Source organism: Flavobacterium sp. (assembly GCF_027533505.1).
GTDB lineage: Bacteria > Bacteroidota > Bacteroidia > Flavobacteriales > Flavobacteriaceae > Flavobacterium.
The window spans coordinates 1-50,842 of the sequence record NZ_JAPZUB010000055.1 but is presented as its reverse complement, the minus strand read 5'-3'; the positions used below and the strand labels follow the sequence as shown (position 1 = coordinate 50,842).

The 50,842-nt window shown below is 40.3% G+C and carries 41 protein-coding genes and 1 tRNA gene; 32 read left to right on the top strand and 10 right to left on the bottom strand.

Translation table 11 applies throughout. The features are described 5' to 3' along the window. Positions 1-208 precede the first annotated feature (208 nt). The 4 genes from O9316_RS11345 to O9316_RS11330 all read left to right on the top strand — a co-directional run bounded on the left by O9316_RS11345 (position 209) and on the right by O9316_RS11330 (position 2,960). Positions 209-841 carry a T9SS type A sorting domain-containing protein gene (locus tag O9316_RS11345; RefSeq protein WP_298204745.1) on the top strand — a complete coding sequence of 211 codons (633 nt, stop codon included), beginning with the start codon at positions 209-211 and terminating at the stop codon, positions 839-841. A gap of 41 nt (positions 842-882) precedes the next feature. Then, the gene (locus O9316_RS11340) at positions 883-1,209 is read left to right on the top strand and encodes a hypothetical protein (RefSeq protein WP_298204746.1); all 327 of its coding nucleotides are present in this window, start codon (positions 883-885) and stop codon (positions 1,207-1,209) included. Between the two features lie 728 nt (positions 1,210-1,937). Continuing rightward, on the top strand, positions 1,938-2,228 hold the full coding sequence (locus O9316_RS11335) for a hypothetical protein (RefSeq protein ID WP_298204747.1): 291 nt from the start codon (positions 1,938-1,940) through the stop codon (positions 2,226-2,228). Positions 2,229-2,318: 90 nt separating this feature from the next. Beyond that, the gene (locus tag O9316_RS11330; protein WP_298204748.1) at positions 2,319-2,960 is read left to right on the top strand and encodes an O-methyltransferase; all 642 of its coding nucleotides are present in this window, start codon (positions 2,319-2,321) and stop codon (positions 2,958-2,960) included. Here O9316_RS11330 and O9316_RS11325 read toward each other — a convergent pair whose 3' ends face one another. From O9316_RS11325 to O9316_RS11305, 5 genes are all read right to left on the bottom strand, one after another. Then, positions 2,961-3,515: a phosphatase PAP2 family protein gene (locus O9316_RS11325; RefSeq protein ID WP_298204749.1), complete on the bottom strand. Its 555-nt coding sequence runs from the start codon at positions 3,513-3,515 to the stop codon at positions 2,961-2,963. Continuing rightward, positions 3,515-3,877 (bottom strand): twin-arginine translocase TatA/TatE family subunit, encoded by a 363-nt coding sequence (locus tag O9316_RS11320; protein WP_298204750.1) that lies wholly within the window; start codon positions 3,875-3,877, stop codon positions 3,515-3,517. Before O9316_RS11320 ends, O9316_RS11325 begins: the two co-directional genes overlap by 1 nt. 38 nt (positions 3,878-3,915) lie before the next feature. Further along, entirely contained in the window at positions 3,916-6,162 is a 2,247-nt protein-coding gene (locus tag O9316_RS11315; RefSeq protein ID WP_298204751.1) for a M1 family metallopeptidase, read from the bottom strand. A gap of 62 nt (positions 6,163-6,224) precedes the next feature. Beyond that, entirely contained in the window at positions 6,225-6,722 is a 498-nt protein-coding gene (locus O9316_RS11310) for a DUF6702 family protein (protein ID WP_298204752.1), read from the bottom strand. Beyond that, complete coding sequence (locus tag O9316_RS11305) at positions 6,715-7,458, bottom strand: carboxypeptidase-like regulatory domain-containing protein (RefSeq protein ID WP_298204753.1); 744 nt, start codon at positions 7,456-7,458, stop codon at positions 6,715-6,717. The genes O9316_RS11310 and O9316_RS11305 overlap by 8 nt, the downstream gene beginning before the upstream one ends. Positions 7,459-7,556: 98 nt before the next feature. Between O9316_RS11305 and pepE the strand changes: the two genes are divergently transcribed. Further along, positions 7,557-8,264, top strand: a complete 708-nt coding sequence (gene pepE / locus O9316_RS11300; protein WP_298204754.1) for a dipeptidase PepE — start codon at positions 7,557-7,559, stop codon at positions 8,262-8,264. A gap of 57 nt (positions 8,265-8,321) precedes the next feature. Here pepE and O9316_RS11295 read toward each other — a convergent pair. Then, a tRNA-Gly gene (locus O9316_RS11295) sits at positions 8,322-8,397 on the bottom strand. Positions 8,398-8,506: 109 nt separating this feature from the next. On the opposite strand from O9316_RS11295, the gene O9316_RS11290 reads away from it, so the two are divergent. Together O9316_RS11290 and O9316_RS11285 are read left to right on the top strand one after the other, a co-directional pair. Further along, a complete protein-coding gene (locus O9316_RS11290; RefSeq protein ID WP_298204755.1) occupies positions 8,507-8,971 on the top strand; it encodes a GNAT family N-acetyltransferase in 465 nt (154 codons plus the stop codon). Beyond that, positions 8,968-10,656, top strand: a complete 1,689-nt coding sequence (locus tag O9316_RS11285) for a L,D-transpeptidase family protein (protein WP_298204756.1) — start codon at positions 8,968-8,970, stop codon at positions 10,654-10,656. The genes O9316_RS11290 and O9316_RS11285 overlap by 4 nt, the downstream gene beginning before the upstream one ends. Here O9316_RS11285 and O9316_RS11280 read toward each other — a convergent pair. Beyond that, positions 10,627-11,319: a murein L,D-transpeptidase catalytic domain family protein gene (locus O9316_RS11280; RefSeq protein ID WP_298204757.1), complete on the bottom strand. Its 693-nt coding sequence runs from the start codon at positions 11,317-11,319 to the stop codon at positions 10,627-10,629. The two genes, O9316_RS11285 and O9316_RS11280, sit on opposite strands and share 30 nt — an antisense overlap. A gap of 162 nt (positions 11,320-11,481) precedes the next feature. On the opposite strand from O9316_RS11280, the gene O9316_RS11275 reads away from it, so the two are divergent. The 8 genes from O9316_RS11275 to O9316_RS11240 all read left to right on the top strand — a co-directional run bounded on the left by O9316_RS11275 (position 11,482) and on the right by O9316_RS11240 (position 22,285). Continuing rightward, complete coding sequence (locus O9316_RS11275; protein ID WP_298204758.1) at positions 11,482-13,992, top strand: DUF5916 domain-containing protein; 2,511 nt, start codon at positions 11,482-11,484, stop codon at positions 13,990-13,992. An 89-nt stretch (positions 13,993-14,081) separates the two neighbouring features. Next, positions 14,082-15,599, top strand: coding sequence for a 2,3-bisphosphoglycerate-independent phosphoglycerate mutase (gene gpmI / locus O9316_RS11270; RefSeq protein WP_298204759.1), 1,518 nt, complete (start codon positions 14,082-14,084; stop codon positions 15,597-15,599). A gap of 120 nt (positions 15,600-15,719) precedes the next feature. Continuing rightward, positions 15,720-16,358 (top strand): leucine-rich repeat domain-containing protein, encoded by a 639-nt coding sequence (locus O9316_RS11265; RefSeq protein WP_298204760.1) that lies wholly within the window; start codon positions 15,720-15,722, stop codon positions 16,356-16,358. A 2-nt stretch (positions 16,359-16,360) separates the two neighbouring features. After that, complete coding sequence (locus O9316_RS11260; RefSeq protein ID WP_298204761.1) at positions 16,361-17,059, top strand: TerC family protein; 699 nt, start codon at positions 16,361-16,363, stop codon at positions 17,057-17,059. Positions 17,060-17,062: 3 nt separating this feature from the next. Then, complete coding sequence (locus O9316_RS11255; protein ID WP_298204762.1) at positions 17,063-17,728, top strand: TetR/AcrR family transcriptional regulator; 666 nt, start codon at positions 17,063-17,065, stop codon at positions 17,726-17,728. A 2-nt stretch (positions 17,729-17,730) separates the two neighbouring features. After that, positions 17,731-19,395, top strand: coding sequence for an ATP-binding cassette domain-containing protein (locus O9316_RS11250; RefSeq protein WP_298204763.1), 1,665 nt, complete (start codon positions 17,731-17,733; stop codon positions 19,393-19,395). 4 nt (positions 19,396-19,399) lie between these two features. Next, entirely contained in the window at positions 19,400-20,764 is a 1,365-nt protein-coding gene (locus O9316_RS11245) for a biotin/lipoyl-binding protein (protein ID WP_298204764.1), read from the top strand. Positions 20,765-20,902: 138 nt separating this feature from the next. Further along, a complete protein-coding gene (locus O9316_RS11240) occupies positions 20,903-22,285 on the top strand; it encodes a TolC family protein (RefSeq protein ID WP_298204765.1) in 1,383 nt (460 codons plus the stop codon). Positions 22,286-22,346: 61 nt separating this feature from the next. Here O9316_RS11240 and O9316_RS11235 read toward each other — a convergent pair whose 3' ends face one another. Next, positions 22,347-23,621, bottom strand: a complete 1,275-nt coding sequence (locus tag O9316_RS11235; RefSeq protein WP_298204766.1) for an acetyl-CoA hydrolase/transferase C-terminal domain-containing protein — start codon at positions 23,619-23,621, stop codon at positions 22,347-22,349. A 167-nt stretch (positions 23,622-23,788) separates the two neighbouring features. Between O9316_RS11235 and map the strand changes: the two genes are divergently transcribed. The 6 genes from map to O9316_RS11205 all read left to right on the top strand — a co-directional run bounded on the left by map (position 23,789) and on the right by O9316_RS11205 (position 31,265). After that, on the top strand, positions 23,789-24,607 hold the full coding sequence (gene map, locus O9316_RS11230) for a type I methionyl aminopeptidase (RefSeq protein WP_298204767.1): 819 nt from the start codon (positions 23,789-23,791) through the stop codon (positions 24,605-24,607). Next, positions 24,607-25,377, top strand: coding sequence for a class I SAM-dependent methyltransferase (locus O9316_RS11225; RefSeq protein ID WP_298204785.1), 771 nt, complete (start codon positions 24,607-24,609; stop codon positions 25,375-25,377). Before map ends, O9316_RS11225 begins: the two co-directional genes overlap by 1 nt. 52 nt (positions 25,378-25,429) lie before the next feature. Further along, positions 25,430-26,677, top strand: a complete 1,248-nt coding sequence (locus O9316_RS11220; protein WP_298204768.1) for a DUF5103 domain-containing protein — start codon at positions 25,430-25,432, stop codon at positions 26,675-26,677. Between the two features lie 69 nt (positions 26,678-26,746). Continuing rightward, positions 26,747-27,133 (top strand): Co2+/Mg2+ efflux protein ApaG, encoded by a 387-nt coding sequence (apaG, locus tag O9316_RS11215; protein ID WP_298204769.1) that lies wholly within the window; start codon positions 26,747-26,749, stop codon positions 27,131-27,133. 127 nt (positions 27,134-27,260) lie between these two features. After that, complete coding sequence (gene pruA, locus O9316_RS11210; protein WP_298204770.1) at positions 27,261-28,889, top strand: L-glutamate gamma-semialdehyde dehydrogenase; 1,629 nt, start codon at positions 27,261-27,263, stop codon at positions 28,887-28,889. Positions 28,890-28,994: 105 nt separating this feature from the next. Beyond that, positions 28,995-31,265, top strand: a complete 2,271-nt coding sequence (locus tag O9316_RS11205) for a T9SS type A sorting domain-containing protein (protein ID WP_298347212.1) — start codon at positions 28,995-28,997, stop codon at positions 31,263-31,265. A 34-nt stretch (positions 31,266-31,299) separates the two neighbouring features. Here O9316_RS11205 and rsmG read toward each other — a convergent pair whose 3' ends face one another. After that, positions 31,300-31,929 (bottom strand): 16S rRNA (guanine(527)-N(7))-methyltransferase RsmG, encoded by a 630-nt coding sequence (gene rsmG, locus O9316_RS11200; protein ID WP_298204772.1) that lies wholly within the window; start codon positions 31,927-31,929, stop codon positions 31,300-31,302. Positions 31,930-32,040: 111 nt separating this feature from the next. Between rsmG and O9316_RS11195 the strand changes: the two genes are divergently transcribed. The 4 genes from O9316_RS11195 to O9316_RS11180 all read left to right on the top strand — a co-directional run bounded on the left by O9316_RS11195 (position 32,041) and on the right by O9316_RS11180 (position 36,040). Then, positions 32,041-33,135, top strand: coding sequence for an acyl-CoA desaturase (locus O9316_RS11195; protein WP_298204773.1), 1,095 nt, complete (start codon positions 32,041-32,043; stop codon positions 33,133-33,135). A 45-nt stretch (positions 33,136-33,180) separates the two neighbouring features. Continuing rightward, positions 33,181-34,365, top strand: coding sequence for a pyridoxal phosphate-dependent aminotransferase (locus tag O9316_RS11190; protein ID WP_298204774.1), 1,185 nt, complete (start codon positions 33,181-33,183; stop codon positions 34,363-34,365). A 178-nt stretch (positions 34,366-34,543) separates the two neighbouring features. Then, on the top strand, positions 34,544-35,710 hold the full coding sequence (gene purT, locus O9316_RS11185) for a formate-dependent phosphoribosylglycinamide formyltransferase (protein ID WP_298204775.1): 1,167 nt from the start codon (positions 34,544-34,546) through the stop codon (positions 35,708-35,710). Between the two features lie 3 nt (positions 35,711-35,713). Then, positions 35,714-36,040: a DUF6370 family protein gene (locus tag O9316_RS11180; RefSeq protein ID WP_298204776.1), complete on the top strand. Its 327-nt coding sequence runs from the start codon at positions 35,714-35,716 to the stop codon at positions 36,038-36,040. A 1-nt stretch (position 36,041) separates the two neighbouring features. Here O9316_RS11180 and O9316_RS11175 read toward each other — a convergent pair whose 3' ends face one another. Further along, positions 36,042-36,392 (bottom strand): helix-turn-helix domain-containing protein, encoded by a 351-nt coding sequence (locus O9316_RS11175; protein ID WP_298204777.1) that lies wholly within the window; start codon positions 36,390-36,392, stop codon positions 36,042-36,044. 95 nt (positions 36,393-36,487) lie between these two features. Between O9316_RS11175 and O9316_RS11170 the strand changes: the two genes are divergently transcribed. The 7 genes from O9316_RS11170 to O9316_RS11140 all read left to right on the top strand — a co-directional run. Further along, positions 36,488-37,252, top strand: coding sequence for a type 1 glutamine amidotransferase domain-containing protein (locus tag O9316_RS11170; RefSeq protein ID WP_298204778.1), 765 nt, complete (start codon positions 36,488-36,490; stop codon positions 37,250-37,252). Positions 37,253-37,455: 203 nt separating this feature from the next. After that, positions 37,456-38,124, top strand: a complete 669-nt coding sequence (locus O9316_RS11165; RefSeq protein ID WP_298204779.1) for a potassium channel family protein — start codon at positions 37,456-37,458, stop codon at positions 38,122-38,124. A 3-nt stretch (positions 38,125-38,127) separates the two neighbouring features. Continuing rightward, a complete protein-coding gene (locus tag O9316_RS11160; RefSeq protein WP_298204780.1) occupies positions 38,128-38,769 on the top strand; it encodes an NADPH-dependent F420 reductase in 642 nt (213 codons plus the stop codon). Between the two features lie 37 nt (positions 38,770-38,806). Further along, complete coding sequence (locus O9316_RS11155; RefSeq protein WP_298347209.1) at positions 38,807-39,382, top strand: Crp/Fnr family transcriptional regulator; 576 nt, start codon at positions 38,807-38,809, stop codon at positions 39,380-39,382. A gap of 127 nt (positions 39,383-39,509) precedes the next feature. Continuing rightward, a complete protein-coding gene (locus O9316_RS11150) occupies positions 39,510-40,277 on the top strand; it encodes a hypothetical protein (protein ID WP_298204782.1) in 768 nt (255 codons plus the stop codon). A gap of 284 nt (positions 40,278-40,561) precedes the next feature. Beyond that, a complete protein-coding gene (locus O9316_RS11145; RefSeq protein ID WP_298204783.1) occupies positions 40,562-41,974 on the top strand; it encodes a T9SS type A sorting domain-containing protein in 1,413 nt (470 codons plus the stop codon). Positions 41,975-41,998: 24 nt separating this feature from the next. Beyond that, the coding region (locus O9316_RS11140; RefSeq protein WP_298347207.1) for a SpvB/TcaC N-terminal domain-containing protein at positions 41,999-50,842 on the top strand (8,844 nt) is incomplete at its 3' end.

Sequence of the window (50,842 nt, the reverse complement as noted above, 5' to 3'; positions counted from 1 at the left end):
AACTTCATTATCAAACAAAAAGCCTTCAATAACTTTGTATAATCGGGATTTATCTTCCTGATTTAATTCCGATATTTGGGATAAAATACTGTCTTTCATAAAGCAAATATAATAAATATATTATTTAGACTAAAGCCAATATTAATAACATAACCAAACTCTTTGTCAAAGTTGTAACTTTGACAAAGAGTTTTTAAAAATAAACATTATGAAAAAAATTATAACTTTACTTATTTTGACTACCTTTTTTAAAGGTAATTCACAATGTCCTGCTCCTTCAAATATTAATTTAATAGATAATATTAATCTTTTAAGTACAGCAGAATTGTTTTGGGTTGAAAATGGTACAGCAACTACTTGGGAAATAGCTGTAGTTCCTGATTTCATTGTTGGTTCACCATTGCCTACTAATGTATGGGCTACAGCAGCTACTAATCCATTTGTATTAACAAATATTCCGCCAATCAATGGATGTTATGCTTTTTTTGTAAGATCAGTTTGTTCAGTAACAGACGTAAGCCCATGGATTGCTGTAGGTTCAACAATTTGTACATTAAATGAGTTTAATTATCTTGTTACTTTATCTAATAATAATTTTTCTACAATTAATAGTAAAATAAAAGTTTATCCAAATCCAACAAGTGATTTTTTATTTATTGATACTATTGAAAAACAAATACAAAAAATTGAATTTTTTGATTTACAAGGAAGGTTGATAAAAACAATTAATGAAAATAAAGACAAATATGAAATTGATATTTCTAATTTACAATCAGCAACATACCTTGTTAAACTTTCAACAGAAACGAACAGTGAAACAATAAGATTTGTAAAAAATTAAACCCTGAAACCACAGAAACAGACAGTATTTCAACCTCTCAAATGATTTATGACAGCCGCATTGCTTATTTAGATACCTATACAACTCAATTAGCTTCACATCCAGAATATGCTCCAAACGAAACAGAAATACAAATTGCAAGTTTACAAACCTTACATTCTAGCTTGGTTTCTTTTAGTCAAGCAGTAAATTCAGCAGGTAATGCTTTAATTACTGCAAGAGCAAACAGAAACAATATTTTATACAACAACGAAACAAATGTAATACAACTAATTAAAGACATTAAAGCCTATTTAAAATCATTAGGCGATGCAGGAAAATCATATTACAACGCAATCGTAAAACTACAATTCAAAGAAACAAAATAAAAAAGAAATAAAACAAAAGGACTACAGCCCTTTTGTTTTATTTTTTCTAATATTAACAATAAGCTATAGTAAAATCCTAATAATTAATCTTAAATTCATAATAACGTAAGGTAAAACAATAATAACTAATAGCAAAAACTAAATAACAAACTTGCAATTCCTATTATTAAACCAGTAAATTAATAATAACAAACCTGCAATTCCTATTAACGTATCAGAAGCTCCTAATATTAAACCTGCAAAACTAAATAATGAATAGTAAAAGTTTAATACAGACTCTGAAAAATATAATAATGAAACGTAAAAAACTAAATGCAAAGGAAGTAATCATTAGAACCGACAAATAAAAGGCTTCTTGTAACAGCCGTTTTGCAAGATTGCGGTGTAAGTGATTAATTTAAAGTTTTAGCTTATCAATATAGTTCAGTAATAACCCGCTCTGCGAAGTCTTCTGACTTCGTATCCCTAATTATCCCCACTCCCTAAACTAAAAAATCCACGCTGCCGTGCTCCCGAAACTTCGGGACCTTCGCCTAGTAGCACTTAAATTTAATACAATCCGCAACCCGATAGCCCAGGTTTACAATCCGTGCAAGAAGTATTAAGTCTGATGCAATTCAAAAATAAGATAGTAAACTTTGAAGTTATATAGTTAAATGAATTGAACGTCTGCGCTTTCGGGTTGAGAAAAAAACAAATTATTAGCACACGACATAATCATGAAATTCATGAATATTATCTTCAAAAATTTAACCGTTTTCGCATCTCTTCTAATTTTGATTGGTGTTGGATTTATGATTTATAAAATTTCTGAAAGTAATAGATTGGATGAAAAATTTGAATCGACAAGACTCCATTCGAATAGATCTGAAATAAAAACAAGCTGGGGAATTCCTGATTCTGAATTTAATTATGACGGAAATCGATTGCTCAAATATTCAGATGGCTTGGGTTGGGGAAATTATATTTTTGTTTTTGATCAAAAAAATAAACTAGTTGGTAAATACTTCGATGATTAAATAAACGGCAGGTACAATCTCCCATAACGGTTACTAAAAGCCGCGTCCAATTCCACCTCAAATTCGTACTTTTGCCAAAAAAATTACCGCATGCATTTCATCTCCGAAGATCTAGAGCATTATGTTGAACAACATTCGCAAGACGAACCCGAATTGCTGGTGCGACTTTTTCGGGAAACGCACCAAAAGGTATTGCAACCGCGCATGCTCAGTGGGCATTTCCAAGGCCGGGTGTTGAGTATGCTGTCAAAAATCATTCGCCCTAAACACATTCTCGAAATTGGAACATATACTGGGTATGCCGCTTTGTGTTTGGCGGAAGGATTGGCACCTGAAGGAACTTTGGACACCATTGATATCAAAGAGGAATTGGTGGGTATTCAACAAAAATATTTCGCCCTTTCACCTTGGAAAAATCAAATCACGGCGCACTTAGGAGATGCCCTTGAAGTAATTCCGACGTTGGATAAAAAATTTGACTTGGTCTTCATCGACGCCGATAAAGAAAACTATATTGCTTATTTCCACCTTATTGTACCGATGATGAATCCGGGTGGGATTATCTTGTCGGATAATGTGTTGTGGAGCGGCAAAGTGCTAGAGGAACTGGACCCCCGCGACACGAGTACAAAGGTCCTTTTGGAATACAATGCGTTGTTGAAAAACGACCCGCGTGTGGAAACAGTCTTGCTTCCTATCCGCGATGGCTTGACGGTGAGTCGGGTGCTGTAATTAGTGTTTTAAAACGAACTTGCGATACAACCGATAGGTTCCGTAGCCATAAACTGCCCCAAAAAAGTACCCCGTCAAAATATCCCCCGGGTAATGTAAACCCAAATAAATGCGACTGTAGGCAAAAATCAAAGGAAACAAGAACAACAAGGCGGCATACTTGTAATAGGGCCGCAACAGCGCAAAAATCATTACCGTTGTGGCCATCGAATTGGTGGCATGTCCCGAGTAAAAACTGAAAGAGTGGCTGTGTTTGACCACGCGAATCAACCCTTCGAGTGCTGGCTCATTACAGGGCCGCAAACGCATAAAATAATTTTTAAAGGCATTGGCTGATTGGTCGGTCACCACCAACAACACGGCCATAAATAGGAGTAGATACAAAAAAGAAACCCGCCCCAATTTGCGGTACACTACATAAAAAACCAGGATAAAAAAGGGCGTCCAATGGAGTTGTTTGGTCAAAAACAACCAATAGGGATCAAAGGGTTTGGACCCTAAGTTGTTCAGCCAAACAAACAGCTGTTGGTCCCAAGAAATTAATCGGGCTAGCATTAGCGTTTTCTTTTTATCGGCCCCGTGAGTGATTCGATATCTTCCTCTATCGCTTTAACAGGATTAAGAGGGTCATCAAGCAACGCATTTTCATTCAAATCAATGATTCCGCCGGGAGCCACACTTTCCTTCACCTCCTCCACTTCACGGGTAAACGAGTCGGTCAAGGTGTTCATAGACTTGGTAAGGTCTTCGGTTTGCGCACTTTTTTGAATCTCGTATTTGATTTCATTGGTTGTACTCTTCAAATTGGCCATAAACTTCCCAAACGTGCGCGCAAATTCGGGAATCTTATCGGTTCCGAAGAGCATCAAGGCGATGAAAATAATAAAGAGCAATTCTCCTCCCCCAATTCCAAACATAGTCCTGTGTTTTTAACGACCCAAAGGTACGAAGTTCTTTAATCAAATTTGGATTTCTCCGCTTGTTTTGGCCACACATTGTTTTGGGTGTCGATGTCGGCCGTTTCTTCTTTAGGGTCCACCGTAATCTTCGTAATCGCTTTGGTTGTCGCAAACGTACGGCTCACCTCTTTGTCGTTCATACGCCAAATTTGTGCCGGGAAACGGTGCATTTCGGTGGTACCGTCTTCAAACGTAAGTTCGACCAACAACGGCATAACCAATCCACCGGGCTTGTCAAAAGTGACTTGGTAAAAATACTTCGGCGACTTTAAGGCTGCGCGCTCTTCGGCGGTAAAACGTTCATTGAGATAGGTATCTAACGCTTGGTAGTCTTTAATCACAAAAGGTTTATTGAGTTCGGGTTTGTAATCGGCCGAACCTTCTTCGATCATATAGACCATCGGACCCACAGGCGCATTGCGGCGACGGCGGTTTTTGAGAAACTCCTCTACTTCTTTAGAGGGTTCGTTACTCACAAAATATTTTTTCACTTCTTTGATACCGATATCATTGTAATCGGTCGTAAAGAACCAACCGCGCCAAAACCAATCCAAGTCAACCGCCGAAGCATCTTCCATCGTACGGAAAAAATCTTCTGGCGTAGGGTGTTTGAATTTCCAACGGTTGGCATACACTTTAAACGCATAATCAAACAACTCGCGTCCCATAATGGTTTCGCGTAATATATTCAATCCACAAGCGGGTTTCCCATAGGCATTGTTCCCAAATTGACGGATGCTTTCGGAGTTGGACATGATCGGCTCGAGGTTCTTTTGGTCGCCACTCATGTACGGTACAATATTTTTGGCAGGACCTCGGGTTGCAGGAAACTTCGGGTCCCATTCCATCAAGGCCATATATTCCATAAACGAGTTTAACCCTTCGTCCATCCAGGTCCATTGGCGCTCATCTGAATTCACAATCATCGGAAAATAGTTGTGCCCCACCTCATGAACGATAACCGAAATCATTCCGTTTTTCACGCGATCGGTATACTTCCCGTCGGGATCGGGTCGCCCCCAGTTCCAACAGATCATTGGATACTCCATCCCTTGGTCTTGGGCATGCACCGAAATGGCTTTGGGGTATGGGTAATCAAAGGTGTGGGCCGAATAACTTTTTAAGGTGTGGGCCACTACGCGTGTGGAATAATCCCCCCACAACGGATTTCCTTCCTTGGGATACAGGGAAATAGCCATGGCTGTTTTACCCGCCAATTGCACCGCCATTGCGTCGTAAATGAATTTCCGGGAGGTAGAAAAAGCAAAATCGCGTACGTTTAATGCTTTAAACTTCCATGTTTTCTTTGCCTCAGAAAACCCTTTCTCCGCTGCGATTGCTTCGTCTTGCGTGACGACAATTACGGGTTTATCAAATGTTTTTTCGGCCAAGGCATAACGCTCGAGTTGGGCTTTGGTAAATACCTCTTTTCGGTTGAGCAAATCACCGGTCGCTTCAAGAATATGATCGGCAGGTACGGTAATTTCTACGTCAAAATTTCCAAAAGGCAAGGTAAACTCACCCGACCCCCAGAATTGCTGGTTTTGCCACCCCTCTACATCATTGTACACTGCCATACGAGGGTAAAACTGAGCGATGATGTACACATTATTTCCATCGTCATCAAAATGCTCATAGCCTGAACGCCCGCCGTCGAGCAAATAGTTGTTTACGTTGTACCACCATTTGAGGTGAAGCTCCACTTTTTCACCCTTGGCTAAAGGTTTGGGCAATTCCACGCGCATCATTGTTTGGTTGATGGTATAGGGCATCGGATTCCCTTTGGCGTCGTTGACATATTCGATACGGAATCCCCCATCGAAACGCTCTTCCAAGTATTTACGAGAAAATTGTTTCACGCCCATAGCGGGTTCGGTTCGATCGCCATTTTGTAAGGGAGACAAGGAGGTTCGTGACTGCTGATTTTGGTCCAGTTGTAACCAAAGGTAGTCAAGAGCCTCACGCGCATTGTTGGTATAGGTGATGGTTTCCGTACCATAGACTTTTTGAGTACGGTCGTCCAATTCGACTTTAATTTTGTAATCGGCTTGCTGCTGATAATATTCTGGACCCGGTGCCCCAGAAGCCGTACGGTACATATTGGGTGTCGCCAATAAATCGTACATCTGTTTGAATTTATCAGGATTTCGGTAATTCGGATCGGGTTGGGGTTTGTCTTGGCCCCATGCCGTAAAAGTGATACAAGTGGCGAGTCCGAAAAGGGTAAGTAGTGATTTACGCATGGCCATATTTTTTAGCGCCCTAAAAATACTTTTTTTTACGAGGTTAACTGCAATAGAGCGAATTATTTTAACATTCCTTTGGTGTTTTCGGCTGTGAGGAGTAGCGTTTGCTTGGTCCCGTTGTAGTGAAAATGCATCATGTTTTGTTGGTCCTCAAAAAGCTCGGTAAATACCGTATTCTCAACTTCCAAGGGGGTGGCTTTTGGGACGTCGGGAATGGCGAAATAGCAAACGACAACATTGCCATCCAAGTCTTTACTTTTGAATTGTAAGGCCTTGGGTTGTCGACTTATGGTGAGGCGCAAATGGGCGGTAAAGTACTTTTTCAAATCGGCTACATCCGCCTCCGTTTCTTGGTCGGAGGCGAGATAATGACGCGTTTTGTACTTTTTATCCAAGGCGGAATTTAGGTCGTCGGCAAAGACGCGTGCGGTAATTTCCATGCGTTTTTTGGGGGCATTGTGATCTACTTGAAAGATGGCTACATAAAATTTGTGCTCGGAAAATCCAGAGGTCAGTATCCACAACCCTAAGCATCCGAAAAGCAAGCGTTTACTCATTTTCTTTGGTTTTTAAAAATTCGACCACCAATTGTGCTAATTTGAATTGCAAACGGGTTACATTATTTGTTTTCAACAAATCGCGTACTTCGGCATTTTCGACAGCATAGTATTGAAACGCTTTAATTCGATCGGGGGGAAGGCGAAGTTTATCCGTAAAATAAACCGAATCCAATTGGACTTCCATGGCCTCAAGGGCAAACTCCCGACGTTCAACCTCAAGTTCTTTTTCCAATCGTTTGGTTCGCCCTGTAATGGCGTTGATTAGTGGGTCAAGCGGCATTCCTCCCAGCGGAATTAATAAAAATTGCCACGGGCTAAAGCGTCCCGCGGTTTCCAATCGGCGTTCGGCGGGGGTGTACTTTTTAGGTTTGTAATCGATAATCCCCATTTTTTGCGCGTCCAGGTGAATGATGTTGACCTCATCCAATTGATAAACGGCGGTCTTTAATTTGACAATCACGCGCCCTTGTTGCTGGTGTAAGGGTTCGATACGCAGGTAAAAATCTTCGTAGCCTACCGCACTAAATTTTAAGGCCTCTTGCTGTTGTACGGGAATGCTAAATTTTCCTTGGGCATCGGTAACGACAGTTACTTGCGACACCATATTGGTCACATTGATGTTGGACAATTCATTGCGCATTTCCGAGAGCACAATACCTTCCAACCGAAAGGGCTTGGGTTGCGCTTGAAGCAAGGTTGCCGTGAAAAAAAATACAATCCAGACGTATCGCATGGGGTAAAAATACCGAAATTTCAAAGGGCATCGGTGCTCTTATGCGTCTAAATTTTTGTTAATTGTTACCTTTGCCGTTCACGAAATGCTGCTAACTCATGAAAAAAATGGTGATTGCAAGCACTTCCACGTTACATGGAGGGGCTTATTTAGACTACCTTCTCCCCCGTTTATCGACACATTTTGAAGGCGTCAAAACCCTTGTGTTCATTCCTTTTGCCCGTCCGGGTGGCCTATCGCACGACGCCTACACGGTCAAGGTGCAAGAGGCTTTTGCCAAAATTGGCATTGCCGTGGTTGGGTTACATACGTTTGCCAACCCAAAGCAAGCGGTATTGGAGGCTGAGGCCCTTTTTACCGGGGGTGGCAATACCTTTCAATTGGTTTCGCAATTGTATGCTTTGGACTTGTGGGCGAGTTTGCGCAAGGCGCTAGCACAAGGCACACCGTATTTAGGGTGTAGTGCAGGAAGCAATATTACAGGCCTATCGATGCAAACGACCAATGATATGCCGATTGTGTATCCGCCATCGTTTGAAACGTTGGGGGTGATTCCGTTTAACTTGAATCCGCATTATTTGGACCCCGATCCGAGCAGCACGCATATGGGTGAAACGCGGGAAACCCGAATACAGGAATTTCATGCATACAACAACATCCCGGTGTTAGGTTTGCGCGAAGGAAGTTGGTTGGAAGTGGAGGGCGATTGCATTCGGTTGATGGGACCCTTGACTGCCCGATGGTTTGTGGCCCAGGAACCCCCCGTAGAATTGGAATCGGGCACCGAATGGCCGGTGGAACTTTAAATAAAAAGGCTCTTTAGAACATAAAAAAAACCTCTAGAAAACTAGAGGTTTTTGTTTTGGAGCGGAAGACGAGGCTCGAACTCGCGACAACCAGCTTGGAAGGCTGGAGCTCTACCAACTGAGCTACTTCCGCTTTTGTGGATGCAAATATAAGACGATTGTTTTTATCTGTGCAAGTTTTTTATAAATTTTTTTTGCCCGATATTTAGACTCTCAATTGAGCGAAAGCTAACGATTTTAGGATGAATAATTTATCGCCTTTTTCTGCTGATTTCCATTGCACTCCTGTTTCGTCCGCTGAAGTAATTCCGGTACGGCACGCCGTTTTGCGCCAAGGAAAACCTGTTGCTACGTGTTATTTTCAAGGGGATGACGAATCGACTACCCAACATTGGGGCGCTTGGGAAAATGGGCTATTAATTGGTGTTGCATCAGTATATGCTTTACCCCGGCCCGATGCACCTAGCGATCGAGAATCCCAATTGCGAGGTATGGCTATTTTACCCGAACACCAAGGAAAATCGATTGGAAAATGGCTATTGACGGCCTTAGAAAGCGCACAAAAAGCAGCCGGCGTAGCACGAATTTGGTGCAATGCTCGAACCGCGGCAGTACCGTTTTACGAACGCCTTGGGTATGTGTGTGAAGGAAACGAATTTGAAATTCCCGAGGTTGGACCCCACTGGCGAATGGTTAAAACACTATGAGAAACGCAGGATTTTGGAGCATTGTTCTCCCGGGATTGCTTTGGTTCGGATGGATGACGAAACATCCGAAGGAGATTTCTTGTTTTGAAATGCATCCCACTACGATTGATTCTACCCATGTACTATTTGAGAAAAATGGGTTGCTCAAAGACTTTTACCGCCGCACCCAATTTACCCCCGCGTGGAGCAACACGGCTTTGCGCGACACCTTACTGCTGCACCTCGGGCAAGCCGAATGGGAAGGACTACGGGCTTCTGATTACGATTATACCCTTTTAGCGCAACGACATGCACAGTTTGACAGCCTTACCGACTCGTTGCAAATAGATACTGAAATTCGCTTTAGTCGCAGTGCCTTACGTTGGTTGCGCCATGCGTCGGATGGAAAACTCAATCCAGATTTGCTCTATGAGGATTGGGATGTAAAGCGGACGCCAACGCCGGTGGCACAAATGCTTTATGAGGGATTGCAGAACCATCAACTTTCGGCTTTGCTGACGAACTGTCATCCCAAACATCCCGTGTATCAAAAGCTGAAACGCGCGCTTCGACTGCTGAAAACCTACCCCGATAAATTTATCGGATTGGTCAATTTGAAGGAAGTCATTAAACCCCAACAAAAGAGCAAATACATGCCCATCATCAAAAAACGATTGATGTATTGGGGAGACCTCCCTGAGAAAGACACGCTCCTTACGACGACTTATGATGCCAAAACCCGGGCCGCAGTACTCCGTTTTCAAAAAAGACACGGTTTACGTCCTGATGGTATTATTGCACGAGCAACAATAGATGCCCTGAATTACTCCCGAGACCAGCGTATCGAACAGATTGTAGTGAATATGGAACGTTGGCGATGGTATCCAAAAGATTTGGGCGCGCACTATTTATTGATTAACATTCCCGATTACACCTTGGTTGCCGTCAAAGCCAACGATACCGTTCAAAGGCAACGGGTTGTTGTGGGCCGCGACAGTCGACGAACGCCTGTACTTTCCTCAAAGATTACCAACTTGAATTTGAATCCGAATTGGACCGTACCACCCACCATTTTGAAGGAAGATATTTTCCCTGAGGCTCAAAAAAATCCTACCTTTTTCAAAAGAAAAGGGTTGCAACTAATCGATCGAAACAACCAAGAAGTCGATCCTAGACTATGGCGCTTGGAGGATGCCTATAAATACCGATATGTCCAAAATCCCGGCCGCAACAACTCGCTAGGGCTGATGAAAATTAATTTCCCCAACCGATTCACCGTCTATTTACACGACACCAACCATCGGGATTATTTTTCGCTTTCGTTTCGTTCGTTGAGTTCGGGTTGTGTGCGCTTAGAACGCCCGCTGGAGATGGCTGCTCATTTACTGAATGACACCTTACAATGGCCGTTACAAAAGATAAAGGACACGACCAATATCAAACATTATCAAAAATTGCGGGAGGCTAAAATCAAAGCCTTAGAAAAAAAACAAGCCCTCGTGAAAGCCAAAAACCCAAAGGTAAAACTAGCCCCGATCCAACTGCCGAAAGCCGAATTAAAAACCATTGTTTTAAAAATCAAAGAAGACATTCGAATACACCAATGGTATTGGACCGCTTGGGAGGAAAACGGAACACTTCACTTTAGAGAAGATATTTACTGTCTCGATGCTGATTTATATACGTTGCTGCGCTATAAAAGTTGATTGTTCTAAATAAGTCGCTTGAGGAGCATAAATAAACAGACACGAACCGTTTTGAATGGCAGGAATAATCACTTGCGCATCCTGTTGTGAAAGGGCGGGACATCCCTGACTTCGGCCAAGGCGTTGGTGCCGTTGAATGTGTTGCGCAGAAACATAGGGAGCGCCATGCATCACAATAGCGCGTTCGGCAGCTTTGTCATTAAATCCAGGCTCCATGCCTTTCAGTTTGAGCGCCAAACCGTGTTTCCCAAAATAAGTACTCCCTGTGAGATAGAACCCAAGACTGCTTTGCTGCGACTCTGGGGTATTGGAAAATACTGTGGGAGTGATCCAACCGGAATGACGACCGTGGGCAACATAAGTATGATGGACCACTTTAAGCTGTTGCATATCGATTACCCACAACCGCTTTTGGGTGGAGGGCAAACTAAAATCGACGACCGTGAGGTAGGGATTATTGATTTTCCCGGAAGCGACTAACTTTTGATAGCCTTGTTCGGCGTAAGCAAAACAAGTCCAAGAAGGATACGAACTTGAATGCGTCGTGAGTTTTTGAAAATGAAATTGCGCTTCTGAGAGCGAAAACGAAGGCATCATTTCTGGGGTAGGCACCGTCGAAAAAGAAACCAATACCAGCGATAAAACCAATACAAGACCACGCATTAGGCATCCGAATTTTTAGGTTAAGTAATACGATTTGGGATTTCAAATGTAGGGAGTTGGTTTGGAATGACCAAGAAAAATAGCACAAAAAAGACGATTAAATACTTATTTCATCGACGAAATGCGTTTTTTATGTAAAATAATAAGATTTTTATACAAAAAATGGCAGGTAATTTAAATTCCAATTACCTTCGCACTTCCCGTTACGATTCGGGAATATCGTTATATTTGCACACCAACCCACTGTTAATGAAGCCAAAAATCGGATATATTTTCCTCTTTTTATTGCTTTCGGTTTACGGCCTTGCACAGGCTCCCAAGAAAACGTTGCGCACCCAATTCTCGGATGAGAAGTTTACCATTGATGGTGTGCTCGACGAAAAAGCATGGGCTACTGCGGATGTAGCTACCGATTTTGTGATGGTTGAGCCTGACAATGGTACGTTGGAAGAACCCACCCGTAAATCGGTCGTAAAAGTAGTCTACAGCAATGAAGCTTTGTATGTAGGGGCGATCCTGTATGACAGTCAACCGGAAACCATTTTACGGGAGTTAACCATACGCGATGACTTTGCTACAGCAGATCATTTTGGGGTGATTTTAAACGGGTATAATGACGGTCAACAAGATTTTCGTTTTTTCGTTAGTGCTGCGGGGGTACAACAAGATTGCGTGTATACCGACACCAATGGTGAGGATTTCTCTTGGGATGCCATTTGGGAAAGTGATGTAAAAATTACCGATTTTGGTTGGGTAGCCGAATTTAAAATTCCCTATGCGGCCTTGCGATTCCCTCCCAATGCAAAACAAACTTGGGGTATTAACTTTTATCGCGAAGTAAAAACCATCCGTTTTCAGTATACATGGAACTTGATCGACAACAAAATTGGCACCGAAGCCAATCAAGCTGGGATTTTGGAGGGCATTGAAAACATCAAAACCCCAACGCGTTTGTTTTTCATTCCCTATTCGTCATTTTACCTCAACACCAATAACCGTCAAAAAACCAATGGTGAATTAAAAGGCGGTATGGATGTCAAATACGGCATTAACGATGCTTTTACTTTGGATGCGATATTGATTCCAGATTTTGGTCAAACCAAATTTGACAATGTAGTCCTCAATTTAGGTCCCTTTGAACAAACGTTCAATGAAAACCGTCCGTTTTTTACGGAGGGGACTGAAATGTTCAGTAAAGGCGATTTGCTTTACTCTCGACGTATTGGAGGAACCCCCATTTTACAAGAAAATTTGGGTCCCAACGAAGAAGTTGTAGAGCGTCCTGTAGCCGTAAATTTGTATAATGCCATGAAAGTCTCAGGACGTACTGAAAAAGGTTTGGGCGTAGGGATACTAAATGCCTTAACCCAACGCATGTTTTCGGATATTCGCAATACCGTTACGGGGGAAACGCGCAAGGAATTGGTAGAACCATTAACCAACTACAACTTAATGGTGTTGGATCAACGTTTTCGCAAGAATTCATCGGTGAGTTTGATCAATACCAATGTCACCCGCGAGGGTCATTTTCGGGATGCCAATGTGACGGCGCTTTTGTTTGACTTAAATACCCGTGAGAACACCTTCAATTTGAGTGGCGATTATAAAATTAGCACCATCAAACGTCCTGAAGCACGCGATTTAACGGGATATAACACCTCTTTGTTCTTTGGGGAAACTAGTGGTAAATATCGCTTCGGAGTTGGCGGACAATATGTAAGTACCTTTTTTGATATTAATGATTTGGGCGTCAACTTTCAAACGCATTACCATTCGTTGTATGCCAATGCGAGTTACCGTATCTTGAATCCTACCAAACGATTCAACACCTTTAGTTTGTTTGTGAATGGATATTCTGAATTTGATAACCGAACAGGACGGGTACAGCAACTTAATTTACGGTATAATGTCAATATTGTTGACAAGAAAAACGATTACTATGGGTTTGGAATGAGCACACGCCCCATCAAAGTGTATGATTTTTATGAAGCGCGCACCGAGTTTGACACTCGATTTTTAACGCTTCCTGAAACCTTCAATGTATTTGCGTATATCTCGACCAATTACAACCGTCCGTTTGCCATAGATTTTAATCCTTCGTTCACCTATCTCAACGAAGAAGGACGTCGTTCGTATTATGTGCAATTGGCGCCACGCTATCGTTTTTCCAATAAATTTTCGATGGTGTGGGACTACAGTTATAGTTTTCAAAACAACAATATTGGATATACAGGACAAAATGATATTTTGGGTGCTATCTACATGGGGCGCCGCGATGTCACTACGCACACTTTGGCCATCACTGGAAAGTATTCGATCAATCATAACATCACCATCAACCTTATTGCCCGTTATTACTGGTCGTATGCGTTATATAACCGCTATTACAGTTTGAATACCGACGGATCGTTGACCAATTTGGGAGCCGATGCCTTTGATGCCGACCAGAATTTCAACACTTGGAACTGTGACTTGAATTTCTCATGGTGGTTTGCGCCAGGAAGTCAAATCAACATCTTGTACCGCAATAATGCCTTTTTATTCAATAATGCAGATTTCAATATTGACACCCGCAGTAATTTTGGGCGTGTTATGAGTGCCGATAGCTTAGACCACATTCTTTCGGTGAGTGTTCGCTATTTTGTTGACTACAATTCATTACGAAAAAAGTAAAATTCCTCCTTTATTTTTGAGAATATTCTATGGGTGGAGACTTGATTCAGCCCACCGAATTGCCGTACCTTTGCTTAAATTATTTTGCAATGAATTCAAAAGTTATTCTCATGATATTGGACGGTTGGGGAAAGTCACCCGACCCCAAAGTTTCGGCTATCGACAATGCCCAAGTTCCCTTTATTCAAAGTTTATACACCCGCTACCCCCATGCTGAATTGCGCACCGATGGGTTGCACGTGGGACTCCCAGAAGGACAAATGGGCAACTCCGAAGTGGGCCACATGAATCTCGGTGCAGGTCGTATTGTATACCAAGATTTGGCAAAAATAAATTTAGCCGTTCAAAACCAAACCTTACGCCATGAGCAACCCTTGATAAATGCTTTTGAATATGCCAAAAAGCAGGGAAAAAAAGTCCATTTTTTAGGATTGGTTTCCAATGGAGGTGTGCACTCGCATACATCTCACTTATACGGTTTGTTGGATGCGGCGGCTTCTTACGACTTAGAACACGTGTACATTCATGCGTTTACGGATGGCCGCGATGTTGATCCGAAATCGGCGCAAACCGACTTGGCTAATTTACTTGCCTACACCCAACAGTCTAACGCAAAAATTGCCACTGTTATCGGACGGTATTATGCCATGGACCGAGACAAGCGTTGGGAACGGGTTAAATTGGCCTATGATTTACTAGTCCATGCCGAAGGTGAAAAAACCAAGGACCTCCTTGCCCGTATTCAGCAAAGTTATGACGAGGGCGTAACCGATGAATTCATCAAACCTTTGGTAGTGACGCAAGCCAATGGGGAGCCCACGGCTGTTATCGCGGAAGATGATGTGGTGATTTTCTTTAATTTCCGAACCGATCGCGGACGCGAATTGACAGAAACCTTGTCGCAAAAAGACTTTCCGGAGTTTGGTATGCACAAATTGCCTTTGTATTACGTTACCATGACGAACTATGACGATACCTATGTAAATGTGCATGTCATTTACGACAAAGACAACTTAAGCGAAACCTTGGGGGAAGTCCTTGAAAAAGCCGGAAAAAAACAGATTCGCATTGCCGAAACCGAAAAATATCCCCACGTGACCTTCTTTTTTTCGGGCGGACGTGAAGTTCCCTTTGAAGGGGAAAGTCGCATTTTACGCAACTCGCCCAAAGTGGCCACTTACGATTTACAACCTGAAATGAGTGCGTTTGAATTGAAAGATGCTTTGATTCCTGAATTGGTTCAAGAATCGGCCGATTTTGTTTGTTTGAATTTTGCCAATGGCGATATGGTGGGACACACCGGAATCATGGAAGCGGCGATTAAAGCTTGTGAAGCCGTCGATCAATGTGTTTCCGAAATTATTCCCGTAGCTCTAGCGCATGGGTATACCACCTTGCTCATTGCCGACCATGGAAACTGTGAAACCATGATCAATCCCGACGGTTCCCCCAACACCGCCCACACCACCAATCCCGTCCCGTTGATTTTAATCGACCCCGATCGTAAACACATCGAGTCTGGAATTTTGGGTGATATCGCGCCCACCATTTTAGCCTTGATGGGCATTCCGCAACCCGCAGCCATGACCGGTCGCTCATTGGTGTAATGCAACGCAATTGATACTGTAAAAGGGGCTTTCATTCGGGAGCCCCTTTTTTTTATAATTAAAAGTTAAAATTTCACAATTGAAAGTATTACTATTATCTTTGCGGTAAAATACTTAGATATGAAACGCGGACTACTTTTAGGAATCATCGGTTGCATGCTTTTTTTGGGCATGCCAGTAGCCGCTCAGCAAACATTGCCCGGCTATTTCACCAATTTGGAAGAAGCCAAAAAGAATGCTTTGGCTGTAAAACAACTGGATTTAAACAACTTTACAGGGATTTTACCCACCGATTGGGACGTGTTGTTTCCCAACTTGGAATCGTTATCACTACAAAACGACAATCTTCGTGAAGTTCCCACGAGCATTACCCGTTTAAAAAAATTAAAAGTGCTCAACTTGAGTGGTAATCCCATTCGTTCCATCCCCGAGTCGATGGCGCAGCTTACTACCTTGGAAGAACTTTACCTGAACAACGACACGGCATTGGACTTACCACAAACTTTAAAAGTATTGGCCAAGTTGCCCAACTTAAAGTCGTTGCATTTGGACAATGACGGCCTCGAACAATTGCCCAAAGAGTTATACGCTCTAAAACAATTGGAATCCCTTTATCTTAACAATAATAAATTACCAGAGATTCCGCGCCAATTGGAAGGACTACCGCATTTACAATACCTTGAGATGCGTAACAATAGATTACAACCCGATGTAATTGATACCCGTAACTTAAATTTTGGTTTTAAAATTCAATTGTAATTATGACTGACGCTATTATTGCCTTACTTTCTTTAGTGACCCTTGAAGTAATTTTGGGTCTTGACAACGTTATTTTCATTTCCATATTGGCCGACCGTTTGCCTGAACAAGAACGTAAAAAGTTACGTTTTTGGGGGCTGGGATTGGCCATGATCATGCGCTTGGCACTGTTGACCGTTATTGCGTGGATCATGAAATTGGATGCGACCCTCTTTACCCTAGCCGACATTCCTTTTTCGGGGAAAGGCATTATTTTATTGTTGGGAGGACTCTTTTTGATTTATAAAAGTACCAAAGAAATTTACCACAAAACCGAAGCCGCCAATCCTGATGCGTTGAGCGCTCCCAAAAAAGCTACTTTTAGCCGTTTATTGGGCGAAGTTATTCTTTTGGATTTGGTTTTTTCGATCGACTCAATCATTACAGCAGTGGGGATGGTGAATGAAATTTGGATCATGTATACCGCGGTAATCATTACGGTAGTCATTATGTTGTTTGCCTCTAAACCGATCAGTGAATTTATCAGCAAACATCCATCATTTAAAGTATTGGCCTTATGCTTTTTGATGATGATTGGAGTTTCCTTGATTGCTGAAGGGTTACACTTTGAAATTCCAAAAGGATACATTTATTTCTCGATGGCTTTTGCCTTTTTGGTCGATGTGATTCAGATGAAAACGATTCCGCAAAAAAAAGACTAAACCATGATTTTAAACCAGATCATTATTGCTGTCAACGATAAACTTTACGTTAAAAATCCGGAATCATCCGAATTGGGCCGTAAGATTATCCAGCACAGCATCCTCTTGATTGACGAAATCGGCTTTGATGCCTTTACGTTTAAAAAACTGGGGGAACGCATTGGTTCGAATGAAAGTTCGTTATACCGCTATTTTGAAAACAAACACAAATTATTATTGTACCTTTCCTCCTGGTATTGGGGATGGATGGAATACCGATTGGTTTTGGAAACCAACAATATTCCCGACCCCAAAACAAAGTTGTTGAAAGGCATCGAGATATTGACCGAGAAAGTTATCGACGACTCGGCTACATTGCATATCAACGAAGCATTGCTGAACAACATTATCATTTTGGAATTTACCAAAACGATATTGACTAAAGAAGTCGACCGCGAAAATCGAGAAGGCTTTTTTATGGTATACAAGCGTGTCATCAACCGGTTGGTCAATTTGATTTTGGAAGCCAAACCCGATTATCCGTTTGCCAAAAGTCTGGCTTCATCAATTATTGAAGGTTCATTGCACCAGCATTTTTTGAAAGACCATTTAAAAACGATTACCGATTGCAACGACACCCAATCACCTGCTGTTTTTTATAAAAATCTAATGGAACAAATTTTAAAATAACTATGAAATCCACCCCTCTTCAACGCCTCACCGGCTTATTAAAAGTTGACCGAAAAGATGTGACCCAAATCATCTTGTATGCGGTTTTTGCCGGACTGGTGAGCTTGTCGCTTCCGCTTGGTATACAAGCCATTATCAACTTAATCCAGTCGGGGCAAGTAAGTGCTTCATGGATACTTTTGGTGGTCATTGTTGTTTTTGGTGTCGCCTTGGGTGGCGTTTTATCCGTCATGCAATTGCGAATTACAGAAAACTTACAACAGAAAATTTTCATCCGTTCCTCGTTTGAATTTAGTTACCGATTGCCGAAAATCAAATTTGAAGCACTGTACAACACCTACCCTCCCGAATTGGCCAACCGTTTTTTTGACACGCTCACCATTCAAAAGGGAACCTCCAAATTATTGATTGATTTTTCTTCCGCTTTATTGCAAATCATCTTTGGAATTATTCTCCTCTCGTTGTACCACCCGTTTTTTATCTTGTTTGGGTTGTTGTTGCTGTTTATGTTGTATGCCATTTTCCGTTTTTCCTACCACAAAGGACTCGATACCAGTTTAAAAGAGTCTAAATACAAGTATAAAGTCGTAGGGTGGTTGCAAGAAATTGCGCGCAACAGTATCAGTTTCCGTCGCAGGGAGAATTTTGATTTTGCACTCGACAAAAACGATCATTTGGTTAAAGAGTATTTGGTCAACCGCGAAAAACATTTCAACGTTATCAAACGCCAATACATTCAATTGATTGGTTTCAAAATCTTAATCACCGCTTCGTTGTTGATTATCGGGGGATTCTTAGTAATCAGTAGAGAAATGAATATTGGACAGTTTGTCGCTGCCGAGATTATCATTCTTTTGGTCATCAATTCGGTCGAGAAAGTGATTTTGGGCTTGGAAACTTTTTACGATGTGTTGACTTCGGTAGAAAAAATTGCGCACGTGGTCGAATTGGATACCGAGAAAATGGAAACCAAAGAACCCGAATTTTGTTATACCAACATTCAAATCGTTACCGATCATTTGTGTTTTAAATTCCCAGGTGAATCCGACCCCGTGCTGTCCAACATTAACTTGACCATCAATCCTGGCGAAAAGATATATTTGGACGGACGAAACGGCTCTGGGAAATCAACTCTTATCCGCATTCTTTCAGGTTTGATGCAACCTACTACGGGCTCATTTTCAATCAACGACGACACCTACCGCAAAGTCGATATCAACCAATTCCGTTTGCATATTGGCACCATTTTGCACGATGAAACCCCTTTTGAAGGAACGATTTTAGAAAACATCACATTTAAAAACACGCACGTTTCCGACGAACAAGTCAAATGGGCCATCGACAGTGTTGGTCTAGGGAGCTACATCAAATCACTTCCCGAAGGTTTAGACACCATGATTTATCCGGAAGGCCGTCAATTGTCTTCGTCCAATGCGCAAAAAATCTTGTTGGCACGCAGTATTGTAACCCAACCGAAGATTTTATTTTACGAAGATCCTTTAGATAAAATGGATGACGATGCTGCGATAAAAATCATTGATTTCTTAACCGATTCGAAGCATCCTTGGACCTTAATTGTGACCTCTAAAAATCCGTATTGGAAACAAAAATGCAAACGCATTATCCAAATCACTGAAGGTAAAATTAGTAACGATATAACGCAATAACCCCATGCTTAATCTATCCGACAAAAATCCGATTACCGAAAAAATTGAGCAATACAGCACGGTTAAAAATCTTGCCGACCGTCCCCATTACAAAATACTCAATCGTATCATCCTTTGGGTATCGATTATCATCGTCATCATTTTGTTTTTGCCATGGACGCAAAACATTGGCGGAACAGGATCGGTCACTACGCTCAAACCCGATCAACGTCCCCAAACAGTACACAATGCCATCGCAGGCCGTATTGAAAAATGGTTTGTCAAGGAAGGTGACTACGTGAAAAAAGGCGATACTATTTTGTTTATTTCCGAGATCAAAGAAGATTACTTTGACCCCGAATTGGTGGACAATACCAAGAGTCAAATGGAAGCCAAAGCCATGGCTGGAGAATCCTACGGCGATAAAGTGGTTACGTTGGGAACCCAAATTCAAGCCATCGAAAGTGAACGGAACTTGAAGTTGCAACAAGCGCAAAACAAAATTCGTCAAGCGCTGCTCAAAGTTCAAAGCGACAGTATGGACTTGGAAGCGGTGAAAACCCAACTCAAAATTGCCAACACCCAATTCAACCGGGCGGTGACCTTAAACAAAGAAGGGTTAAAACCGTTGACCGATGTAGAAGAGAAACGCTTGAAATTGCAAGAAGTAGAAGCTAAAATCATTACCCAAGAGAACAAATTTTTAGCAAGTAAAAACGAGTTAATCAATACCCGTGTCGAAATCAATCGTATCGGTGCCGAATATGCCGAAAAAGCCTCCAAAGCACGCAGCGATCGCTTTACCGCAATGAGTAACCAGTTTGATACCGAGGCCCAGGTGAACAAACTCAAAAACCAATACACCAATTACCGCATTCGTAACGGATTGTATTACATCACCGCGCCGCAAAATGGCTATGTAAACCGCGCCTTAAAATCGGGTCTTGGAGAAACCATCAAAGAAGGAACCGAAATTGTGAGCATCATGCCGGCTAAATACGACATTGCAGTAGAAACCTACGTGAGTCCCAACGATATTCCGTTGATTCACAAAGGAGAAAGCGTACGAATTTGGTTTGACGGATGGCCCACCATCATCTTTTCGGGATGGCCAAATATGTCGTATGGAACCTTTGGAGGTCGCATTGTGGCCGTGGAGAATTTTATCAGCAGTAATGGTAAATTCCGCGTATTGATTGCCCCCGATCCCGAAGATCAAGCATGGCCAAAACAAATCAGCATTGGTTCAGGAGCCCAAACCTTGGCCTTGTTAAACAATGTGCCGGTTTGGTATGAAATCTGGCGAACACTCAACGGATTCCCACCCAACTATTACCAACCCAAAGGCGGTAACAAAGGGGAATCCAAAACCGATGGTAAAGGAAAATAATGCGGAACGAATGGCTTGGGCTTCCCTGCCATCGTAGTTCCTGCTTTCTGTTACAATCCGCAGCCGTTTGGCAACGGCCACGGGATTTTCACGGCAATCAGGGTTAAAAAATTCAGGCTTCAGGCCTACTTGAAACATATGAAAAAAATACTTTTCTTCCTCATCACAATACCCGTTTGGGGTCAGAATGTAGAGTCAAACATTCTCACCTACAACGAGTTTTTGGGATATGTGAAAAAATTTCATCCACGGGTAAAGAGCGCCGATTTAAACATCAGCAATGCCCAAGCTAATTTGATGATGGCACGAGGAGCCTTTGACCCTAAAATTGAAGTGGACTTCGACTCCAAACAATTTAAGGGAAAGGAATACTTCTCGTTGTTGAATAGCAGTTTTAAAATTCCAACCTGGTACGGTATCGAGGTCAAAGCCGGTTTTGACAATAGCGAAGGGATTTTTGTCAACCCCGAAAATACGTTGCCCAATCAAGGACTGACCTCTTTCGGTGTCACGGTTCCGCTCGGGCAAGGACTTTGGATAAACCAACGAATGGCCGATTTGCGTAAAGCAAAAATCCAAATCAACTTGGGTAACGCCGAACGTCAATTGGAAGCCGTTCAAGTCCTTTATGACGCTTCGGTAGCGTATTTCAACTGGAAACGAACGTACGACGAGGTACAATTGTATAAGACTTATTTGACTAATGCAGAGATCCGATTCAAAGGGATAAGCGGTTTGATTCGCAACGGTGACAAACCCGCAATTGACAGTGTAGAAGCGGGAATTATTGTCCGCAACCGCAAATTGAGTCTCACGGAATCCCAGTTGAAATTAATGAAAGCCAAATTGGAGTTGTCCAACTTCCTTTGGTTGGAGAACAACATTCCCATGGAGTTACAAGACACCATGATCCCCGAACCCGAACTGGAAAAAACGATCCAGGAAACCTTGCGCACCAACGCTTTGATGGCTGGTGATATTAGTTTGAACAACCACCCCAAAATCACCGCCTTGGAAAGCAAAGTCAATCTGCTCGAAATCGACCGAAAGTTGAAGGCCAATATGCTTTTGCCCAAAGCCAATGTGGGGTATCATTACCTTTCGGAACCGAGTGCCTGGAACAATCGGGATTTTGAGAATTATAAAATTGGCGTCAACTTTTCCTTCCCGCTATTTTTGCGAAAAGAACGGGGTAGTTTAAAATTGGCTAAGTTTAAAGTGCAAGACGCACAATTTGACCTCAATCTGGAACGCGTTCAATTGGGGAACAAGGTCAAAGCGCAACAAACCGAATTGAATTCACTGCTCGAACAAGGATTGTTGACAAATCAATTGGTCAATGACTACCAAGTCATGTTGCAGTCGGAAGAACGCTTATTTTCGTTTGGGGAAAGTTCTATTTTCTTATTGAATTCGCGCGAAAACAATTTGGTAACGGCCCAGTTATCGGCGATTGCATTGAACAACCGTTACCTAATCTCCAATGCCGAACTTTTCCGTATCATGGCGCAACCCGAGTAAATTATTGGAATAATGACTTTTAAAATATCTAAAAAAACGCCCCAAAAGGCGTTTTCTTTTTTTAACTATGTTGAACCATTTCGTAATAGCCTCGCTCGATGGCCTCTTGATGCGTGGGATGGGCAATACGAACTAAAGCATCGGCACGTTGTTTTAATGTTTTACCATACAAGTCCGCAATGCCATATTCGGTAATTACATAATGAATGTGCGCCCTTGTGGTCACTACGCCAGCGCCTTGTTTGAGGAATGGTACGATACGACTTTCGCCGCGTTTGGTAATTGAGGGAAGTGCAATAATCGCTTTTCCTCCCGGACTTAACGAAGCGCCTCGAATAAAGTCCATTTGCCCCCCTACACCCGAATACATGCGCGCTCCGATAGAGTCGGCACAAACTTGACCCGTTACATCGACTTCAATGGCCGAATTGATGGCGACCATATTGGGATTCTTGCGAATGCGCGCCGTATCATTGACCATCGAAGATTCCTTCATTTCAATAAATGGATTGTCGTGTACAAAATCGTACAAGCGTTGGGAACCGATTAAAAAAGTAGCCAAAACCCGCCCGCGAAGGGTTCCTTTATATTTACATGTAATCACTTCTTTTTCAATCAAATCTATCACGCCATCAGAAAACATTTCGGTATGTAGTCCTAAATCTTTATGATGTGTCAGTTGTTTTAAAGCGGCATTGGGAATCGAACCAATTCCCATTTGCAACGTGCTTCGATCTTCAATCAAAGACGCGATATAGGATCCAATCTTTTCTTCCTCGGGAGAAGGTGCATCTACCTCATGCGCATAAATAGGAATATCGACTTCAACCAGATAATCAATCTCTGAAACGTGAATAATACCATCGCCAAAGGTACGCGGCATTTGAGCGTTGACTTGCGCAATGACTATTTTGGCGTTTTCGATAGCTGCCACCGTAGCTTCAACCGATACGCCGAGCGAACAATATCCATGCATGTCGGGCGGAGAAACATGGATAAAAGCGACATCCAAAGGCAGCACATTTTTTCGAAACAGAAGGGGTAACTCACTCAAAAACACAGGGGTATAAGATCCATTTCCGGCTTTGAGTGTGTGTCGAACATTGGCGCCGATAAAAAAGGAATTCACATGAAAACTCTCCGCCAGATCGGGATGCGCATAACGCGCTTCACCTTCGGTGTGCAAATGACAGATTTCAACATTGCGCAACTCCGAAGCCCGATCGGTTAACGCATTGGCCAATTCGGTTGGTGCTGCCGCGGCCGCTTGCAAATACACGCGATCGCCTGATTTAACAACTTTGACCGCTTCTGCAGCCGTAACATATTTACGCATACCTAATTTATTTATTGTCAAAGGTAGGGTGCTTTATTGCGAAAAAACATGACATTTCTCATTTCAATTTCTGAAAAGTTACCCCGCACAACCCATCGGGAGGAGAGGGGTCGCTGCTGTCATTTTTCCAAAAAAAATACCTACTTTTGCGGTCTCATTTTTTAGTTATGATTCAACCCAAAACCCGTGAAGAAATCGAAATCATGCGCGAAAGTGCGTTGCTGGTTTCCAAAACCTTAGGGGAAATAGCCAAAGTCATTCGTCCCGGTGTGACGACCTTACAGTTGGACAAACTTGCCGAAGAATTTATCCGCGATCACGGAGCTGAGCCCGGATTTTTGGGTATGTATGGTTTTCCAAATACGTTGTGTGTGAGTCCGAATGCCCAAGTGGTTCACGGTATTCCGAGCAACAAACCGTTGGAAGAGGGCGATGTGATTTCGGTGGACTGTGGCGTGTTGAAAAATGGATTCTATGGCGACCATGCCTACAGTTTTGAAATTGGCGAAGTGGCTCCTGAAGTAAAAAGACTGTTGCAAGTAACCAAGGAGAGTTTGTATGTTGGTATTCGTGAATTTCGCATAGGCAATCGTGTGGAAGATGTGGGAAATGCCATTCAAAAATACTGTGAGAGTCATGGGTATGGCGTAGTACGTGAGTTGGTAGGACACGGATTGGGTCGGAAAATGCATGAAGAACCCGAAATGCCGAATTACGGCAAACGCGGTCGCGGGAAGTTATTTGTTGAAGGCATGGTGGTTGCTATTGAGCCAATGATCAATATGGGAACCAAGAATATCAAGCAGTTGAAAGACGGATGGACAATTTTGACTGCCGATGGAAAACCAAGTGCACACTTCGAACACAATGTGGCTTTGGTCGACGGAAAACCCGAATTGCTATCTACTTTCCAATATATGTATCAAGCCTTAGGTATTGTGAGCCATGAGGAAGATGAATTCCGAAAAACCCCTTTGGTAGTATGATAAAAAAAGTATTCAAATTTATACTCAACACCCTACCGCGCCCCGTATTAATTCGGTTGAGTATTGTGGTGCGCCCCGTATTGGCTTTTTTATTGAAAGGAAATCGCTTTACCGACCCTATTGATGGGCAAAGCTTCAGCATGTTTTTACCCTACGGTTATGGGTCGCAACGCAACAATGTCCTTTCGCCGAGCACCTTGTCGTTGGAAAGACACCGTCTATTGTGGCTGTATTTGCAACGGGAAACCGATTTTTTTACGGCTACTGAAAAAAAGAATGTTTTGCATTTTGCCCCTGAACAGGAATTTTACAAACGTTTTAAAATGCAAGCTAATATTCATTACACGACCACAGACTTACTGTCGCCACTAGCCGATATTAAAGCGGATATTTGCAACTTACCTTTTGAAGACAATACGTATGACATCATTTTTTGCAACCACGTGTTGGAACATATCCCGGATGACACCAAAGCCATGCAAGAATTGTATCGCGTGTTGAAACCCGGAGGAATAGGGATTTTCCAGATTCCGCAAGATCTCAATCGGGCAGTGACTTTTACGGATGATAGCATCACAGACCCCAAAGAGCGGGCAAAAATATTTGGTCAATACGACCATGTGCGCGTATATGGTCGCGATTATTTTGACCAATTACGCCGCATCGGATTTACCGTTATAGAAGAAAATTATACCCAAAAACTAACTCCTGAGGAAGTTGAGCGCTATTGTTTGGCGCCGGGAGAAATCATTCCTGTTTGTTTTAAATAATTTGGCATTGTTTTAGCGAGTTTAGTATCTTTACGAAACTAAACCACTAAATATGCGCAATCTATTTTGGCTGTTCGGATTACACCTTTGTTTTTGTTGGGGGTGGACGCAAGAAAAAGAAGTACTTCCTCCCTATTACATTAAAACGATTTCTTTTATCCAAAATGGACTGAATAAAGTTCCCGTTTTTCAGTTGGGTGACGAATTTCAATTGCAATTCGACGATTTACATGGCTCGGAAGACAATTACTACTACCGTATTACGCATTGTGATTACGATTGGAAACCTTCGCAACTCACCATTAATGAATATTTAAATGGGTTCAATGACCAACGCATCATAGAGTACACCAACTCGCTCAACTGTTTACAAATTTATTCGCACTACCGCATCGGGTTTCCCAACAAATTCACCCAAATCAAGGTCAGCGGCAATTACATGATTAGCATTTTGAACGAAGACCGTGAGGTCGTTTTTTCACGCAAATTTGTGTTGTACGAAAATCTTGTTTCGGTACCCGTACAGGTAAAACGTGCCCGCCGCAATGAAGATGCTCCGCACAAACATAACCTCGATTTTGCCGTACGTTCGGGTTCGATTACCTTCCAAAGTCCCCTACAAAACGTCAAAGTAATGTTGCTACAAAACGGCAAATTCAACAATGCCAAAACCAACATTCGGCCCATGTTTACAGTTGGGAATGATTTGATTTACAAATACGATGCGGAGACGCAATTTTGGGGTGGCAACGAGTATTTGTTCTTGGAAAATAAAATCATCCAAGCGGCCAACAATTCTATTGCGCGCATCGATACCAACGGCGGTTTATACAATTGCTATTTGTATACCAATGAAGCGCGGGGGAACAAACCGTACACCTTTTGGCCTGATAAAAACGGAAACTTTATGGTAAACAATGTCAACGCGGCCAATTCAGAGATTGAAGCGGATTACGCTTGGGTTTATTTTTCGTTATCAGCACCTGCCTATTTTGCCAATAAAAACATTTACATCACGGGAATGTTCAACAATTTTGTCCTCAATGACGAGTACAAAATGGAGTATAATGAAAAGAAAAAAATATATGAGAAGGCCGTGATGATCAAGCAAGGTTTTACCAATTACAGTTACACCATTGCAGACAGTCGCGGTACTATCGATGAAGAAAATGCCCTCGATGGCAATTTTTTTGAAACCGAAAATGACTACATGGTTTTGGTGTATTACCGCGAAAACAACCAACGCTATGATCGCGTTATTGGAAAAGGAATTGCCTCTTCGGTTGACATCATCAATTAATGATACTTTAACAGGTAATGCGTTGACTGTTACATATTTTTTATAACTTTACGTCACTAAAATGAGGTTATGGTTACCCAAATCACCAAAGGCATAAAAATTTCAGTCAGCACCAATTTTGAAGGCACGTACTTCAAGAATTATAAGTTGCACTATGCCTTTTCGTATGAAATCACCATTGAAAATCACAGCAAAGACTCGGTACAATTATTATCCCGTCATTGGGAAATTTTTGATTCCCTCAACGACTTAGAAACAGTCGATGGTGAAGGCGTTATTGGCAAAAAACCCGTTTTAAAACCCGGAGAAGCGCACACCTACTCCTCGGGATGCTTACTTTCTTCACCCCACGGAGCCATGCGCGGTTGGTTTACTATGGTTAATTTTACCACTACCAAAAACTTTCGGGTCATTGTTCCCGGGTTCCGCTTGAACGCTCCCTACGCATTGAATTAAACTGTTTTAAGTTTATTACCCGATTCCTTATTTATCACCAAAACCTTTGTATTTTTGCGAAAGGGTAACGCATTCGTAAAAAGCACCCCTATTTTTTCTTTATTGTTCAATTTTTAAATCCAACACCATGCCTAAAGGATTTTTTAATGTCCCCAAAGCGGTTAACGAACCCGTAAAAGCATACACCCCCAATTCCCCTGAAAAAGCAGCTGTGCTCGCCGCCTACCAAAAAATGTGGAACGAAACGATTGATGTGCCTATGTACATTGGCAGTCAAGAAGTACGCACCGGAAATACGCGAACCCTATCGGCACCGCACGATCATCAACATATAGTGGGTACCTATCATTTGGGCGAAGCTACGCATGTGACTCAGGCGATTGACGCTGCTTTGGAAGCGCGAAAAAAATGGGCTACCATGCCTTGGGAGCATCGTGCGGCTATCTTTTTAAAAGCAGCTGAGTTGATTGCTGGTCCCTACCGTGCTCGCATCAATGCAGCCACGATGATTGCGCAATCCAAAACGATATTTCAAGCAGAAATAGATGCTGCGTGTGAGTTAATTGACTTCTTGCGCTATAATGTGGAGTTTATGACGCAAATCTACAGCGACCAACCTACTTCGGTATCCAATATTTGGAACCGTGTAGAATACCGTCCGCTCGAGGGATTTGTGTATGCCATTACGCCGTTTAACTTTACAGCTATCGCAGCCAATCTTCCTGCCAGCGCTGCCTTAATGGGGAATACCGTAGTTTGGAAACCGAGCGACAGTCAGGTGTTTTCGGCCAAAGTAATTATTGATGTATTCCAGGAAGCAGGTGTCCCTGATGGGGTAATTAACGTGATTTTTGGTGATCCCGTAATGATTACCGATATTGTTTTGAAACACCCAGATTTTGCAGGTGTACATTATACGGGCTCAACCTTTGTCTTTAAAGAAATTTGGAAGAAAATTGGCGAAAATATCCATACCTACAAAACCTATCCCCGTATTGTTGGGGAAACGGGCGGTAAAGACTTTGTTTTAGCCCATCCTTCAGCCGATGTGAAACAAGTGGTGGCCAACACCATTCGCGGGGCTTTTGAATTTCAAGGACAAAAATGTAGTGCGGCTTCTCGAGCATATTTCCCAAAATCCTTGTGGCCAGCGATTAAAGAAGAAATGGGAAAAGAATTGGCTTCTATAAAAATGGGATCGCCTGAAGATTTTTCCAACTTTGTGACGGCGGTCATTCATGAAGGGTCGTTTGACAAACTGGTATCCTATATCGAACAAGCCAAACAAGATGCGGATGCGGAAATCTTATTTGGAGGAAACTACGACAAATCCGTGGGCTATTTTATTCAACCTACGGTGATTTTGACGACCAATCCCAAATACAAAACGATGGAAACCGAGTTGTTTGGACCCGTACTAACGGTGTATATTTATGAAAACGCCGATTGGAAAGACACCTTAACACTCATCGATCAAACATCAGAATATGCATTGACAGGGGCTATCTTTAGCCAAGATCGTTACGCCATTGTAGAAGCGACACAAGCTTTAGAAAATAGTGCCGGGAACTTCTACATCAACGACAAACCTACCGGTGCCGTTGTGGGGATGCAACCGTTTGGTGGCGCGAGAGCTTCAGGTACGAATGATAAAGCGGGATCGATGCAAAACTTGTTGCGTTGGGTTTCACCACGCACCATCAAAGAAACCTTTGTAACGCCAGCCAACTATCGTTATCCCTTTTTGGGCGAATAGTTTTTAACGTTCCTCGTATACAAATCCGATTCTACCTAAGAATCGGATTTTTTTATTCGCTTGATTCTGAATTTTTTGTACATTCGAGCATCAAAATCCTAACACATGAATCAAATAGTACGCATTTTCGTTTTGGGCTTATGGGGAATGACGCTGCATGCGCAAGACGCTGCTTATGATCTGTTGAAATCCGACTCCCAAACCCATGTGCTTATCGATCGGGTATGGTGTAGTTCCAAAATCAACAAACAAACTCCCAGCCTACTCGATGCCTCTCTTTTTAGACAAATTTACAGTGAAATGCAACGGGCTGATTTTGACCAGCGCTTGCCCGATCTTTCGGTATGGGAAACTCCAAAAGCGATGGGAATCGCACAACATGAAATTCCGCTTGCTGTTTTGGTAACCGATTTTGAATCTATTCCTCAAAGCCAGTTGGCCAGTTTGCAAAAAAACAATCTCGGGCAATGGTTAGCAAAAGGGAATTCCCAGTATTTACAACAACACCATTTTGCGGGTGTGGCCCCCATTATAGGCACGTCTCGCACCAATACAGTGACATTTACGCTTCCTGAAAATTTGGTATTTAGTACGGCCAAAACGCTCGCTTCCTTATCGCTTACTTTTGAAAACGGCACTGCTTTTTCCCTTCAAAAAGGACAAAAACTGCCGATTACCTTTCCCCGTAGCGGACAACACACGGTGGACGTTCAACTTCATTTTACCGACGGAAGTCAATCCCAAAGTCGTTTTTCCCTTATTACCGAAGGGCAAGTGTACGGAAAAAACAATGGTTTTACCGTAGTCCCCAACGTAGTCAATACCCTGAATTCGACACTTACCTACCAAGGTTTTGGCGAATCCGCTCCATTTGCCGGTCGTGGTGAATATGAACTTTTTTTGGATACCACCAATGGCGTTTTGGACAAACCGATCATTCTTGTAGATGGCTTTGACCCTGGTGACTCCCGAAATACCGCCGCTATTTACAATCAATTGACGTATGGAGTGGGACAAAATATGGCCGATGATTTACGCGCTCTAGGGTTTGATGTCATTGTACTCAACTTCCCTAATTATGTTCGTCCAAATAGCACAACAACCGTCGATGGCGGTGTGGACTTTATCCAGCGAAATGCGTTTGTGTTGGTCGAACTCTTGCAGCAAATCAATGCGCAGAAAGTTGGAAACGAGCAAAATGTAGTCATCGGACCTAGTATGGGGGGCCTCATTTCACGTTATGCGCTGCGGTACATGGAAATGAATAGTTTACATCACGATACCCGTTTGTACATTTCGTTTGATTCGCCGCATTTAGGAGCCAATGTGCCCATCGGTTTTCAACATTTGTTCAACTATATGGCCTTTGGGCCTTTGGGCGATACCTCTATGCAGGCCATTGTCAATGGGATGTTGAAAAGTCCCGCCGCTCGACAAATGCTGATTGACCATTTGGAAGGGCACTTGCAAGCGGGTAGTGCTTTTGAGTTTATGACCGCCACCAACGCTTTATTGCCGACAGGGGCGCCCAACTATCGGGATGCCTTTCAAAACGAACTTAATACAATGGGATTCCCCACTACGGTGCGCAATGTCGCAATTGCCAACGGAGCGGGTAATGGTACGATGACGGGCACCCCCGACATGGTCGTTATGGACCATACGTTTAATCAAAGTAGCTCCCAACGGGCCATTATCAACTTACGCTTTACGCCGGCGGCAGGTCAAACCAACCAGGTGAGCCGTTTTCGTGGGCAAACCTTTATCTTGTTTGGATGGGTCACCCTATTAGAAAGCTTAGCCAACTGCCGCTACCCCGCCACCACTGCGGGCTTGGATTCAGCTCCAGGGGGGCGTTTTGACATGTCGGGGTTAGCTACAGGAGCTCCGGGCAACACCCTAATTACGGAGTTTATGGATAATTTGGAGATTCAATTTTTTGATTTTATTCCCACGTTGAGCGCCTTGGCCGTGAGCAATCCCAATTGGTATAGTTCGATTACAACCAACTCGGTTACCCCTTTTGTCAATTACCATGTGCCTACGGTGAATGAAAATCACGTCACCTTAACGACGACCAACCAACTTTTTGCCTACAACGAAATTGTACAAGGGCAGTTGGGATTGAACCCATTAGCTATCGAACAACTGCAAGTAAAAAAACCTATGGGGAGTCAATTGGAACTCTATGCTCCCAATGAAGTGACGGCGTCGACATTACAGCTTACCGACATGACGGGGAAAATCATTTGGACTTCAAGTTTACCCTCTTTTACGGGATTGGTAACCGTTCCGATGGACCTTTCAGTAGGTGCTTACCTGTTGACGTTGTCGAATGAATCGGGAAAAAAAACATTTAAACTGATGAAATCATAAGCAAAAAGTCCCTTTACAAGAGGGACTTTTTTTTTTAGGTTTTATATTTCAAAGGAAGGTAGACTACTTTTTTGGTTTCAAAAAAGTCGTCCTCAAAATAATCTGCTAAATCATACAATACGGTACGCTGAAAAACGGCCAATTCCTCGGTTAAATCTCCGCCTTTTAAATAAAGAATACCGTTATCGAGCGGGTGTTTGGAATGTTTTTTTACTTTGCCTCGCACCCATTTTACAAAATCGGGCATGTTGGTGACCGCCCGGCTCACAATAAAATCAAATTCTTCTTGTACGTTCTCCGCACGCATTTGAGCTGCTTTGACATTGGTCAACCCCAAAGCAGTGGCCACTTCTTGTACCACTTTTATTTTTTTTCCAATAACATCAATTAAATAAAATTGGGTTTCAGGAAAAAGTATGGCCAACGGGATACCTGGAAATCCACCTCCTGTGCCTACATCCATTACCGAAGCGCCCGGTTGAAATTCCATGACCTTGGCTATTCCAAGCGAATGCAAGACATGTCGTGTGTACAACGCGTCAATATCCTTTCGCGAAATCACGTTAATTTTTGCATTCCACTCGGTATACAGCGCTTGCAATTGCGCCAATTGATTGCGTTGATTTTCAGTAAGGTTAGGAAAATGCTTCCAAATTTCTTCCATGCATTGAATTTTGCGCAAAGTTACGTTAAATCGTGAATAAAATATGAGCAATGTCAGGTTTGAAAAAATTATATTACTTAAATTTGAGGCAATATTTAAAATTTAGAATACATGGAAGCAGGAAGTCCTATCTTCTCCAAAAATGATCAATTAAAATTCTTCAGAACGCTTAACAAGCGCGTAAACGACTACTTCAAAGACAACAACCTCAGCCGCACTGGAAACTGGAAATTGCACCTGAAAACGATAGTGATGTTTTCTATTTTTCTAGTGCCTTACTTTTTTGTATTGGCCATGGATATGCCTTTTTGGATGTACCTTTTGCTCAACATCATTACCGGTATCGGTATGGCAGGGGTGGGCATGAATGTAATGCACGATGGCAATCACGGCTCGTATTCGACCAAATCATGGGTGAACAAAATCATGGGCGGCAGTATTTATATTTTGGCGGGCAATGTCTACAACTGGCAAGTACAACACAACGTTTTACACCACACGTATACCAATATTTTAGGCCATGATGAGGACCTCGAAGCGGGACGTATTTTGCGTTTTACACGGGAGGCTAAATGGTATAAACACCACAAGTTTCAACATGTGTACTCCATCTTTTTGTATGGATTGCTTACGTTCAACTGGGCTATTACGACCGACTTTTTACAAATGAAACGCTATTTGGCACGAAAACTATCGTATGGCGATTTCAAAAGTCCAACGTTTCAATGGACTACTTTGATTATTACCAAAGTGATTTATTTCTCTATTTGGTTAGTGACTCCTATGGTGATGGGAATAACGTGGTGGAAAGTGATATTAGGTTTTGCGGTGATGCATTATACCGCGGGTCTTATTTTGAGTATTGTGTTTCAATTGGCGCACGTGGTGCATGAAACCCACAACCCGGTACCCAATGAAAATGGAGAAATCGAAAATACATGGGCCATCCACCAGTTGTATACTACCGCCAATTTTGCTCCCAAAAACTGGTTGGTCAATTACTATACAGGCGGATTAAACCACCAAATCGAGCACCACATTTTCCCTAATATTAGTCACATTCATTACGATAAAATTGCAGAAATCGTAAAACAAACGGCCAAAGAATGTAATCTCCCTTATTATGAGTTCAAAACCATGCGGGAGGCCGTGGTTTCGCATTTTAGTCACTTAAAGGAATTGGGTAAAAAACCCCAATTGGCTTAAATTTTAGGACTATCTTTGCCCGAAATCTCAAAACACAACACCACTATGAATCCGTTATCCGACCGTATCAACAGTCTGACTACCTCCCAAACCCTAGCGATGGCTGCCTTGGCACGCGAATTAAAAGCCCAAGGAAAAGACATTATCAGTTTAAGTTTGGGCGAACCCGATTTTAATACGCCTGATTTTATCAAAGAAGCGGCAAAAAAAGCAATTGATGAAAATTACAGTACCTACTCGCCTGTCGATGGGTACCTCGAACTCAAAGAGGCGATTTGCCGTAAGTTCAAACGGGATAATAATCTCGACTATACCCCAGCACAAATTGTAGTTTCTACGGGCGCTAAGCAATCGTTGTACAACATTGCCCAAGTGATGATCAATCCGGGTGACGAAGTGATTCTACCCGCACCCTACTGGGTTTCTTACGCCGAAATCATAAAAATTGCAGGCGGCATCCCGGTGGAAGTTCCCACTACTGTCGAAAGCGATTTCAAAATTACACCCGAGCAATTGGCACACGCCATCACGCCCAAAACCAAAATGATTTGGTACAGTTCGCCCTGTAACCCCAGCGGCTCTGTGTATAGCCGTGCCGAATTGACCGCATTGTCAGCCATTATACTCCAACACGACAATCTCTACGTCGTTTCGGATGAGATTTATGAACATATCAACTTCTCGGGAACGTTTTGCAGCATTGCTTCGATTCCGGGGATGTTTGACCGAACAATTACCGTCAATGGTGTGGCCAAAGCCTTTGCCATGACCGGCTGGCGTATTGGCTATATCGGTGCCCCCGAAGTGATTGCCAAGGCCTGTACCAAAATGCAAGGCCAAGTAACCAGTGGGGCCAACTCGATTGCCCAACGCGCCACCATTACCGCTGTTGATGCAGACCCTAGTGTGTTAAACGACATGGTAGCCGCCTTTCAACGCCGTCGCGATTTGGTCGTAGGTTTACTTCAGGAGATTCCGGGCATGAAAATCAACGTTCCCGAAGGCGCCTTTTATGTATTTCCCGATGTGTCTTCCTTTTTTGGAAAAACCCTACGTGGAAAATTGATTCAAAACGCCGATGATTTCTCGATGTATTTGCTTTCCGAAGCCAATGTAGCCACAGTAACGGGTGACGCTTTTGGAAACCCCAACTGCATTCGTTTCTCGTATGCCACCAGCGAAGAAATCCTCACCGAAGCCTTACACCGCATCAAAGAAGCCGTTGCATAAACCCATCGCCTCAAGGAAACTTGGGGCTTTTTTGTTTCATTTTTTGGGCGTTCCCTTTCAGGTTGGGTGTTCCCTTGCAAGTCCGTTGCCTCCGTAAACTCCAGCATCCGGGCTTTCCAGTGCACCCCCTAACGCGGCCTCTATTGAATGTTTCGCCTCCCTGATTAAAAGATACTGCATGAAAAAAAAGATTTTACTTTTAGGTTCCGGAGAACTCGGAAAAGAATTTGTTATTGCGGCCCAACGTTTGGGGCAAACCGTAATTGCGGTCGATAGCTACGAAAACGCGCCTGCCATGCCCGTGGCCCATGCGTTTGAAGTGATCAATATGCTCGACGGCGCCGCCCTTGATGCAATTGTAGCCAAACACCAACCCGATTATATCGTGCCCGAAATCGAAGCGATTCGCACCGAACGTTTTTACGACTATGAGGCGCAAGGCATCACGGTAGTCCCTTCGGCCAAAGCAGCCAATTATACCATGAATCGTAAAGCCATTCGCGACTTGGCGGCCCAAGAACTGGGACTACGAACGGCCCATTATCGTTATGCGACTTCAGCCGCCGAATTGGAGCAAGCCGTTGCCGAAGTGGGCATCCCCTGTGTGGTGAAACCCTTAATGAGCTCGTCGGGCAAAGGCCAATCGACGATAAAAACTACCGAAGATATTGCCAAAGCCTGGGCTTATGCGGTTGAAGGTTCACGGGGTGATGTGGTTGAAGTCATCGTGGAAGCTTTTGTGAATTTCCATTCGGAAATTACGTTATTGACCGTTACGCAAAACAATAATCCAACCCTATTTTGTGCCCCGATTGGTCACCGTCAAGAACGCGGCGATTACCAAGAGAGTTGGCAACCGGCACGCGTTTCGGAACGCGACTTGTCCGAAGCCCAAGACATGGCACGAAAAGTTACCGAAGCCTTGGGCGGAGCGGGATTGTTTGGTGTGGAGTTTTTTTTAACCGACGAAGGCGTGTACTTCTCTGAACTCTCGCCTCGTCCGCATGATACGGGTATGGTGACCTTGGCGGGCACGCAAAACTTCAACGAATTTGAATTGCATTTGCGTGCGGTGTTGGGTTTGCCCATTTTTGAAATCACCCAAGAAAAAGCGGGTGCCAGTGCGGTAGTTTTAGCGACAGCAAACTCCGAAAACCCTACTTATACCGGTATTGAAACTGTGGCGGGCTTACCGAAAACCGATTTTCGTATCTTTGGGAAACCAACCTCACGGCCTTACCGTCGAATGGGCGTGGTATTGACCCACGATACGTTAGATACGCCTATTGAGGAACTCGTTGAACGGGCACAAAAAACCGCACAACACATCACTGTAAACCCGTAAGTCATGAAAAAAATAGGAATTACCCTTTGCTTGTTTATTTTTTCCCTCGCCACACAAGCCCAAGAAACCAAAGTGCAACCCAAAACACAAGTGGTTGACGTTTCCTGTGGCCAGTGCCAGTTTGGAATGAACGCCAAAAAAGGCTGTGATTTGGCCGTACGCATCGACGGGAAATCCTATTTTGTAGACGGAACGAAACTAGACGATCATGGCGATGCCCATGCGGAGGACGGCTTTTGTTCGGCTGTTCGTCAAGCGGAAGTGATTGGTGAAATTCGAAACAACCGGTTTGTGGTGACCTATTTTAAATTACTTCCGTTGAAAAAGTAATTTATTTTTGGTGAGCGATTTCGTACTCTTCCATTAACGTCAAGCCATATTTACGAAGCGTGTCAATCACTACGATAGCGCGTAAGCCTCGATCAGTAATGGTATATTCTACACGCGGTGGCACTTCAGGAAAAACTTCTTTGGTTATAAAACCGTCGGCGACCAACTCTTTTAATGCTTTTGACAACATGCGATCGGAGGCATGGGAGAGGCTTTTTTGCAATTCACTAAACCGCCATTTTTTATCTTTTAACCGCCATAGAATAGGCATTTTATAAGTCCCCCCTATTTTCCCCATCGCAAACTCAACGGGATTGTGGTACAAGTGATTGTCCTTTACAAAATCAGGCATACTTACATTTTTGTTAGTTACTTACAAAGATACGCAAGTATTGGTTTCATTGCATAAGGCATTTATTTTTGACCTATCATTTAAAATCAAAAGCAATGCAAACATTACACGAAATCAATCAGTACGTTCATTTTCATGGCGCTCCAACAAAAGGTAAAATTTTAATGGTCGCCAGTTCGCCCAGTACAAGTCAACAAACGGGTTGGCCCATTGGGTTTTGGGCCTCCGAATTAACACATCCGTTACGAGTATTTCAAGAAGCGGGTTATGAAGTAGAACTAGTTTCCACTGAAGGCGGTGATTTAATGATGGATGGGTATTCAAATCCTACTGATGCCAGCGGCTATTCGGCGCACGACATTATTACTTTGGGGTATATGCAAAAACCTGAGTTTAATGCAATGTTGAAAGACACCAAAAAATTAACTGAAGTTGAGGCTAAAAATTATGATGCTATCTTCTTAGTGGGTGGACAAGGACCTATGTACACTTACAAAGGTAATGCAGCGTTGCAAAAGCTTTTTGTTGCCTTTTACGAAAGTGGCAAACCCAGTGCGGCGGTTTGTCATTCGACGACATTATTGTTAGAAATCAAAAAATCTAATGGTGAACTATTGGTAAAAGGAAAAACGTGGACGGGTTTTGCCGATGCCGAAGAGGACTTTGCCGATCAAGCGGTGGGCATGAAGATTCAACCGTATCGCATTGAAACCGAGGCTCGAAAAATAGCGAATACTACCTTTAAAGTAGCAGCACCCTTTCGTTCGTATGCCGTTGCCGATGGAAATTTAATTACGGGACAGCAGCAAAATTCGGGTGCCGCTGTGGCCGAATTGGTCGTTGCCATGTTCCACCAATAATTCTTGGTTTTGCAATGATTGCCTCAACCGATAGCGGTGTTTTCACCATGACAGCAGTTATATAGCGGTATGGAATGTATAGTAAAGAACGTAAAATGACGCAACAAAGTCCCCTTAACTGGGGAAATGAGACTATTAAAAGAATGATAAAATGAAAACAACCTTCTCCTTTTTGTTGTAACATTAAGGCTAAAATAAAAGAGATGCGGAGCATTACGTCACACGAATATCGATTTGAATTTTTACTAGCTGCTTTGGTCTTGTTGCTCTTTAACAAAGCCTTTTTTGCCGAAGAGTTATTTTTTACCCAATACATTTGGCCTTTAAACATGATTGTTTTGGGAATTGCTTCGGTTGGTATTTTTCGAGAGCAGAATCGTCTCATCAAATTGTGTAAAAACATTTTATTCTTGAGCAGTTTATTGATCCCGCTCACTTTTGACTACATTTTACAATTTGATTGGTTGACAAAGATTTCTTTTGTGGTTTATATTGTCTATTATTTTCTTTTATTCTTGGAGGTATTGCGGCAAATTTTTCAACGAAAAGAAACGAATTTAAGCGTGATATTGGGTTCGATTTCTGGTTACCTATTGCTCATTGTGATTGCTCAATTCACTTTTTTGCTGATTGAATTCAACTGTCCGGGTTCTTTTAAAGGAATTACCCATGAAAACATTCCGAGCCTCTATTATCAATTGTCGTATTACAGTATGGTCAACATCACTACGGTTGGGTATGGCGATATTACCGCTACCACGATTACGGCTCGATTAGCGTCAATGTTTTTTACCATACTAGGTCAATTTTACATGGTGGCTTTGGTGGGTATTATCATTTCTCGTTTTACACACAAAACTAATAATCAATAAAAAATGACACTTGCCTTTATAGGGATAGGCAACGTAGGCTTTGCCCTTGCCCATCAATTACAACAAAAAGGACACGCCATTGTTGTGGCCACTAACGACGCACAGTCAGAAACAGTCCAAAAGGCGTTGGCACACAACGTAAATTTTTCACTTAACAGCGTACAAGAAGCCATTGATGAAGCGGATGTCGTTTTTCTAGCCACACCCTTCCAAGCCAATGAAGCCTTACTCAAAGGGCTTTCGTTTACTGGAAAAACGTTGATTGACTGCACCAATCCTGTGGGGCCAGGGATTTCACACGGGCTCAACAGTATCATTTCGGGCAGTGAAAAAGTGCAAGAATGGGCTCCCGATGCTAAAGTGGTCAAAGCGTTTACCATTTATGGTTTTGAAAATTTTGCCAATAGTCATTACCCAAACTACACATTACAACCGGCCATGCTTATCGCGGGAAATGATACTTCGGCAAAAGCACAAACGGCAGGGTTAATTAGCGACCTCGGATTTGAACCAGTGGACATGGGTGGCTTGGATCAAGCGCTCCACTTGGAACACATGACGTTGCTTTGGGTCAAACGCGTTCGGCGCGATGGGCATTCGCCTCATTTTGTATGGGGGTACATGCAACGGGATGAATCCCATTGAGATAATGTGTACCTTTGCAACAACAAACGGACACGATTTGCAACCATTACTTTCGCATATCGCACAACATGTTCGCCTCTCTCCCGAAGAGGCGGCTTTGTTTATGGCACATACCGAAACTCGACGGTACAAAGCCAAATCGGTATTGCAACAAGCGGGCACGGTGTGTACGGAAACCTATTTTATCACATCGGGTTTGGTGCGGAGTTTTTATGTGAACGACAACATTGTAGAGCATATTCTTCATTTTGCTTGCGAGGGTTGGTGGATTAGCGATATGTACAGTTTGTTTTCGGGAAAGCCGGGCGATTTGTTTATCGAAACCTTGGAGGACACGGAAGTCATTGTACTGTCGAAGGCCCAACAAGAACTTCTTTATCAAAAATTACCTCCGCTGGAACGTTATTTCCGTATTCTGGCCGAGAATTCTTTGGTATCGCATCAAGAGCGTTTGCGTGACAACATGAGTCGCAGTGCCGAAGAGCGGTTTGAAAAATTTTGCAAGCGCTACCCTGCCCTGATCCAACGGGTACCGCAAAAGCAGATTGCCTCCTACATTGGCGTTACGCCTGAGTTTTTTAGCAAGATGAAGGGAAAGATGTTGCGGAAGTGATGCTCTTTTTATTCTTTACCCCCCTTTTGTACTTCTTTTTAACTAGTTATATTTGTGGTATATTCGTGCTGTATCAGTGCTATATCAGTGCTATATCTATGTTTAAGCCAACTAAAATATGTATTGTATGGGAAAGTTACGCGGTATTCTTCAATTGACAGGGCAACTTGACGGTTTGTCTTTTTACTTAATGAACGGCAAAATTATCGTTCGGAAAACAGGAGGATTTGACGGTAAAAAAATCAAGCAGGACGCCAACTATGTGCGTGTGCGCGAGAACGGCAGTGAATTTGGGCATTGTGCTGCCGCGGGGCGTTATTTTAGAAGGAGTCTCCATCCTTATTTGACGACTCTTAAAATTCGGTATGTTCACAATCGGGTGTTGTGTTTATTTCAGGCAATTAGTCGGTTGGACTTGGTGCATGAACGAGGGCAACGCCGTGTATTTCAGGGGTTGCAATCGGTAGAAGCCAAGCAAATTATTGCGGGTTTTGAATTTGACAAAGACTGTGCCTTCCGTACTATTTTTCCGTTTACCCCTTCAATACATTTGGACGAGGGTAGGCTCACTATTCCCAATTTTGAAGCATCGCAATTACAAAAAGTTCCTGGCGCGACCCATATTCAGTTGCGTTTTATACTGATTGGTTTGGATTTTGAACATCAACGTCCTTTTGAGCAACAGTGCAGTGCACTAGTTACAGTTTCCTTGGCCACCAACACCTCTGCATCGGATTTGGTTTTACAAGCGAATGTCCCCAGCGCTCCTTTTGTGTTTGGACTGTTGCATGTAGCCTATGTTCAACGCCTTGGAAATATGGATTATACGTTTCAAACGGGCGGATTGAAAGTGGTGGGGTATGGTACGTACGATTATCCAATACTAAACCTGTAGTTTGATGGACTATGGTACACGGGTGGAGGCGCTGTTATTGTTGTGAAAAACTACTAAAAATTAGTAATTTCACTTGGGAGTGTCGTTATTTCTCGTTCTAACACCTATTTAAAATTAGTCCTTTTTTTCTGTTTTTAAACTGTACTTTTTTTGGGGAGCTTACAACAATCGACTCTAAATCGTTTAAAAAGAACAGAAAATATTATTTGAAAAAAAATCTATTTTTTTTGTTTTTTTTAACAAAAATCATAAATTTACAATTGTATAACCCAATTAAGAAAGTTATGAATGTAAGTGTTTCAAAAGTTTTTTTTATTTTATTTTTTAATCCCTTTCTCTTTAAACTTTTTTCTCAGTTAAATTTTACGGATACAGCCAAGTTACATTTATTGAGTGAAAAAAATGTTTTTATTAATGAATTTGCTAATTCACTAAATGAAGAATTATTTACTAGTTCAGAATTAATGAATTTTAATCAAAAATTCTCTCTAAGCAAAGACTTATTTTTAAAAAACAGAAGGGTTTTTTCAAATCAAGGGACCATCTACCTAGTTTTTAAAACTATAAATGGTGAAAAAGCAAAACTCCTTGAGTTATATAGACGTGGAGTTGATTTTGTGATTTCAACTAATGAAATTTCTTCAAGTTTTTCAGAAAAAAAAATTTTATTAAATAACTCTGATTTAGGATTAGTAGTTAATTCTGATTTTTTGTTTTCAAATTTATCTAAATCACAGAAAGGGAAATTGGTATTAAATGATGAATTAAATAATTGTAACATCTATGAAGTTTTGTTTTTTGATCGACTTATTTCTTCCAATGAAAAAGAGATTTTAGACTCTTATTTTTCAATAAAGTATGGGATTTCGCTAAATGAGAATTCTAATTATTATGATGGATTACATAACTTGATTTGGGATTCTAAAAACAATTCTACGTTCAATAATCGTGTTACAGGTTTTGGAATAGACTACAAAACAAAACTGTATCGTAATACATCAATGAATTCTGATTTAAAAAATTCAATTATTGTTAAAACTAACGAATTACAGTTTGAGAATGAGAATCCATTAAGTCAAGAATTTTATTTAATGTGGGGGGATAATAATGGGGAGTTAAATTTCAAAATTCAACATGGATTTGAGTTATTTGATAGACATTGGAAGATAATCAATGAAAAATTAAAGGATGATGTTACAATTTATGTTTCTCCTGAATTATTTTTCGGAATACAGAAAACAGATGCTCTCAAACTTAAAGACATTCAATTGTTAATTTATGAACAAGAAGGTGATCTTGACTTAAAAAAAGTAAAAACAGTTCATGGCAAACTTACTGAGACAGGTTTACTAGAGTTTAAGCTGTTAGATTTGAAGAAGATAAGTTATTTTACTTTTACAAAATCTAATGTAAATAGTTATGAAGATGAAGCATTTATTTTAGGTGAGAAAAATGAAATTAAACTTTTCCCAAATCCAATTACATCAGATCAAAGTTTTAATATTCAATTTGATTTAGATATAGAAAGAGATCTAAGTGTAAATTATTATGATGTTTCTGGTAAATTGATTAAACAATATTTTCTTAAAAGTGTTAAATTTCTTAACCATATCGACACAATTAATACATCGGGTATTTTTTTAATTAGAATAGAAGGACAAGGATTGAAAAAAGAATTTAAGCTAGTGATTCGATAATTTATAACTACAATTTTTTATACCATGAAGAATTTTAATTTGAGTTTAAACAAACAAAAGAAGTTAAAAATACAAACATATATAGCACTATTTGCGATGATGTTCGAGACATTAGTCTCTCCTTGTCAAGCTATGATATATGATGTTTATATTAAAGAGAAATGTAAAGTCCCCACTATAATTTCAGGTGATGATTTCAGAGGCCCTCTAATCTCTGAAAATGATTCCAATTTAAGTTTGAGAACAATTAATGTCTCAAAAAAATCTACTTCTTCAACAAATGATTTTAGCACATCAGATAATCATATTGCTTCTATAGGTTTTGTAAATCTTAATAAGGATAAAGATAATCCTAATGATAATTTTTTTATTGTCAAAAATTTAAAGAATATCGACAAACAGAAAAGATATTTTATTGAATATGAAATTAATGGGGTCGGTCATGCATCTTCTGTGATGAGAAGTGTTAATAATCATTATTGTTATGGTGGCTATTTTATCAACAAAAGCAATTCAGGCTGGATGTTAAAGATTGAAGAAATTGACCCAGAATGGTTAGAAAAAGATGTAAATGTCATATTCTTTAACAGTGTTTCAGGGGCAAATTTTAAATATCAGGTTAGGAATCTAAAAATTGTTGAGGGTGATAGATATAAAGATAACTCTAAATTGATTCTGTCTGAGGTGTTTTGTAGCATAAAAAGCAAGAAAATTTATATAAGAGGTTTCGTTAAAGGAGGGGGAATCGGAGATTCTTTAGAGGTAAATAATCAGAAAATTCAATGTAATGATGGAGAATTTGAAGCCATACTAGAACCTAGTGAGGTAAAAAGTGATTTGTTAATGATAAAGTTGTTACGTAATAATCAAATTATTGAAAACAAAACAGTTAAAGTTAATGAATTATATTTTGAATTAGAGAATAACTCTGAACCAACTAAATTATCAATTGATAAAAAATTGAATTACTGTGAAGATTTTGTTTATGAAAATAAAGGATTTAAATTAAAGTTTGAAGGTGATGATGTATCACATTCTAATTTGATTTCAATTAAGGAATTAAGAAGTTCTGACATGCCATTATTGCCCGAGGGAATAATTAATGTTACAAAAGGATCAATAGGATACAGGGTATCATTTAATAAAAAACAAAAAATAACTGGTGAAATTTCGATTCCCTATGATTTAGATTTACTTCCCAAAAATTTTAATGAAGAAAATATAAAAACACTAGTTTACAATAAAACAGCTCGCAGATGGGAAGTGTTGAAAAAAAAGTTTTTGAATAAGGATGAAAAAGTAGTAGTTTCTGAAGCAGCAGGTGGTGAAGATTACATAAATGGAATAATTAAAGCTCCAGAAAGTCCTGAAACAGCTGGATTTGCTCCTAATACAATGAACGATATTAAAGCAGCCTCGCCGGCAGCAGAAATGTCAATTATTCAACCACCAAGCGCCAGTAATTCAGGAGCAGCTAGTATTTCTTTCCCTATAAAAATTCCGGCTGGAAGAAATGGGATCCAACCTAGTTTGAACATACATTATTCTAATGAAGGTGGAAATGGTTGGTTGGGTTTGGGTTGGAACATTTCCAATCCAATGATAACTATAGATTCAAAATGGGGGGCGGCAAAATTTGATTCTCAGTTTGAAACGGAGATGTATTTGTTAAATGGTGAACAATTGATGCATCCTAAACTTCCAAATGGTCAAGATTGGATGCCCAATAGGCATTTCTCAACCAATGGTCAATTGTTCTCTACACAAGATATTCCAAGATACATAGGCAATGTTAAATTTAGTTTAAGAAAAGGGAGTGATTTTTCAATTATAGAAAGAATTGGAAATTCTACTTCCGACTATTACTGGAAAGTAACAGGGACCGATGGAAAGATTTTCTATTATGGAGGGTATAACGGTGTTGTATCAAACGCTGTTATATATGATGTAGCAGGGAATATCACATCATGGGCTCTACATAGAGTTGAAGATTTGAATGGTAATTATATGACATATGAATATAAAAACCGAATATTAAATTTTCCACCTTTTGTTGGAACAAACTTAGAAGGAGCAAACCAGTTTGAAATACAATCTATTAATTACACAGGCCATAACTCTATCGATTTTTTTTATAAGATAATCTTTTTGGATGAAGACGATTTAAATCCAGGAAATAATTGGCGAGAAGATATATTAATCAATGCAAGAAATGGAGTTAAACTTGCAGACCCTTATCGTTTAAAATTAATTCGTATAATTGATGCAAGAGATAATCAAAATGTTATTAGAGAGTATCAATTTAATTATATCTATGGTAAATTTTCTAAATCTTTATTAAACAACATCCAGGAATATGGTCAATACTCTTTGGATACTAGTCAGAATAATCCAAGAGAGTTGTTTTATCAGCATGATTTTGAATATTATGATGATATGTTGGAACGAAAAGATTTATTTGAAACTTCCGTACCAATAAACATCCCATCTTTTCAATCCGATTTTGCCTTAAATTATGGCAATTTGTTAAATGCTTCTCGATTAAATTCATCGGAAACCTCAGAAATTTCTTTTGATTTGAAAGCATTTTTTGGTGGAGAATTATTTTATCCCACAAAAAATGATTTTCGGAATATAGTTCTTGGTTTGCAATTAGGTTATTCGAATATAAAAAGTTCTGGAAAAATAACTCTTGCAGATATGGATGGAAATGGACTGGATGATATTTTGTTCAAAAAAACGGATCATAACCTTTATTATTACCCCCACTATTATGATCCAGTTAATAACACTCATACCTTTGGTCCCAACTATTTAAAGGTTGTAAACATTAATAATTTTAATAAATCATCGGGTAATACTTGGAATTTACCAACAATTGATTTATCTGTTTTTGGCTTTTATCTTAATTTTAAAAAAACCAAAACAAAGCAGAAAACCAATATTTTTATTACTGACGGCAATGGGGATGGATTGCCAGATATCGTTAACAATGAAGTAGTTTACTTTAATAAAGGCTTAGATTTAAGTACGGGTACAAATGCTTTTGTCACGGGTAGTGAGGAAACTCCAAATTTGGTGATAACGGCATCGCCAAGTACTATAAATCCCGATGATGAACCTCAAATGGATGATAGTGATTTGGCCAATTTAAATTCAGATTATGATGTGGTTAGAGTTTGGAAAGCGCCTTTCAAAGGAGAAGTTGTAATTGACGATATTGTACAATTATTTGGGCCAATAAATTCTGAAACTAGTTGTCAATACAGCATTGAATATAAGCATCCGAAAACTCAAGTGCCAATTCGTCTCTATTTCAAGCAGTTTAATCAATCAACTCAATCCGATGTAATTCATTTAGAAGGTTGTTCAAATTTGTATCCACTTGGTTATCAGGATAATTTTTTGTATGTAGAAAAAGGAACAAAAATCTATTTTAGACTTCATAAAAATAAAGGAGGTTATAATAATGAACTTAAAACTAATCCCAAGATAACTTATGAGTATATTGAACATTTAACCGATAATTGTACATTAACAGGTGTAGACAATATACCGCTAGTGGATCAAAATGGGTTGTCCAATTATGTGTATGACTATGGTAGTGATTTTAAACTTTCATCAGGAGAAGAAATTGTTATCCCTGGAAATGGTAACGTCACAATAAATTGGGATAACATTGCTATTAATAACTTATCCGATGATGTAAACTTTAAAATTGTTAAAGAAATAAGAAACAGCACTGGATTAATCAGTACCACAGATGTGTTAAATGTGAATTACCTTGCATTATCTAATTCTTCTTTAAACCTTTCAACATCTTTATTATCGGGTGGTTATGGCCAAATTGGTAATTTGAATACTGATGAGTCAGTAGTATATAAGTTTATTGCATATTCAGATTCTAATGTGAATTGGGCATCAATTGATTGGAAACCAGTACTTGAATATACTCCTTCGACACAAGCGACAAATAATGGAATTAATGGTTTTGTTAAACATGTTTCTCCATACTTTTCTATCTATGATGTAAATGATGTATCTGATTTTTTCTTGAAAGTTAATACATTATTCAATGGAGTAGTTTGTTCAAATCCTCAAATAATTAATTTAAATTCAATAAGTTATTCTGTATTGCCCAATGTTAATGTGTTAAGCAGTTTACCATCTTTGGGTTCAAACGACTTTGGAGTGTTTAATTTTGTGGTAAAAAAGAATGGGAAAATTATTGGTAAGCGCAAAGTTGGTATAAATGCAGGAGTAATAGTTTTAGATAATGCTACTCCTATAGTTTTTCATCAAGGTTTAGTAGATGTGAATAATCCCCCTCGAATTACATGTGAGTATTATCTTAGTAAAAAAGATGGTCCAAATAATCTAACTGTTTTTCAAAAATTTACTCATGATGTAGTTAATAATGTAATTGTCGGAAATTCAGATGAGTGGTCAAATTATTCAACGGCTGATTTAAACCATTTTCATAGATTCAGAGTATATTCAAACACAGATTACTATGGGCATTTAGGAAGTATGAATCATAATTGGGGTCAATTTTTATATAATGACTCTGCCGATTCAAGTAATAATCCTCAAGATAATTATAGTAAATTAATTAATGATGATATCGTAGATGATCCATTTTCAAGTTTGACAGGATCTACAGGTACTGTTTTTGGATTTGACACAAGCCAATGTAATCAACCAGGAATGACTAATCAAGAGATTAACGATTGTTATCAAAATGGGATTATGAGTAGCTTGGGTATTCCCTCACAGGGAAGCTCTATAAATCAAAGTAATATCACTTCTGTTGTAAATACTATTCTAGCTAACCAAAATTTAAATACAAGCGGTTTATTAAATGCACTTGCATTAGTTCCAATGAGTGCCAATAGAAGCATTCAAAATCAGCAGTTAAATGAAAAGTGGATAGGATTTTATGATTCACAATTTACAAGTCAGAGATCAATGCGCGATGGAGATTTAGCAGAAAGCACTTTAGGTTCTGTTTTTGTTGATCCAACAGATGTAGACTCACCAGAATTAGCTCCAAATCAGTTTACTGGGATGTATGCAATTAATAAATTACAAAAAAGTAAAGCTTACAGTTACCAAGCAGGTTATGGACCTGTAATGTTTTCGTATAGTGATTCAAAATACAGTAATAATGATTCAGATTTTGTGGATGTAAATGGTGATAGATACCCCGATATAATTTCATCCAACAATATTCAACATACACGAATGACAGGTGGGCATAGACCTCCGGTTGCAAATACACAGTTAAATCCGATTAATGCTAATGATAGTAGGAATTTAGCTTTCTCTAGAAGAGGTACTACTCCAGTTGCTGGAAGAATGGAATTAAAGCAATCAGAAAGCGATAATGGTAGACCAAATTACTCCATGGGAACTGGTATAAACGTCAATCTTGATGGAGAAACTAAAGAAAAAGCTTTTTTTACCGATATTAATGGTGACGGTCTAGTTGATCGTATTTTTGAACATAATGGTGCCTATGTTTGCGCCTTAAATATGGGTTCAAATTTTAATTCACAACAACCAATAACATACAATTTACTTGATGTGAATACAACAAAACCCAGTACAGTTGGTGTTAATGCAAGCATTGCAATGTCTGGATTAGTCTCTGGTATGCCATTTAGTTTGTCAGGTGGATTTTCAGCGGCAGGAGGTAACACAAAAGTTGCTTTACAGGATATTAATGGGGATGCATTACCAGACTTGATTTTTTCAAATAATGTTGAAACTAAGGTTCGTTATAACTTAGGAAATAAATTTTCAAATACATTAGAAACCTTAACTTATCCGATTTCACAGTTTAACAATAATGTTAATACTTCAATAAGTTTGAGTGGGTCATTTTTTCCTTTTGTGGGACATAAACTTGTGTTTTTTATTTTGATAATTACACCTTTTTTCTTTTTCTTTTTTCCAATTTGGTATTTGAAGTATGGAGCTAAAATAGATTTAAGTGCGAATCTTACCGTTTCAGAGGCAAAAAAACAAATTCAAGATTTTAATGGAGATGGCTATCCAGATTTTGTAGAAAAAGATGGTACAAATTTAAAGGTCTATCATTCACGAATTAAAAGGACAAATATGCTTAAGAAAGTTACCAATCCATTGAAAGGTAATTTTATTTTAGATTATACGGTCCAAAAGAACGATTATAATTCACCCCATTCTAAATGGACTTTATCAAGTGTAATCGTTAATGATAACCTAAATTTAGTTAATGATGGAATTGATAGCTATATCGTAAACTATACCTATGAAAATGGGAAATATGACAGAAGAGAAAGAGAGTTTTTAGGTTTTGAACATGTGATTGAACAAAAAAATGATGTAAATGCAGGAATAAATCATACTGTTAAATCAACATATTATAACAATTCTTACTTCCTATCAGGATTACTTAAAGAACAAGTTGTATATGCCTCCAATCAAACAAATTCAATTTTATCAAAAACAACTAATTTTTATCAGATTTTCGGAAAGAATAATGATAATACTGAAATCAACTTTTCAAGCCCACAAAACAATAATTATGACGTTGGTGGAACGGAAGGAAGAAGGTCAGGTATAGTGCTTTTGAATAAAATACGGAATGAGAATCACGAACTTACAGGTTCCCCTCAAATAATATCTGAGATTCTTTTCGAATATGATACAAAAGGAAGGGTGCGAAAATACACCAATAAAGGAGATTTAGCTACTTCTGCAGATGATTATTATACAAATATAAGCTACCATTCAGTCCCTTCTCTCAACATCATTTCAATACCAAGAAGAATTTCAGTCAATGGTAATTCAGGAGCTGTTTATCGCTCACGGGTAAGCGAAATTGATCCAGCCAATGGGAATATTTTGGAGGTGAATGCCTACAATAATGGAGGAGTTGTCGCCACAACTTCCATGGAATATGATCAATTTGGAAATTTAGTTCAAATTCAAGGTCCTGAAAATTCCAATCAACAACGAATGTTCTATAAATACACCTATGATACAGCTTATCAAAAATATATTGAACAAATTGATGATGCTTTTGGATATATCTCACATTCATCCTATAATCCATATATTGATAAGGTGAATGAAACTATCGATAAAGCAGGAAATAGTATGCGTTACGATTATGATCGATTTGGGCGATTATCCGTTGTACTTGCTCCTAAAGAGATTCAGTCAGGTGCGCGGTACACAATAGCATTTGAGTACTATCCAAGATACTCGCTTTTACCAACTACGGCTACCAATGTTACGGCTACCAATTTTGTGCCCGTGGCTTTGACAAAGCATTTTGATGTGCAACATCCAAATAACGATATTGAAACATATACATTTGTTGATGGACTTGGTAGAGCTGTACAAGTAAAAAAAGATATTTGGTATGATTTTAGTCGCACTTCTTCACCCAATTTCAAAGAAGCTTTAACTGTTTCGGGGCAACAAATGTTTGATGGGTACGGAAGAACAACAAAATCATTTAAACCAACAGTAGAGGAAAAGTTAGTAGGTTCTAAGTTTTTAATCAATAATTTTAATACATCTATTGCCGAAAGTACTACGGTGTATGACTCATTTGACCGGCCTATAAAAGTTTTTGATGCCAATTCGAACATCACAGTTTTTGAATACGGAATAGATAACGATAACTTTGGTAATCTTGCCACTTATGTTTTAACTGATGTTGACCAAGATGGTTCCCAACATGTGGTTTCCAAAAGTTTTACAGATTGTAATGGCAGACAATTATCGAACAGTGTTGTAGGTCCTAATGGATTAATTTGGACAAAGTTTGATTTTGATGAAATTGGTCAATTAGTTCAATATATGGATGACGAAGGACTTGTCACCAAGTATACTTATGACAATTTTGGTAGAAAAATACAAGTTGATAACCCCGATAGAGGCACCACATTGTACAAATATGACAATGTTAATTTATTAAGTATTCAGACCTCAAATCTTATTAATTCTGGGACCTCTGTTAATTATGAATATTTCTATACCAGGTTAACCGATATAAAATTTCCAGAAAATCCAGACGGTTCCCCCAATATTGCTAATGTTCATTATGAATATGGTAATTCCGGAAATGAAACCGGTAGAGTAGTAGCGCAAATTGATGCGACAGGTTTCCAGCGTTTTGGCTATGGTAATATGGGTGAACTCACCTTTAACTTAAGAAATATTGTGGGTCCCAATATACCCATGAGACAGTTCTCTACGTTTTATACTTATGATAGTTGGAACAGACTTTTAGAATTAGATTATCCCGATGGAGAACGTCTGTTTTATAATTATGATTTAGGGGGTAACGTAACTGCTATTTTTGGGGATATTAATGGAACTCCAACAAATTATGTAAAACGAGTAGATTATGATTACTATGAACAAAAAACATACATGCAATTCGGTAACGGAACAGAAACCTATTATACATATAATAACATTGATAGAAAACTTGATAATTTAAAAGTCAAGACTTCAAATGGGAATGATTTGTACAATAATAGATACTCCTATGATTTCATAGGAAATATTAAGTCGATTCATAATACTGCTCCTTCCACAAGTAATGATATGGCAGGGTACTTTTCCCATAATTTTAAATATGATGTATTAAATCGATTGACTATTGCATCAGGTAATTTTACGGGAAGTAATAATCAACTGGCCTTAGGGAATGATGCCTCAAGCTCCTATGATTTAACAATGGACTACAATACTACCCATGGAATTACATCTAAAATTCAAAAACATGTAAAAAACGGCAGTATTGCTGGTGATAATACGTATTCAAACAACTATGAATACTATACAGGTACCCATCGTTTGAAA

What these genes read in the sequence shown, in the direction of transcription:
- O9316_RS11240 (WP_298204765.1), top strand. Translation starts at nt 20,903, where the DNA reads ATGAAAAAAATACTTTTCTTCCTCATCACAATACCCGTTTGGGGTCAG.
- pepE (WP_298204754.1), top strand. Translation starts at nt 7,557, where the DNA reads ATGAAAAAAATGGTGATTGCAAGCACTTCCACGTTACATGGAGGGGCT.
- map (WP_298204767.1), top strand. Translation starts at nt 23,789, where the DNA reads ATGATTCAACCCAAAACCCGTGAAGAAATCGAAATCATGCGCGAAAGT.
- O9316_RS11335 (WP_298204747.1), top strand. Translation starts at nt 1,938, where the DNA reads ATGAATATTATCTTCAAAAATTTAACCGTTTTCGCATCTCTTCTAATT.
- O9316_RS11285 (WP_298204756.1), top strand. Translation starts at nt 8,968, where the DNA reads ATGAGAAACGCAGGATTTTGGAGCATTGTTCTCCCGGGATTGCTTTGG.
- O9316_RS11265 (WP_298204760.1), top strand. Translation starts at nt 15,720, where the DNA reads ATGAAACGCGGACTACTTTTAGGAATCATCGGTTGCATGCTTTTTTTG.
- O9316_RS11310 (WP_298204752.1), bottom strand. Translation starts at nt 6,722, where the DNA reads ATGAGTAAACGCTTGCTTTTCGGATGCTTAGGGTTGTGGATACTGACC.
- O9316_RS11205 (WP_298347212.1), top strand. Translation starts at nt 28,995, where the DNA reads ATGAATCAAATAGTACGCATTTTCGTTTTGGGCTTATGGGGAATGACG.
- O9316_RS11180 (WP_298204776.1), top strand. Translation starts at nt 35,714, where the DNA reads ATGAAAAAAATAGGAATTACCCTTTGCTTGTTTATTTTTTCCCTCGCC.
- O9316_RS11315 (WP_298204751.1), bottom strand. Translation starts at nt 6,162, where the DNA reads ATGCGTAAATCACTACTTACCCTTTTCGGACTCGCCACTTGTATCACT.
- O9316_RS11195 (WP_298204773.1), top strand. Translation starts at nt 32,041, where the DNA reads ATGGAAGCAGGAAGTCCTATCTTCTCCAAAAATGATCAATTAAAATTC.
- apaG (WP_298204769.1), top strand. Translation starts at nt 26,747, where the DNA reads ATGGTTACCCAAATCACCAAAGGCATAAAAATTTCAGTCAGCACCAAT.
- O9316_RS11290 (WP_298204755.1), top strand. Translation starts at nt 8,507, where the DNA reads ATGAATAATTTATCGCCTTTTTCTGCTGATTTCCATTGCACTCCTGTT.
- O9316_RS11305 (WP_298204753.1), bottom strand. Translation starts at nt 7,458, where the DNA reads ATGCGATACGTCTGGATTGTATTTTTTTTCACGGCAACCTTGCTTCAA.
- O9316_RS11330 (WP_298204748.1), top strand. Translation starts at nt 2,319, where the DNA reads ATGCATTTCATCTCCGAAGATCTAGAGCATTATGTTGAACAACATTCG.
- purT (WP_298204775.1), top strand. Translation starts at nt 34,544, where the DNA reads ATGAAAAAAAAGATTTTACTTTTAGGTTCCGGAGAACTCGGAAAAGAA.
- O9316_RS11255 (WP_298204762.1), top strand. Translation starts at nt 17,063, where the DNA reads ATGATTTTAAACCAGATCATTATTGCTGTCAACGATAAACTTTACGTT.
- O9316_RS11250 (WP_298204763.1), top strand. Translation starts at nt 17,731, where the DNA reads ATGAAATCCACCCCTCTTCAACGCCTCACCGGCTTATTAAAAGTTGAC.
- O9316_RS11165 (WP_298204779.1), top strand. Translation starts at nt 37,456, where the DNA reads ATGCGGAGCATTACGTCACACGAATATCGATTTGAATTTTTACTAGCT.
- O9316_RS11280 (WP_298204757.1), bottom strand. Translation starts at nt 11,319, where the DNA reads ATGCGTGGTCTTGTATTGGTTTTATCGCTGGTATTGGTTTCTTTTTCG.
- O9316_RS11150 (WP_298204782.1), top strand. Translation starts at nt 39,510, where the DNA reads ATGGGAAAGTTACGCGGTATTCTTCAATTGACAGGGCAACTTGACGGT.
- O9316_RS11175 (WP_298204777.1), bottom strand. Translation starts at nt 36,392, where the DNA reads ATGCCTGATTTTGTAAAGGACAATCACTTGTACCACAATCCCGTTGAG.
- O9316_RS11170 (WP_298204778.1), top strand. Translation starts at nt 36,488, where the DNA reads ATGCAAACATTACACGAAATCAATCAGTACGTTCATTTTCATGGCGCT.
- O9316_RS11260 (WP_298204761.1), top strand. Translation starts at nt 16,361, where the DNA reads ATGACTGACGCTATTATTGCCTTACTTTCTTTAGTGACCCTTGAAGTA.
- pruA (WP_298204770.1), top strand. Translation starts at nt 27,261, where the DNA reads ATGCCTAAAGGATTTTTTAATGTCCCCAAAGCGGTTAACGAACCCGTA.
- O9316_RS11245 (WP_298204764.1), top strand. Translation starts at nt 19,400, where the DNA reads ATGCTTAATCTATCCGACAAAAATCCGATTACCGAAAAAATTGAGCAA.
- O9316_RS11160 (WP_298204780.1), top strand. Translation starts at nt 38,128, where the DNA reads ATGACACTTGCCTTTATAGGGATAGGCAACGTAGGCTTTGCCCTTGCC.
- O9316_RS11275 (WP_298204758.1), top strand. Translation starts at nt 11,482, where the DNA reads ATGGCAGGTAATTTAAATTCCAATTACCTTCGCACTTCCCGTTACGAT.
- rsmG (WP_298204772.1), bottom strand. Translation starts at nt 31,929, where the DNA reads ATGGAAGAAATTTGGAAGCATTTTCCTAACCTTACTGAAAATCAACGC.
- O9316_RS11320 (WP_298204750.1), bottom strand. Translation starts at nt 3,877, where the DNA reads ATGTTTGGAATTGGGGGAGGAGAATTGCTCTTTATTATTTTCATCGCC.
- O9316_RS11345 (WP_298204745.1), top strand. Translation starts at nt 209, where the DNA reads ATGAAAAAAATTATAACTTTACTTATTTTGACTACCTTTTTTAAAGGT.
- O9316_RS11145 (WP_298204783.1), top strand. Translation starts at nt 40,562, where the DNA reads ATGAATGTAAGTGTTTCAAAAGTTTTTTTTATTTTATTTTTTAATCCC.
- O9316_RS11220 (WP_298204768.1), top strand. Translation starts at nt 25,430, where the DNA reads ATGCGCAATCTATTTTGGCTGTTCGGATTACACCTTTGTTTTTGTTGG.
- O9316_RS11235 (WP_298204766.1), bottom strand. Translation starts at nt 23,621, where the DNA reads ATGCGTAAATATGTTACGGCTGCAGAAGCGGTCAAAGTTGTTAAATCA.
- O9316_RS11325 (WP_298204749.1), bottom strand. Translation starts at nt 3,515, where the DNA reads ATGCTAGCCCGATTAATTTCTTGGGACCAACAGCTGTTTGTTTGGCTG.
- gpmI (WP_298204759.1), top strand. Translation starts at nt 14,082, where the DNA reads ATGAATTCAAAAGTTATTCTCATGATATTGGACGGTTGGGGAAAGTCA.
- O9316_RS11190 (WP_298204774.1), top strand. Translation starts at nt 33,181, where the DNA reads ATGAATCCGTTATCCGACCGTATCAACAGTCTGACTACCTCCCAAACC.
- O9316_RS11340 (WP_298204746.1), top strand. Translation starts at nt 883, where the DNA reads ATGATTTATGACAGCCGCATTGCTTATTTAGATACCTATACAACTCAA.